Annotated in this window: 58 protein-coding genes and 1 pseudogene (2 of these 59 cut by a window edge); 24 read left to right on the forward strand and 35 right to left on the reverse strand. The window is 63.1% G+C overall.

Translation table 11 applies throughout. The features are described from left to right. From QUE68_RS19785 to QUE68_RS19845, 13 genes are all read right to left on the reverse strand, one after another. Window positions 1-218 carry the 5' portion of a hypothetical protein gene (locus QUE68_RS19785; RefSeq protein ID WP_284235532.1) on the reverse strand. 193 nt of this gene lie to the left of the window's left edge, so the window shows 218 of its 411 coding nt (coding positions 1-218); the start codon lies at window positions 216-218; its stop codon lies off the left edge, out of view. Window positions 219-310: 92 nt separating this feature from the next. Beyond that, a complete protein-coding gene (locus QUE68_RS19790) occupies window positions 311-958 on the reverse strand; it encodes a hypothetical protein (protein WP_454786524.1) in 648 nt (215 codons plus the stop codon). Window positions 959-996: 38 nt separating this feature from the next. Further along, window positions 997-1,662: a hypothetical protein gene (locus QUE68_RS19795; protein WP_284235530.1), complete on the reverse strand. Its 666-nt coding sequence runs from the start codon at window positions 1,660-1,662 to the stop codon at window positions 997-999. A 54-nt stretch (window positions 1,663-1,716) separates the two neighbouring features. Continuing rightward, window positions 1,717-2,670 (reverse strand): MlaD family protein, encoded by a 954-nt coding sequence (locus tag QUE68_RS19800; RefSeq protein WP_284235529.1) that lies wholly within the window; start codon window positions 2,668-2,670, stop codon window positions 1,717-1,719. After that, window positions 2,667-3,674 carry an MlaD family protein gene (locus QUE68_RS19805; protein ID WP_284235528.1) on the reverse strand — a complete coding sequence of 336 codons (1,008 nt, stop codon included), beginning with the start codon at window positions 3,672-3,674 and terminating at the stop codon, window positions 2,667-2,669. Before QUE68_RS19805 ends, QUE68_RS19800 begins: the two co-directional genes overlap by 4 nt. Then, on the reverse strand, window positions 3,671-4,765 hold the full coding sequence (locus tag QUE68_RS19810; RefSeq protein WP_284236182.1) for an MlaD family protein: 1,095 nt from the start codon (window positions 4,763-4,765) through the stop codon (window positions 3,671-3,673). The genes QUE68_RS19805 and QUE68_RS19810 overlap by 4 nt, the downstream gene beginning before the upstream one ends. Continuing rightward, the gene (locus tag QUE68_RS19815; protein WP_284235527.1) at window positions 4,765-5,745 is read right to left on the reverse strand and encodes an MlaD family protein; all 981 of its coding nucleotides are present in this window, start codon (window positions 5,743-5,745) and stop codon (window positions 4,765-4,767) included. Before QUE68_RS19815 ends, QUE68_RS19810 begins: the two co-directional genes overlap by 1 nt. Continuing rightward, window positions 5,733-6,737, reverse strand: a complete 1,005-nt coding sequence (locus QUE68_RS19820; RefSeq protein ID WP_284235526.1) for an MlaD family protein — start codon at window positions 6,735-6,737, stop codon at window positions 5,733-5,735. The genes QUE68_RS19815 and QUE68_RS19820 overlap by 13 nt, the downstream gene beginning before the upstream one ends. After that, window positions 6,734-7,807, reverse strand: coding sequence for an MlaD family protein (locus QUE68_RS19825; RefSeq protein WP_284236181.1), 1,074 nt, complete (start codon window positions 7,805-7,807; stop codon window positions 6,734-6,736). Before QUE68_RS19825 ends, QUE68_RS19820 begins: the two co-directional genes overlap by 4 nt. 49 nt (window positions 7,808-7,856) lie before the next feature. Then, window positions 7,857-8,705 carry an MlaE family ABC transporter permease gene (locus QUE68_RS19830; protein ID WP_454786491.1) on the reverse strand — a complete coding sequence of 283 codons (849 nt, stop codon included), beginning with the start codon at window positions 8,703-8,705 and terminating at the stop codon, window positions 7,857-7,859. Then, window positions 8,705-9,523, reverse strand: coding sequence for an ABC transporter permease (locus QUE68_RS19835; RefSeq protein ID WP_284235525.1), 819 nt, complete (start codon window positions 9,521-9,523; stop codon window positions 8,705-8,707). Before QUE68_RS19835 ends, QUE68_RS19830 begins: the two co-directional genes overlap by 1 nt. A gap of 65 nt (window positions 9,524-9,588) precedes the next feature. Beyond that, window positions 9,589-10,026 (reverse strand): hypothetical protein, encoded by a 438-nt coding sequence (locus QUE68_RS19840; protein WP_286274289.1) that lies wholly within the window; start codon window positions 10,024-10,026, stop codon window positions 9,589-9,591. 787 nt (window positions 10,027-10,813) lie between these two features. Next, a complete protein-coding gene (locus tag QUE68_RS19845) occupies window positions 10,814-11,368 on the reverse strand; it encodes a TetR family transcriptional regulator (RefSeq protein ID WP_284235523.1) in 555 nt (184 codons plus the stop codon). 97 nt (window positions 11,369-11,465) lie between these two features. On the opposite strand from QUE68_RS19845, the gene QUE68_RS19850 reads away from it, so the two are divergent. Then, the gene (locus QUE68_RS19850) at window positions 11,466-12,134 is read left to right on the forward strand and encodes a TetR/AcrR family transcriptional regulator (RefSeq protein ID WP_284235522.1); all 669 of its coding nucleotides are present in this window, start codon (window positions 11,466-11,468) and stop codon (window positions 12,132-12,134) included. Between the two features lie 245 nt (window positions 12,135-12,379). Next, a protein-coding gene (locus QUE68_RS19855; RefSeq protein ID WP_286274290.1) for an IS3 family transposase occupies window positions 12,380-13,518 on the forward strand; the annotation gives its coding sequence in 2 pieces (ribosomal slippage) (window positions 12,380-12,650 and window positions 12,650-13,518; 1,140 coding nt in all). A 26-nt stretch (window positions 13,519-13,544) separates the two neighbouring features. Here QUE68_RS19855 and QUE68_RS19860 read toward each other — a convergent pair. Beyond that, the gene (locus tag QUE68_RS19860; protein ID WP_284235521.1) at window positions 13,545-14,444 is read right to left on the reverse strand and encodes a tetratricopeptide repeat protein; all 900 of its coding nucleotides are present in this window, start codon (window positions 14,442-14,444) and stop codon (window positions 13,545-13,547) included. 287 nt (window positions 14,445-14,731) lie between these two features. Beyond that, entirely contained in the window at window positions 14,732-15,562 is an 831-nt protein-coding gene (locus QUE68_RS19865; protein WP_284235520.1) for a mycofactocin-coupled SDR family oxidoreductase, read from the reverse strand. A gap of 231 nt (window positions 15,563-15,793) precedes the next feature. On the opposite strand from QUE68_RS19865, the gene QUE68_RS19870 reads away from it, so the two are divergent. From QUE68_RS19870 to QUE68_RS19885, 4 genes are all read left to right on the forward strand, one after another. Then, entirely contained in the window at window positions 15,794-16,258 is a 465-nt protein-coding gene (locus QUE68_RS19870) for a PaaI family thioesterase (RefSeq protein WP_284235519.1), read from the forward strand. Between the two features lie 204 nt (window positions 16,259-16,462). Then, a complete protein-coding gene (locus QUE68_RS19875) occupies window positions 16,463-17,653 on the forward strand; it encodes a thiolase family protein (protein ID WP_284235518.1) in 1,191 nt (396 codons plus the stop codon). A gap of 30 nt (window positions 17,654-17,683) precedes the next feature. Then, the gene (locus QUE68_RS19880; protein ID WP_284235517.1) at window positions 17,684-18,451 is read left to right on the forward strand and encodes an SDR family NAD(P)-dependent oxidoreductase; all 768 of its coding nucleotides are present in this window, start codon (window positions 17,684-17,686) and stop codon (window positions 18,449-18,451) included. Window positions 18,452-18,466: 15 nt separating this feature from the next. Continuing rightward, the gene (locus QUE68_RS19885) at window positions 18,467-19,570 is read left to right on the forward strand and encodes an acyl-CoA dehydrogenase family protein (RefSeq protein ID WP_284235516.1); all 1,104 of its coding nucleotides are present in this window, start codon (window positions 18,467-18,469) and stop codon (window positions 19,568-19,570) included. 37 nt (window positions 19,571-19,607) lie between these two features. Here the strand turns inward: QUE68_RS19885 and QUE68_RS19890 are convergent, their stop codons facing one another. From QUE68_RS19890 to QUE68_RS19900, 3 genes are all read right to left on the reverse strand, one after another. After that, complete coding sequence (locus tag QUE68_RS19890; RefSeq protein ID WP_284235515.1) at window positions 19,608-20,168, reverse strand: TetR/AcrR family transcriptional regulator; 561 nt, start codon at window positions 20,166-20,168, stop codon at window positions 19,608-19,610. A 62-nt stretch (window positions 20,169-20,230) separates the two neighbouring features. After that, window positions 20,231-21,367, reverse strand: coding sequence for an acyl-CoA dehydrogenase family protein (locus QUE68_RS19895; RefSeq protein ID WP_284235514.1), 1,137 nt, complete (start codon window positions 21,365-21,367; stop codon window positions 20,231-20,233). Beyond that, window positions 21,367-22,860 (reverse strand): carotenoid oxygenase family protein, encoded by a 1,494-nt coding sequence (locus QUE68_RS19900; RefSeq protein ID WP_286274291.1) that lies wholly within the window; start codon window positions 22,858-22,860, stop codon window positions 21,367-21,369. Before QUE68_RS19900 ends, QUE68_RS19895 begins: the two co-directional genes overlap by 1 nt. A gap of 351 nt (window positions 22,861-23,211) precedes the next feature. Here QUE68_RS19900 and QUE68_RS19905 point away from each other — a divergent pair, with 351 nt between their 5' ends. The 7 genes from QUE68_RS19905 (at window position 23,212) to QUE68_RS19935 (ending at window position 30,211) form a co-directional block, all read left to right on the forward strand. After that, window positions 23,212-23,913: an acyl-CoA dehydrogenase family protein gene (locus tag QUE68_RS19905; RefSeq protein ID WP_284235512.1), complete on the forward strand. Its 702-nt coding sequence runs from the start codon at window positions 23,212-23,214 to the stop codon at window positions 23,911-23,913. After that, window positions 23,913-24,326 (forward strand): acyl-CoA dehydrogenase family protein, encoded by a 414-nt coding sequence (locus tag QUE68_RS19910; RefSeq protein WP_284235511.1) that lies wholly within the window; start codon window positions 23,913-23,915, stop codon window positions 24,324-24,326. The genes QUE68_RS19905 and QUE68_RS19910 overlap by 1 nt, the downstream gene beginning before the upstream one ends. A gap of 40 nt (window positions 24,327-24,366) precedes the next feature. Continuing rightward, a protein-coding gene (locus QUE68_RS19915) for an IS3 family transposase (RefSeq protein ID WP_284235510.1) occupies window positions 24,367-25,589 on the forward strand; the annotation gives its coding sequence in 2 pieces (ribosomal slippage) (window positions 24,367-24,673 and window positions 24,673-25,589; 1,224 coding nt in all). 335 nt (window positions 25,590-25,924) lie between these two features. Next, on the forward strand, window positions 25,925-27,169 hold the full coding sequence (locus QUE68_RS19920; protein WP_284235509.1) for a cytochrome P450: 1,245 nt from the start codon (window positions 25,925-25,927) through the stop codon (window positions 27,167-27,169). A 26-nt stretch (window positions 27,170-27,195) separates the two neighbouring features. Then, the gene (locus tag QUE68_RS19925; RefSeq protein WP_284235508.1) at window positions 27,196-27,390 is read left to right on the forward strand and encodes a ferredoxin; all 195 of its coding nucleotides are present in this window, start codon (window positions 27,196-27,198) and stop codon (window positions 27,388-27,390) included. A gap of 5 nt (window positions 27,391-27,395) precedes the next feature. Then, on the forward strand, window positions 27,396-28,583 hold the full coding sequence (locus QUE68_RS19930) for an NAD(P)/FAD-dependent oxidoreductase (RefSeq protein WP_284235507.1): 1,188 nt from the start codon (window positions 27,396-27,398) through the stop codon (window positions 28,581-28,583). Between the two features lie 65 nt (window positions 28,584-28,648). Then, complete coding sequence (locus tag QUE68_RS19935; RefSeq protein WP_284235506.1) at window positions 28,649-30,211, forward strand: aldehyde dehydrogenase family protein; 1,563 nt, start codon at window positions 28,649-28,651, stop codon at window positions 30,209-30,211. A 65-nt stretch (window positions 30,212-30,276) separates the two neighbouring features. On the opposite strand, the gene QUE68_RS19940 is transcribed toward QUE68_RS19935, so the two are convergent. After that, the gene (locus QUE68_RS19940; protein ID WP_284235505.1) at window positions 30,277-31,302 is read right to left on the reverse strand and encodes an LLM class flavin-dependent oxidoreductase; all 1,026 of its coding nucleotides are present in this window, start codon (window positions 31,300-31,302) and stop codon (window positions 30,277-30,279) included. Beyond that, window positions 31,299-32,348: an LLM class flavin-dependent oxidoreductase gene (locus tag QUE68_RS19945; protein WP_284236179.1), complete on the reverse strand. Its 1,050-nt coding sequence runs from the start codon at window positions 32,346-32,348 to the stop codon at window positions 31,299-31,301. Before QUE68_RS19945 ends, QUE68_RS19940 begins: the two co-directional genes overlap by 4 nt. Window positions 32,349-32,620: 272 nt before the next feature. On the opposite strand from QUE68_RS19945, the pseudogene QUE68_RS19950 reads away from it, so the two are divergent. The 4 genes and pseudogenes from QUE68_RS19950 to QUE68_RS19965 all read left to right on the forward strand — a co-directional run. Next, window positions 32,621-32,857, forward strand: a pseudogene (locus QUE68_RS19950) (DUF1295 domain-containing protein); the annotation flags it as partial. Between the two features lie 97 nt (window positions 32,858-32,954). Continuing rightward, window positions 32,955-33,386 carry a DUF1295 domain-containing protein gene (locus tag QUE68_RS19955; RefSeq protein WP_286274292.1) on the forward strand — a complete coding sequence of 144 codons (432 nt, stop codon included), beginning with the start codon at window positions 32,955-32,957 and terminating at the stop codon, window positions 33,384-33,386. After that, a complete protein-coding gene (locus tag QUE68_RS19960) occupies window positions 33,379-33,969 on the forward strand; it encodes a phytoene desaturase family protein (protein WP_284235504.1) in 591 nt (196 codons plus the stop codon). The genes QUE68_RS19955 and QUE68_RS19960 overlap by 8 nt, the downstream gene beginning before the upstream one ends. Before the next feature lie 75 nt (window positions 33,970-34,044). After that, a complete protein-coding gene (locus QUE68_RS19965) occupies window positions 34,045-34,944 on the forward strand; it encodes a phytoene desaturase family protein (RefSeq protein WP_284235503.1) in 900 nt (299 codons plus the stop codon). Window positions 34,945-34,974: 30 nt separating this feature from the next. Here QUE68_RS19965 and QUE68_RS19970 read toward each other — a convergent pair whose 3' ends face one another. The 8 genes from QUE68_RS19970 to QUE68_RS20005 form a co-directional block, all read right to left on the reverse strand. Then, window positions 34,975-35,481, reverse strand: a complete 507-nt coding sequence (locus QUE68_RS19970) for a TetR/AcrR family transcriptional regulator (RefSeq protein WP_286274293.1) — start codon at window positions 35,479-35,481, stop codon at window positions 34,975-34,977. A 63-nt stretch (window positions 35,482-35,544) separates the two neighbouring features. Beyond that, window positions 35,545-36,683 (reverse strand): IS3 family transposase gene (locus tag QUE68_RS19975; RefSeq protein WP_286274290.1). Its coding sequence is split into 2 segments (ribosomal slippage): window positions 35,545-36,413 and window positions 36,413-36,683, totalling 1,140 coding nucleotides; the frame shifts between segments, so codons are not numbered across the junction. A gap of 665 nt (window positions 36,684-37,348) precedes the next feature. Continuing rightward, a protein-coding gene (locus QUE68_RS19980; RefSeq protein WP_286274290.1) for an IS3 family transposase occupies window positions 37,349-38,487 on the reverse strand; the annotation gives its coding sequence in 2 pieces (ribosomal slippage) (window positions 37,349-38,217 and window positions 38,217-38,487; 1,140 coding nt in all). A 220-nt stretch (window positions 38,488-38,707) separates the two neighbouring features. Further along, window positions 38,708-39,343: a hypothetical protein gene (locus tag QUE68_RS19985; protein WP_284235500.1), complete on the reverse strand. Its 636-nt coding sequence runs from the start codon at window positions 39,341-39,343 to the stop codon at window positions 38,708-38,710. A gap of 121 nt (window positions 39,344-39,464) precedes the next feature. Beyond that, window positions 39,465-39,587: a hypothetical protein gene (locus tag QUE68_RS19990; protein ID WP_284235499.1), complete on the reverse strand. Its 123-nt coding sequence runs from the start codon at window positions 39,585-39,587 to the stop codon at window positions 39,465-39,467. 4 nt (window positions 39,588-39,591) lie between these two features. Continuing rightward, entirely contained in the window at window positions 39,592-40,407 is an 816-nt protein-coding gene (locus QUE68_RS19995; protein WP_454786490.1) for a CbbQ/NirQ/NorQ/GpvN family protein, read from the reverse strand. A 17-nt stretch (window positions 40,408-40,424) separates the two neighbouring features. Next, window positions 40,425-42,284: a nitric oxide reductase activation protein NorD gene (locus QUE68_RS20000; protein WP_286274294.1), complete on the reverse strand. Its 1,860-nt coding sequence runs from the start codon at window positions 42,282-42,284 to the stop codon at window positions 40,425-40,427. Window positions 42,285-42,342: 58 nt separating this feature from the next. Then, window positions 42,343-43,344 carry an alpha/beta fold hydrolase gene (locus QUE68_RS20005; protein WP_284235497.1) on the reverse strand — a complete coding sequence of 334 codons (1,002 nt, stop codon included), beginning with the start codon at window positions 43,342-43,344 and terminating at the stop codon, window positions 42,343-42,345. A gap of 536 nt (window positions 43,345-43,880) precedes the next feature. Here QUE68_RS20005 and QUE68_RS20010 point away from each other — a divergent pair. The 3 genes from QUE68_RS20010 (at window position 43,881) to QUE68_RS20020 (ending at window position 47,296) form a co-directional block, all read left to right on the forward strand. Further along, window positions 43,881-45,197 carry a wax ester/triacylglycerol synthase domain-containing protein gene (locus QUE68_RS20010; protein ID WP_286275879.1) on the forward strand — a complete coding sequence of 439 codons (1,317 nt, stop codon included), beginning with the start codon at window positions 43,881-43,883 and terminating at the stop codon, window positions 45,195-45,197. Between the two features lie 67 nt (window positions 45,198-45,264). Next, window positions 45,265-46,605: a protoporphyrinogen/coproporphyrinogen oxidase gene (locus QUE68_RS20015; RefSeq protein ID WP_284235496.1), complete on the forward strand. Its 1,341-nt coding sequence runs from the start codon at window positions 45,265-45,267 to the stop codon at window positions 46,603-46,605. Between the two features lie 403 nt (window positions 46,606-47,008). Further along, on the forward strand, window positions 47,009-47,296 hold the full coding sequence (locus tag QUE68_RS20020; RefSeq protein ID WP_284235495.1) for a hypothetical protein: 288 nt from the start codon (window positions 47,009-47,011) through the stop codon (window positions 47,294-47,296). Here QUE68_RS20020 and QUE68_RS20025 read toward each other — a convergent pair. Genes QUE68_RS20025 through QUE68_RS20035 form a run of 3 tightly spaced genes read right to left on the reverse strand, consistent with a single transcriptional unit; the run spans window position 47,293 to window position 48,754 of the window. Beyond that, window positions 47,293-47,598, reverse strand: a complete 306-nt coding sequence (locus tag QUE68_RS20025; RefSeq protein WP_284235494.1) for a hypothetical protein — start codon at window positions 47,596-47,598, stop codon at window positions 47,293-47,295. The two genes, QUE68_RS20020 and QUE68_RS20025, sit on opposite strands and share 4 nt — an antisense overlap. Before the next feature lie 11 nt (window positions 47,599-47,609). Continuing rightward, window positions 47,610-47,924: a TetR/AcrR family transcriptional regulator gene (locus QUE68_RS20030; protein WP_284235493.1), complete on the reverse strand. Its 315-nt coding sequence runs from the start codon at window positions 47,922-47,924 to the stop codon at window positions 47,610-47,612. A gap of 32 nt (window positions 47,925-47,956) precedes the next feature. Beyond that, window positions 47,957-48,754 (reverse strand): TetR/AcrR family transcriptional regulator, encoded by a 798-nt coding sequence (locus QUE68_RS20035; RefSeq protein WP_284235492.1) that lies wholly within the window; start codon window positions 48,752-48,754, stop codon window positions 47,957-47,959. Between the two features lie 136 nt (window positions 48,755-48,890). On the opposite strand from QUE68_RS20035, the gene QUE68_RS20040 reads away from it, so the two are divergent. From QUE68_RS20040 to QUE68_RS20050, 3 genes are all read left to right on the forward strand, one after another. Continuing rightward, the gene (locus QUE68_RS20040) at window positions 48,891-50,006 is read left to right on the forward strand and encodes a spirocyclase AveC family protein (RefSeq protein ID WP_284235491.1); all 1,116 of its coding nucleotides are present in this window, start codon (window positions 48,891-48,893) and stop codon (window positions 50,004-50,006) included. Between the two features lie 69 nt (window positions 50,007-50,075). Next, window positions 50,076-51,098 carry a spirocyclase AveC family protein gene (locus QUE68_RS20045; RefSeq protein ID WP_284235490.1) on the forward strand — a complete coding sequence of 341 codons (1,023 nt, stop codon included), beginning with the start codon at window positions 50,076-50,078 and terminating at the stop codon, window positions 51,096-51,098. A 118-nt stretch (window positions 51,099-51,216) separates the two neighbouring features. Continuing rightward, a complete protein-coding gene (locus QUE68_RS20050) occupies window positions 51,217-51,879 on the forward strand; it encodes a hypothetical protein (protein ID WP_286274295.1) in 663 nt (220 codons plus the stop codon). A gap of 28 nt (window positions 51,880-51,907) precedes the next feature. On the opposite strand, the gene QUE68_RS20055 is transcribed toward QUE68_RS20050, so the two are convergent. The 4 genes from QUE68_RS20055 to QUE68_RS20070 form a co-directional block, all read right to left on the reverse strand. Further along, window positions 51,908-53,863: a flavin-containing monooxygenase gene (locus QUE68_RS20055; RefSeq protein WP_284235488.1), complete on the reverse strand. Its 1,956-nt coding sequence runs from the start codon at window positions 53,861-53,863 to the stop codon at window positions 51,908-51,910. Window positions 53,864-54,103: 240 nt separating this feature from the next. Further along, the gene (locus QUE68_RS20060; protein ID WP_284235487.1) at window positions 54,104-54,778 is read right to left on the reverse strand and encodes a TetR/AcrR family transcriptional regulator; all 675 of its coding nucleotides are present in this window, start codon (window positions 54,776-54,778) and stop codon (window positions 54,104-54,106) included. 159 nt (window positions 54,779-54,937) lie between these two features. Continuing rightward, complete coding sequence (locus QUE68_RS20065; RefSeq protein WP_284235486.1) at window positions 54,938-55,213, reverse strand: cytochrome C oxidase subunit IV family protein; 276 nt, start codon at window positions 55,211-55,213, stop codon at window positions 54,938-54,940. Window positions 55,214-55,216: 3 nt separating this feature from the next. Continuing rightward, on the reverse strand, window positions 55,217-55,834 hold the full coding sequence (locus tag QUE68_RS20070; RefSeq protein WP_284235485.1) for a cytochrome c oxidase subunit 3: 618 nt from the start codon (window positions 55,832-55,834) through the stop codon (window positions 55,217-55,219). 651 nt (window positions 55,835-56,485) lie between these two features. On the opposite strand from QUE68_RS20070, the gene QUE68_RS20075 reads away from it, so the two are divergent. Continuing rightward, window positions 56,486-56,587 carry the beginning of an AMP-binding protein gene (locus QUE68_RS20075; protein ID WP_284235484.1) on the forward strand. The gene runs 1,527 nt beyond the window's last position, so only the first 102 of its 1,629 coding nucleotides appear in the window; it begins with the start codon at window positions 56,486-56,488; its stop codon lies off the right edge, out of view.

Consider the following 56,587-nt stretch of genomic DNA (forward strand, 5'->3'; position numbering starts at 1 on the left):
TTCAGTAGCGGTAACGCATCAGTCTCCGGAACGGCCCGTGACGCGTTATTGAGCCAGCTGTCGGTAGTCTCGTTGATTTCTGTAGCCGCCTGGTCGATGACCGGGTCGGACCGCAGCGGCGCGCATGCCGATCCCCGCGCCGCCGCGACCACTTCCCTCAGGCTGTCGGTGGAATCTGCCACCGCCGATGGCGCCACGGCGACGCTGACGATCGTCAATGAAGCGAGGGCGAAGCACATTTCGAGACGGGTGCGCCTGCTAGGCGGGGTGGGGTCCCGAGTCGTCATCTTTCCTTCCCTTCGCATACGTCTCACTGTTCGCACACATGCGAACGGTGGATGTCACTACCCCAGCGCTTCGCCTTCTGCACCGACGGCCCGGTGAACCAATCCGGTTGATGCGCCAGTATCCCGTTACTGACGTTGGACAACTGCTCCCACAGCTTGAAGAAGGCCTCGCCCTCGTAAATGGGAAAATAGTTGTCGCCGTACGGGTTCTGCGCCTGCGTCAGCGACTGGGCACGAGGGGCCAGAAAGTCGACGGCCTGGGTGATGTTTCCGGAAACGATGTCGACCTGCTGCTGAATATCGTCGCGGCTGTAGTCATAATCTTGCCCGTCGGGACCGATCCGGTTGGTCTGCAGTCTGTCGATCTGGAAACGAAGCGTGGCGTACTGAGCGTTGTACCACTGACACATTTCACGCATCGCCGTGATGTCGGCGTCGGTGACGCTGTTCCTTGTCTGGTCATAGGGAAAGGGGAATTTCGGGGCCCACGCCGACGCGGTGGGCGTGATGACGGGCAAGGGCCTGATCAGCGAACTGTCCGACGGCGGGTCGGGAAGCGGAACCGTACCGTCGGGATCCGCATCAGCCGGTGGTCCCGTCCAGACACCCATCGCAAACAAGATCACCGCACAACCCACGGCGCCCGCGCCACGTCGAATTCTGTCTCTCATCATCACCATTGCCCCGATTCTCCCGAAGCCCGCGGGTGCTATTTCGGTCCCATCGCTGAACCGATTCCGCCGACGTCGGTGATCAGCCAGTTGTTGTTGCTGTCGATCGTCGTGCTGTACGTTGCCGTCGATTGCAGCGCCTCTGGCGCCTGTACCGTCTTGGTTTGAACGCTGACGAAACTGTCCACGACGTAGACCCCGCCGGTGGTCGATCTGACCTTGGCCACCAAGGGTTGCGCGGCCGAACTCCATTCCAGCGGCACCAAGACCTGTTCCATGGAGGTGCCCGCGTCGGAGAGCTTCTTGGTGAGCTCAGGGGTCGTGCCCGCTACGAGTTTGACGTGCCAAGCCTGAAGATCCTTGTAATCCATCGTCGCGGCATTGACCGCATAGTCAAGCGCAATCTTCTCCGCGTGCGCATCGTTGGCCGACTGAGTGGCTTGAGCGTCAAGCTGGTGCCGCGCGTCCACGTACAGCCAACCCAACGCGGCGACCGCCGCGATCAGTGCCACGATCACGGCACCAAGGATCAGATCTCGCAGACTGATGGACATCGACCTTTGTCGGCGGGTCGACTTCACGCCCTCGGGAGAGTCCACGCCATGGGACGAATTCGCCGATGGCTTTATCGGATCCGGCTCGGCGGCAGCGGTGGCGCCGTCGGGCTCGCGTAGCTCCTGCGCTTCGGTCTTGTCGATGGTCATTGTCTAGCCTCTCTTGAAATTCATCTCTGACGGGCGAGCGATCGCCCGTTCGGGTCATGGCGTGACGCGAAGGGTGATCATCCCGTCAGCTGGCGCCTGCTGAAGAAAGTGGTCGAGTATCTGCCCGCTGTCGAAGTTCATCAAAGTTCCGGCGATGGTGTTGAGCTTCGGTTGGAACGCCTCACCCAAAACTTTCAGATCGCCGCCACGTTCGTCCAGGAGGGTCTGAATTCGCGCGACCAAATTGTTGAGATTTATAATTTCCTCCGGATTATCGCTATCGAAGAGAATCGGCAAATGTTTGAAGTAGTCCTGTAGGTTTACACCTATTGCCGTGACACCGGGGGTGAGGCTGGTCAAATTCGGGTTGACCCATTCGGAGTTGCGGATCAGCGTCTGAAAATTGCTCAGGAGTTCGCGGCCCTGGCCGTCCAATCCATTGAGCATGTTGTTCAGCACCGTGCTGGCGCGCGACAAGTTGGGAAGCACGGCGACGGGATCTGGCAATGCGGCGTCGGACTCGCTGATGATGCGTGCGAGGGCGTCGGGGTCCATCTGGTGGAGTACTCGCACGACGCTCGTCGCCAACTCGGAGATCGACGGCGGCTGGACCACCGACTCTGTCGAGATGCGTTGATTGTCCTTGAGCATCGGTCCACCGTCGCTGCGCGGCAGTAACTGGATGTAGGACTCGCCCAGCGCAGACAAATTCTGGAGCTGCACCTCGGTGTCGACGGGAATCTGATAATTCCCCTCGACGTAGAAGTCGATGGATGCCGCCTGGGTGGACGTCGTGGTGTTGATCACCTTGCCGACGGGCGCACCACGCAACAGCACGTTCGAGCCGGCGACGAGGCCGTTCACGTCGGGGACGTCCATGGACAGATTGGTGCGGTCAGAAGGCAGATTGACGCGAAGTCCAAGCGTCCCGAAATAGAACAGGACGACGGCGATGATGGCTGCAAAGGTCAAATACGATATGACGTCGCGCCTTCTTATGGCGTTCATAGCGTAGCACCCAGAATCCGCAGTACTTCTTGGACATTGCCCGATAGCTCCCGACCGTCAGGCCCAATGATCGAGGTGATGTTGATGGCCGGGTACTTGTCGACCGGCAGGATGAAATCGGTGAACAAGTGCCGATACTTCGGTATTGCGGCTTCGCCGGCGACCTTCGACTGTTGCAGCGCACCGACGGAGTCGGCCAGCGAATTCAGGAAGGGAACCAGCCAATATCCGCCAAGCGTGATACTTCCGACGCCGGGGAGGATGGTGGCGACGTAATTCGCGACGGCGACGAAGTGCTCGAAGCCGCGTTGCCCCGTCGGCGAGAAATAGAATTGCAGCTCTGGAATGTGACTGTTCACGACCGCCGCGCTCTTGGAGACGCCGTCGAGCAGTTGGTCAACCGTATCGATGTTCGCCGATAGGGCAGAGAGATCGGTTTCGAGCCGGCCCGTAAGCGTTCGCACCTCGTCACTGGACGGCACTACGCGATTGAGGCGAATGATGGTGTTCTGTGCCCGTTGAATGGATCCGCTGGAGACGAAGTTCGCGAGACTCGCGATGGTGTCTTCCAGCTGTGGCGGGGACGTCGTGTGGGCGACCGGGATGGCCGCCCCCGGTGCCAGTGCGGGAGCGGGCCCCGGCGTAGCGCCTGCCGGCGGCCGCTCGAGCGCGACGTAGATGTCGCCGAGCACCGTCGCCTGCTGCAGCACCGCGTGGATATCGGACGGGACGACGACGCCCCGACGCATGCGCGCAGTGACGTCAACGTCTCGGTCGGTGAGCGCCACCTTCGACACCACTCCGACGGTCACGCCGTCCAGCACCACTTTTGCGCGATTGGGCAAGTTCAGCACGCTGTCGAATTGCATCAGGAGGTCGTATCCGTCGTCATACGACGGGCCCGGCTGCGGTAACGCGTCCACGCTGATCGATGCGCAGGATGAGACCGCGAGGAGTGTGGCCGTAGCGACCGCGCCGGCGACCAGCCGGGATCGGAGTGTCATTTATTGGCCGCCTGAGTCAGAACGTATTGGAGTAATGCCACGTCTATCGCGTATGGCGTTCCCTTGACGTTCGCGCAACTCCCCGGCATTGACGCGTTCATGACGTTGCATTGAAGGACGCCGTCGGGTGTGCGGAGACGGTACAGCGGCGGCCGGTAGTGAAGCGTGAAGTCGTGGTTGTTGGCAAGATTCGCCAGCCCGTTGATCACGCGAGGCGTGACGTTCAATAGGCTCGCGTAAAAGGGAGCGCGTGGGGTCGCCTTCCTAATGACCACTGATAGCGCATCAAGCAACTGCTGAATTTGGGGACCGAGTTCCTGTTCAATTCCCGAGGCAGCCGCGATGACGGGGATGAGCCCTTCGAAAGCGTCCGACGACCCCTTCAACGTTGCGGCTACCTCCTGCGCAACGGAATTCGCGCCATCGTCGAACACACCCTTCAGCGTCGGCTGGACGTCGACCAGCGTGGTCGTCAACTGATTGAGGTTGCGGGTGATGGAGCCCAGGTCACCGATGGCCCGATCGGGAGAGTCCAGCACTGACGACGTGGTGGTTAGCAGCTTGTTGGCGTTTGACCCCTGATTGCGCAGCGCCTCGTCGAAACCACGGACGAGGTCACCGATGTTTTGCGATCCCGCCGGGTTGATCGAGTTGATGAAGTTGGTCGATGATCCGATCACTTCGGACAAGCTCTTCGGGGTCAGTGACCGGCCGAGCGGTATGCAGCCTCCCGGCGGCAGGTGTTGGTCTGCGTCGTAATTGCCCACAAGTTCCAATGCTCGGTCGGCGAGGATCGAGGTCGACCGCGTGACCGCTTTCGCGTCCGCTGGGATCGGTCGCCCGCCGTCGATGCTGAAGTCCACGCGGACGGACTGCGCCGACGGCGTGATGGCCGTGACCTTGCCGATGGGGTAGCCCAAGTGGGTTATTGGGTTGTCCACGTACAGTCCGACACTGTCGGGCATCATCGCGCAATAGTCGACGGCCTGCGCTTTGGTGGACGCCGTGCAGGAGGAGCAGCTGGCTATGACCACCATGGCCACGAACGCCGGCAACGCTCGCCGGAACCAGTATGAACGCGGCGCTGTCATCAGCACGCGCTCCCTGGAATTGGCACGCACAGGTCGGTCGCGAGCAGGCCCGGTTCCGCGTTCTGTGCATTGAGGACTCGGTCGAACAAATTCTGCGTCCGTTTGAGGGCACGTATGGTCAACCCGTTGCGCTCCACGAACAACCGACCCCTATACAGGAAGTCGCGCACCCGTTCGATGAATTCGAGCCTGTGACCCACGTAGAAATCGCCAAGGGGTTTGAGAGCGAGGGCGACATCGCCAAGACCCTGGATCGTTTGGGACAAGCCCTTGTCATAGATCACCAATGTCTGGGTCAGGATCGAAATTTTCCTCACCAGTTGCTCGAATTTATCGCGATAGTTCGCCAGCGATCTAATGTACTCGTCCGACAAGTTGAGGATCTTCGTCACTTGGCCCCGCTGCCTTTCGACCGTCGACATCAGAGCGTTGCCGGCGTTGATGGTGGTCGCCACGACTTGAACATTCGTACCCGTCAAGCCCTGCGAAATTTGGTTCAGCGATTCGTTGACCGGCGTCGTATTCACATTCTGCGTGATCTTCGTGGTGTCGGTCAGGGTGCGGATGAGGCTGTACGGCATCGTCACGCGTGAAAGCGGAATGGTCTCCCCGCCCAGTGGGGCGTTGCCTATCGAAGCAAGATTGACGTAGTACCCGCCGACGACGGTGAGCATTCGAACGTCTACCTGCGACTGATCGCCAACGAATGCAGTGTCGTCAATACGCGCCTTGACCAGTACCTGATTCGACTCCAGTGACAGATCCGTCACCGTCCCCACCTTGAAGCCAGCCATCCGCACCTCGTCTCCGGCACGGAGCGAAGCCGCGTCGTCGGTGTAGAAGGACACGAACTGGCCTTTACCCGGGGGGTTGTAGAAGATATAGGTCAATACCAGCGCGACGACAGTCGCCAACACCGTCGCCGCGACACCCCAGGCGAGCGGGCTGCGCAGCACCGCCTTCGACTTCAGCGATTGCACAGCACCACCCGTTGACCGTTCAGCAACACGTCCATTGTCTCCGGCAGTTGAAAGTTGCCGCGCGAACACGGCTCGAGCGCGGTTCCGTCGGCACTCGGTGGTGGGATGTTCTCGTTGATCACGGGCACCAACTTGAATGCGTCGAAGAAATTGTCGAGATTGCTGGATGCTCGGTCCAGAGCCTCGTCGACGTTGATTCCATTCCTGAAGCCGGCGCTGTGCAGCAGGCGTGTGACGGGATCAAAGAAGTCCTTGCTGTAGAGAAGATCTTTGCGAAACTCATCCAAAATACTGTTGGCGGCGTCTATCGGCTGGTTTGCCAGATCGATGATGTGAATGAACTTCTCGGACGTGCCGCCGATGGCGTCGGCGAGCCCCGAGAGGTTGCTGATCAACGTCGCCACCACTTGCTGACGATCCGACACGAACTCGGTGAGCCTGCGAATACTGTCTAGAAGCGGCGCCAATCCGCTTCCGTCACCGGTCAAGAACGATGCCGCATTGGCGGTGAACGTGTTTATCTCGTCTGGGCTCAAGGTGGCGAGCACGGGCTGGAGACCATTGAAGAGTACCGTCACGTCGAAGGAGGGCTGGGTCATCGTCGTGGGTATCTGCGTCACCAGATCATCGGCGCGATATCTCTCGGCGGGGTTCGTGACATCCATGTAGCGGACACCGGTCAGGGCCTGAAACTTGATGGCGAGCCTCGTCACCCCCACGACGCCGTACTGCTTGTCCAGGGTGAACTTGACCTGCGCGACATTCTGTCCATTGACCCTGGCGAGGTCGACGGATTCGATCTTTCCCACCCGAACTCCCCGGACGCGCACATCGCCGTCGGGATGAAGCCCGGACGCGTCCGTGTACTGGGCAGTGTAGGTCCGCGTATCGACCGCCACGGGGTTGATGAGGGTGTTCGACAGCAAGATGAAGAGCACGACCGAGACTGCGAGCGCGATGGCGATCCGCCAGCTGGAGGAGGTGAGCTTCATGGCGTGCCTTCTATTACGATCCCGACCGGCGCCGCCACGCCGGGAAGACCGTCCAATAGGATTCGTACCGAAATTGCATGCTGATCGCCATTGCCGGCATAAAGGTTTTCGAACCGCGAACGCAATTCCGAGAGTTTTTCAGCCACGTCCTGCGGTCGCAGCAATACGGGCCCCGTGTCCGAAATTGCTTTGATACCGGAGATCAAGGGCGTCAGATCATCCACGTGGCTGCTGACGAGTTTACCCACAGATGCAAAGAGACCTGTCTGCACCGCATCCAAGGTGCCCACGTAATGGTCCTTGAAGTAATCCTCGGGTACTTCGCCCAAGCTTGGGGTCTTCACATTTGTCATGTACGGGAATTCCAGCTTCGGGCCACTGGACGCAGCTGGTTCAACGGCTTGTCCGGGGTAATAGCTGTAATCCTGGATTCGCCTGCCGGCGACGATCGCCGCGTCGGCGAATGGCGGTACTGCTGCGACCGCTGACGACAGCTTGGTCACCAGTTCTTCCGTGGGGTCCGTTTGCACGGCTTCGACCGCTCTCGATATCGTCACCGCAGTTTCGAACAGCGGGTTGAGTCCGTCGGTGTAGCGGGTCACGCGATCGATGACTTGGATGAGCTGTGGCGTCAGGGAGGCCTGGGAGACATTTCCCAATTGGGTTAGCAGTTCCGAGAGGGTGAAGTTTCCCGTCGGGACCAGCGTGATGTCGCTCCCGTCCCGAAGTGGTTGGCCGCCCGAATTCGGGATCACGTTGATGCCGGGGACGCCAAAGTAGTTGATTGGCCGGAAATCAATGTTCATGGTGTTGGTGAGACCCTGGGTGGGCTGAGTCTGCAGCTCGGTGTCGAGCTGCACGCCACCGCCAGCGGTATTGGTGACGTGGGTGACCTGACCGACCTTGACGCCATGCAGTACGACCACTGTCCCCGCTTCCACGCCTTGTCCGACGTATGGGGTCGTGATCGCGATGGAGAACAGTCCTTCGGGTCGCCCACCGAATGGGTTCCAGACGATGAGTGAAACGACCAGGGCGCCGCACAGCAGCACGGCAGCGCCGATGGCCATCAACACCCGCTGCTGATGTTGCGCCGATCCTCTTAGCATGAAATGCCCACTATCCCTTGAATATGAATTCGGGCCGGAGGCCCCATAGCAACACAGTCGTCGTGAAATCCAAGACGACGATCGTCACCAGGCTCGCGCGCACGGCGCGACCAGAAGCCATGCCGACACCGACTGGGCCACCCGAGGCGAAGTATCCGTAGTAGCAATGGATCAGCGTTACTGCGATGCAGTAGATGCTCAACTTGATCGTTGAGTAGAGGAGGTCGATCGGGTTCATGAATTGGACGAAGTAGTGGGTGTAGGTGCCGCCGTGTTCGCCGCTGAAGAGGACGACCACCGTTTCGATCGTGTAGAAGACCCCCATGATGGTCAGCAGGTAGCCGGGGATGACACACGTGAGCGCGCCGATCAACCGAGTGCCCACGACGAAGGGTATAGGCCGCAACCCAATTGCCTCGACCGCGTCGATCTCCTCCGATATGCGCATCGCCCCGATCTCGGCGGTCATCCGCGTGCCCGCCTGCGACATGAACGCGATCCCGGCGACGATGGGTCCAAGGATGCGAACGGCACCGATTCCGCCGATGATGCCGGCCAGTGACCCAAAACCCAGGATGTTCAGTGTCGCGAGCGCCTCGATGCCCAACGAGGCGCCGGTTGCGATTCCGAGGAGCAGCAGGACACTGATCGTGCCGCCGTCGACGATGAGCGAGCCTCTGCCCCAAGCCATGTTGATCGTGGCCGCCAAGGTCTGTCGGCTGTACTTGCGGATCGTCAGTGGCAAGTAGAAGAACACCTGCCCAATGAACAAGGTCCACTGCCCGAACCCGGTGAGCATCCCTTGAACCGATCCCACGACAGTCGAACCTGCGCGTCCAAGAACCGAGGGTGCCGACATCACGCGACCGCCGTCGGGAAGAACATCGTCGATATCTGAGTGATGACCAGGTTCGCGAAGAGGATGAGCACGACGTTGATGACGACGGCCGCATTCACGGCATCGGCAACACCTCGCGGACCGCCCTTCGCTTCCATGCCTCGCATCGACGAGATGACCGCAACGATTGCGGCGAAGACGAGGCCCTTCGCGAACGCGAAGTACACGTCGGTCATCTTCGCGAACGTCCCGAAGGAACCCCAGAAGCTCCCCGGCGCCACACCACTGACCGTGACCGACAGCAGGAACGCCGACGCCGTGCCGGACACGATGATGACTAAGGTGAGGATCGGGGCGATCAGTAGCAGCGCCAAGAACCGAGGCACCACCAGACGCCGTACCGGATCTACGCCGAGCACCCGCATGGCGTCGAGTTCCTCGCGGATGGCACGTGCCCCGAAGTCCGACGCGATGGCTGAGGCCGCGGCGCCACCCATCAGCAACCCTGCGGTGACGGGCGCGCCCTGCCGTAGGACGCCCACTCCACTCGCTGCGCCGAGTAGCGCCGTCGCACCCACTTGAGCCACCAATCCCGAAACCACGACCGTGACGATCCCGCCGATCGGTATTGCCATCAGAACTGCCGGCGTCGCGGTCACCTTCAGCAGTGCCCAAGCCTGCCAAAGGAATTCGCTGACCGGCAGCCGCAAGGTAAAGGTGTCGATGACGGCATAGCGAAACACGGAGACGGCAAGATGTATCGCGCGGCCCGTGGTACTCGCCGCCCGGACCGGAACGGCACCGAACAGGGATACCCTCCGGCCAAATGTCTTTCGCATCGTAGACGTCCGCGGTTGCTTGTGGCCGCCGGGCCGACTGGACACCGTAGGGAGGCTTGCGGTTCCTACCATCGGGCGACCATAGATGCGACTGGAAGTGACGGCGTGCGTGATGGCGACAGATGGGACGCTGCCATTCCGAACGAAGCCCCCTCGACCATCCCCGGGATCACCTCGGCCGAGCCGGACAGCAACGTCATACTTATCGCGCTGGCGACGACGAGCACCGTTACCACGAGACCGATCTGGGTGACCGACGTCGTCGCTGCACCGGTGTCGGAGACGCTGGCGGCACCTGAGTCGAACAGCGGGCCCATGAGGGTGGACACCGTCAGCATGGTTGCCAGGAGGATCGTCGCCCACCCGGCGAACCACATCTGGAGTAGACGATCCCGCCGCGTGAACGACGGTTTGAACGTCACCACGAGGTCATGCGCCGATATGGCGAAGAAATCGCCGACCCCGCGAAGAGGTCTCGCACTAGAGCTGAACGACGGCATCACGCGTCGCGCTCCTGTCCGTGTTCGATTCGCATGGAATAGCCAACTCCTTAGTGGCTTGTGACAGCTCGCGCTGACCCACCTCGTTTGTGATTCAAGACACAGCCGTCTGCGACACGACGGTACACCATTTTTTGAGGACAGCACAAGCCGTTTCTGGACGTCCTGGATACTTAGTTATCCCTCTTGACATGCACTGTTGATAAAGAGATCGGGAATCTTAGAAATACCAGGTCAGGAGTCCACATCGCAGACCGTGTCGGCGAATCTGTCCAATCGATGCTCGATCAACCGTCGCGGTCGGGCGCTGAGTTTGTGAGCTGGATCATGCCCCGCGACCCGTTGGGGTGACCTCACCCCATTTGCGCCCGCTCCGCCACCGACGGCGCCGCGCCGGGGTTAGGCAAAGCTAGCGAACATCCGCGCCACACCGCGGTAGGAGCGTCGCTGGCAGTCGACCATGAGGAGGGAAGTAGTGAGAGACCGTTCACGCCACTGGCACCGGAAGGTTCTGACGACAGTCTGCGAGGTACCTGGCTGCGCCACTGACGCGGCCCCACGACGGTCATGGCCCTGGAAAGGGTGCCCGCCGACCCGCTGACCAATCTCGTCGACGCGCGCGCATGTCGGAGATCGAGGCAATCCCGGGCCGATTGGACTTCGGCCACCCGGCGCCACCGTCGGGAACCCGATTCACGCCACGGTCGCTCCGATGGTCCGTCGAGTCATACGAGGGCAACCTTCTCTTAATGCCAGTGAACAAACCGTCTCACTGCCGTTGCCCGCGGATCTAGTGGACCGGCGCAGGCGCCGATAGAACCTTGGCCCCCAGAGCTGCTACCTCGCGTCGAAAATCGTCCTCGCGACCGGACACGAGGACGTCGTCCGGCACCAACCAGGCGCTGGCACTGATTTCAACTGCCGAGTGCAGACCGACCGCCACGACGGAGGCGTGCGGTAGGGAGTAGTCGGGCCGGTGGGTCCTCACGCTCCTGAGAATCTCGGCGACCAGAAACTCGTTGGTGATGCGCCGACGTGCCTCGACAGCCATTCCGAGGTTTCCGTTGTAGGTAAACCAGACCGTAGCGGCATGCCGACGCTGACCCAACCAGTCAAGCAGGCGCACGGGTAGGTCGGCAGGAGATGCAGCTTCATCGGCCAGTAGGGAAGTCACGTACCCGGAAAGGGCGTCGGCGAACGCGGACAGCCCATCGAGGAGGATGTCCTCCTTGGTCGCGTAGTGGTAGTACACGGCCGCGGCCGTCATTTGGGCTTCAGCCGCGATGTCGGCCACGGTGATCGAAGCAGGCTCACAATCTGTATACAGACGCAATGCCGCCTCCACGACTGACTGCTTGCGTGACGGTCGGTGTGCGCTGCGCTTTACTGGCACCAATCTATAGTAACTACAGACGAACAGACGATGGGTGAGGTGCGAAACGTTGATCGCGATCGCCGAATCCGAAGATGGTTTCCACAGGGCTGCGCATCGTCCGTCGCGACGGGATGACATCATCGCCGCTGCGGTGTCCGTCTTCGCCGAACGTGGGTTCGTCGAGACCAGCGTCAATGACATCGCCGATGCGGCAAAGGTTTCGGCCTCGAGCGTCTACTACCACTTCCCCACCAAGGCCCACGTCTTCGACGCGGCCACTGCCGTGGTGTACGAGAGCTTGGACGCGGCAGTCGCAGCCGCGTCGGCCGTCAGCGGCGTTGATCGGGGATCCGCAGAAGGACTGTTCGTCATCATTCACGGCGCCTATCAGTGGGTGACCGACCATCCGGACGCGTCCAAGATCCTCTACAGCCACCTACCTGGTGCAACCCCAGAAAGCGCCCGCCTGCGTGACCAGCACGAAGCCCGACACGTCGCAGGAGCAAGTCGCTTTCTCGAGCATGCCGCTGCCTCGAGTCCCGTCGCAGCCGTGGGTAGTCCCGCCGCTCAGTTGGCCGCCCGGACCCTCGTCCGCGCGATGTTGACGATGATGCCCCTTCGTCTGGAAGGCGGCATGTTCGCCAAACGCTCATCCAAGGCGATCGAGGCGTCGCTCGAAGCCTTGGGCATTCACATCATCTTCTCAAGCGGCGAAGTCGCTGCGGGCGAGACATAGCCGACGAGTTGCCGCAGGGCCCGGGTATCCGTTATTGGAGGACTTCCCCAGCTCGTGTATCCAACTCGACCTGTTTATAGCTGCTGATCGGTTGATAGAGCATCTGCCCTCCACGGCCGGTCTGGGAAGCAAGCACCGTGGCGGCTTCGTCATCAGCCGTTCCTTTGAGGTGAGCCCGTCGTAGTGGTCCAGTTGTTGTGCGACTCTGTTGCCCGAGTGTTCGGGCAGGAAGAATCGACGACGACATGGCATCGAACAAGCGCCGGCGGCATACGCCGGATCAGATCATTCGCAAGCTCGCCGAGGGCCACAAGCTCCTCGCCGGCGGTCAGGCACTCGACGAGGTGTGCCGGCATCTGGAGATCGCTGAGTCGACGTGGCATCGCTGGCTTGCCCAGTACGGCGGCATGAAGGCGAACGAGGCCAAACGGCTCAAAGAACTCGAGTCGGAGAACTCCCGGTTGAAGAAGCTGGTCGCCAACCAGGCCCTCGACATTGACATGCTCAAGGACCTTTCGGCGGGAAACTTCTAACCCCGAACCGCAAGCGCCGCGCCGTCCAGGTGCTGCGCGACCGGTTCGGGGTATCCGAACGCCGAGCGTGCACGGTGGTGGGCATCCACCGCTCCACGATGCGCCTGACGCCACCGCCGATCACCGAGGAGGAGGCCGAGTTACGTGCCTGGCTGCGCCGGTTTTCCACCGACCGGCCTCGCTGGGGGTGGCGGCGCGCAGCCAAGATGGCCCGCCGAGCTGGCTGGCAGGTCAACAACAAGAGAATCCGTCGTCTGTGGCGTGAGGAGGGTCTGCGGGTCCCGCAACGCCGCAAGAAGAAGCGTCTGACCGGTATCGGTGTCGCCGTGGGCGCGATGTCACCGATCCGTCCGAATGTGATCTGGGCGATGGACTTTCAGTTCGATACCACCGCCGATGGCCGCACCATGAAGATGTTGAACGTGATCGACGAGTTCACCCGCGAAGCGCTCGCGATCGAAGTCGACCGCTCCATCGACGCCGACGGTGTCGTCGAGGTCTTGGATCGCCTGGTCCTCGCCCACGGGGCGCCCTACTACGTGCGCTTCGACAACGGTCCCGAGTTCGTGGCGCACGCGGTCAGTGATTGGTGCCGATTCAACGGTGCCGGTTCGCTTTTCATCGATCCCGGTTCGCCGTGGCAGAACGCCTGGATCGAATCGTTCAACGGTCGGCTACGTGATGAACTGCTCAACTCGTGGCGCTTCTACTCGCTGCTGGAGGCTCGCGTGATCATCGAAGATTGGCGCTGCGACTACAACGCCAACAGGCCGCACTCCGCCCACGGCGAACGCACTCCAGCCGAGTTCGCTCTACAGTGGACCACGACCCACCAACCCCAAGTCGCATAGCGACTGGACCACCAAACGGGTCCCCCTCACCTTTCGTCGCCATTTGCGCTCAGTTCTCGAAGTGCTCGAAGGTTGTTACGCGCCTTGATATGTCCGGCGCTTGCTGCGGCGTGCCACCATCGCCCCGCTTCGGCTAGCGAATCGCCATCGCCGTGCTGGAATAGCAGGACAGCAAGGCCGTGTTGGGCGCTGACGTGGTCCACCTCGGCCGCACTTCGCCACCACCGCTCGGCGCCTGGCATGTCGCCACGCGCGTAAAGCAATGCGCCAAGGTTGTACTGCGCTTCGCAGTGCCCCGCTCCTGCCGCCCTCTGCCACCAGCACTCGACCTCCGATATCGACGACGAATCGGATTGAAGTTGAAGGACGTGTCCGAGGTCGTGCTGCGCGTCGGGGTGACCGCTTTCGGCTGCCCGACGCAACCACATCTCGGATTCAACATCACCGCGTCGAGCCAAGAGTGCGCAAAGGTCGTACTGAGCGGCTGCATTTCCGGCGAATGCCGCCTGACGCCAACAGTCTTCGGCTTCATCGGGTGCACGATCGAGGAGAAGCACCCCCAGGTTGTGTAGAGCCGTCGAATTTCCCGCTCCTCCCGAACGGCGCCACCATTGCTCGGCCCCAGAAATGTCGCCCCGCAGATCGAGTAGCACTCCGAGGTTGTATTGCGCGCCCGCGTGTCCGTTCTCGGCCGCTTGGCACCACCGCCACTCCGCCTCGGCCACCGACCGCGCATCAGCACGCTCGTACAACACGATACCGAGGTTGTACTGCGCGCCCGCATGTCCGAAATTGGCGGCTTCGCGCCAGCAGACCTCGGCTTGGAGCACCGAATCCTCGCCACCAAGTGCGTAATGCGCGACGCCCACTTCGTATTGAGCGTCGGCTTGGTCGGTCGTGGCCGCGCCGCGGGCCTGCGGCTTCATGGCACCAGCCCACAGAGGCGACGCCCTGGCAGTTCTTCGGTCAGGTTGCGTCGAACGTGACCGAACGCCGCTTCGCGGAGAGCTTTACAACCCCGCTCAGGGCAACCGTGGGCTGCGTGGCGCGCATCCGACGATGCCATTCCGCCTACTGTGGGCACTTCGACGTTCCTGTCCTGTTGGCGACAGGCGACTGGGAGGCACCCGGTCGACAGCCAACCGCGGACGGCCAAGTCCTTGCCGTGGCGACCACGCCGGCCCAGGCAGTCCACCGGGCCGGCGCGTCGAGCTCAGGCCCGGTTGCTGAAACCGGCGTCCACCGTGAAGGTGCTGCCCGTGATGAACTTCCCGGCATCAGAGATCAGATGCATGATCGAGTTCGTGACGTCCTCCGGCTCGAGCAGCCCGTTGGGGACCGGCAGCGGGTTCTGCAGGATCCCGGCCACCTCGGGATACTCCTGGACGAACCGTGCAAACGCTTCATTGGCAACCATCGGCGAGTTCACCCCGGTGGGGTGCACTGTGTTCACCCGGATGTTTTCCGGCGCAAGGCAATTAGCCCATCCCCGCATTAGGCCCACCACGCCGTGCTTGGCTGCGATGTATCCCTGGATCCCCGGCGATCCGTCCGAAAGACCACCCGTCAGGCCGGCGGTCGAACTGGTGATCACGATGGAGCCGCCGCGACCGCCAGCCTTCACGTGCGGAAGCGCCGCCTCCACGGTGTTGAACACGCCGTTGAGCATGATGTCGATGCCGGCGAACCAGGCCTCACGCCGCAGCCGGTGTTTACCGGTGATGGCCATGACCCCGGCGTTCGCCAGCACGATGTCGAGGCGGCCCAACTCGGCGACGCCGTTGTCGACGACCCGCCTGACCGCGTCGTAATCGCGCACGTCGGCGACCTCGAGAATTGCCTTGCGGCCGAACTTCTCGATCAGCGATGCCGTTTCCTCAAGATCGTCCGGCGTGGCCAGCGGATACTCCACCGCGTTATCGTTGGCGCAGATGTCGAAACCGATGATGTCGGCGCCCTCTTCGGCCAGCCGAACCGCGTGTGAGCGTCCCTGCCCGCGAGCAACCCCCGAGATGAAGGCGACCTTGTTATCGGCGAGTCCCATGACTATGTCCTAACTCCGCTCGTGTGCTGACGGTCCGCCTACGGTGCGATTCAGATTCGGCATGACCGAGGGCAATCTTTTTTAAGTTTATCCATCTCATAATTACCCGAGTCACTAGCCCGTGTCAACGTGCACATTGTTCACGGCTAGGCTCAGCCGGCACCCGCCGGAACGATCGTTCACATCGCAGTCGTATGCTTGCATTCAGCTTGACATCAAGATCGGAGGACCATGGCGCTCTACGGCGAAGCCGTCCCAACCCGCTGGTGGGATCCGGAGGTCGGAGACGACATCGACTGGGTTGGCTGGGCGAACGCGCTTCCGTACTGTCGTGAGCTCGGCCTGGTGTGCTTAGCGCTCGAGGCCCATTCGGCGGTGTCCATCATGGACTGCTCGACCCTAACGCCCAATCCCAACGGCGCCGTCAACGGCGGCACCGTTGCCGCCGCGGCCGATCAGGTCATGGGGGCGATCACGCGTCGCCAGAACGTCGACGGACTGCCCGCGACGGGGTCGCTGCAGTTCCAGTTCCATCTACCGGCCATGGCCCCCATCACCTTCCGGGCCACGACGCTCGGCGGCCGCCGGACCAAGTTCATCGAGGTGGTGGTCGAGGACCACAACCGAGACCGCTGCGCCACCAGCCAGGGCACCATGATCGTCGGGGGCTCGTCGCGCGGCCCCAAGACCGAATGACCGAGCACCACGGCTGGCGGCTTCTTGCCGCGAGCTTAGTGAGACGCTATGGTTCTAAAATCAGCGGTCCTCCCGCAGACCTCAAACACGTTAGGTTCGACATGCAGCGATCGACGTCCGGCCTCATCGCCGACTTCGTGCTGGGACACCGTAGCCATCGCCTCGGCAGCTCCCACGAAGTAGACAGTCAGAGGGTCACAGGAAATGACTCGTAGCGCAGTTATCGTCGACGCCATCCGTTCGCCGATGGCAAAGGGCAAGGCGTCCAAGGACGGCCGGCCAGGAGGCGCCCTGAGCGGTGTGCACCCGGTCGACTTGCTCGGCCAGGTTCTCCGCCACCTGTTCGAGCGCAACGACATCGACCCGGCATTGGTCGACGACGTCATCACCGGTTGCGTCAGCCAGGTCGGTGAACAGGCCGGACCCATCGGTAGGTGGGCGTGGCTCGCCGCGGGTTTGCCGGAGACGGTGCCATCGGTGGCCATCAACCGTGCGTGCGGATCCAGCCAGCAGGCCGCCGACTTCGCGGCACAGGCGGTCATCTCGGGGGCATGCGACATCGTGGTGGCCTCCGGCGTCGAGTCGATGAGCCGCATTCCGATGCTCACCTCCCGGATCAACATGGACCCCTATGGACCGTCGGTGCTCGAGCGCTACGCGCCCGGACTGGTATCACAAGGAGTCTCTGCCGAGTTGGTGGCGTCCCGCTGGAAGCTCGACCGGGAAGCGATCGACGAGTTCTCCGCCCAGTCGCACACCAATGCCGCGGCCGCCGACTTCAGTGGCGAGATCGTGCCCATCAGCACGCCGGATGGCACGCTGTCCACCGACGAGACCATCCGACCGTCGACCACCGCCGAGGGCCTGGCGGCCCTAAAGCCGTCCTTCTACTCACCCGAGATGGACGAGCGCTTCCCCGAGATCGGCGATTGGCACATCACGCCGGGAAACTCGTCACAGCTGGCAGACGGCGCGACGGCGGTGCTGATCATGGGCGATGACACCGCACATGCACTCGGCCTGACCCCTCGGGCCCGCTTTCACGCCTTCGGCCTCGCCGGTGACGACCCAATCGCGATGCTCACCGGTCCACTGCCCGCCACCGAGAAGCTGCTGACGCGGTCCGGCCTGTCGATCGACGACATCGACCACTACGAGATCAACGAGGCGTTCGCTCCGGTGCCCATGGCGTGGGCGCAACACTTCGGCGCCGACCCAGCCCGGCTCAACCCCCGCGGCGGCGCGATCGCGCTCGGCCACCCGCTCGGCGCATCCGGGGCACGGCTGCTCACCACCATGCTCAACTCGCTGGAGGCCACCGGTGGCCGGTACGGCCTGCAGTCCATGTGCGAAGCGGGCGGAATGGCCAACGCCACCGTCATCGAACGCCTCTAACGACTGCGACGACGAAAGGATCTGAAGCACATGCAGATTGATGGAATCAGTGCGGTCGTCACTGGTGGCGCATCCGGCCTGGGCCGGGCGACCGTCGAACGCCTGGTATCCAAAGGCGCCGCCCATGTGGTGATCGCCGACCTGCTGACCTCGGATGGCGAGACCATCGCCAAGGAACTCGGAGACGCGGTGCAGTTCGTGGCCGCGGACGTCCGCAGCGGTGACGACATGACAGCGGTGATGAATGCCGCCGCGGACCGCGGGCCGCTTCGTGCAGTGGTGCACTGCGCAGGCCGTGGCGGTCCAGTCAGGCTGGTCAACCGGGACGGCACCCCCGGCTCACTAGAGACCTACAGCGAGATAGTCCAACTCAACCTCGTTGGTTCGTTCAACGTACTCCGGCTGGCCGCCGCCCAGATGGCGAAGAACGAGCCGCTCGACGGCGACCGCGGCGTAGCGATCCTGACCGCGTCCGTCGCCGCCTTCGAAGGTCAGATTGGCCAGATTCCCTACGCCTCGTCCAAGGCCGGCATCGTCGGGATGACCATCGTGGCGGCCAGGGACTTGGCTTCAAAGGCAATCCGCGTGTGCACGATTGCTCCCGGAACGTTCGAAACACCACTGCTGGCAAGGCTTTCTGATGAGGTGCGGCAGTCGCTGGCCGCATCGGTGCCTCATCCCAGTCGCCTGGGCCAGCCCGACGAATACGCCCGACTCGCGTTAAGCATCATCGACAACCCGATGCTCAACGGTGAGACGATCCGCCTCGACGGCGCGATTCGAATGGCTCCGCGATGAACGGGGTGGGGTGACTTGCTGACCGCGCCGAAGGCACTGGCTTCAGTGGGCACGTCGTTGTTCGACGAAGACCACGAAGCGTTCCGCAAAAGCGTCCGAGCCTTCGTCACCGCCGAAGTTTCATCGCACCTTGATGATTGGCGACGTGATGGCACCATCCCGCGCGCCGTGATCACCGCCGCCGGCGAGGCGGGTTTCCTGGGCATCACGGTGCCCGAAGAGTTTGGCGGCGGTGGGACCGCAGACGTGGGATTCCTGGCGGTGCTCGTCGAAGAGACAATTGCGGCCGGTGCCACCGGCCTCGCGCTGATATTCGCACTTCACGCAGGTGTGGTCATCCCGTTCCTGATCAATCACGGCACCGACGCCGACCGAGCCCGCTGGGCGCCGGGTCTCGCCAGTGGCGAGCTAGTCGGCCTGCCCGCGGGGCGGGGGTCCATCGCGGCCGATCCCGCCGTTTTGACAGGTGTCGTACCAGGCGTTCCCGGCGGTCGATTGGCGGATCTGCTCCTCCTCCCCCACGGCGACCCGGAGCCCAAGGCGGTACTCCTGGCCGTCGACTCTTACGGCGTCACAGTTGAACCCGTGCTGGGGAGCCTGGCGGCATCCGACGCGGCGATAGCAGATGTGGTGTGCACCGGTGCGCGACTCAGCGATGGCGCGGTGGTGGGGCCGGAAGGTGCCGCCACGGCGCAGCGTGATCTCGACCTCTGGTTCGGTGTCCTGGCGCTGGCCGCGGCCCGTGCCGCGATGGCACTGACCATCGACTACGTTTCGACCCGAAAGGTGTTCGGACGCAGTCTCGCTGAGTTCCAGAACACCCGCTTTCGGCTGGCCGAATTGTCGGCTGATCTGAAATCGATCACCGCCCTCGCCGACGCCTGCCTGCGCTCGCGCAGTCTTGGAACGCTGGACGCTGACGACGCGGCGGCATTACGTCTGCGCGGCGAAGCATTGAACCATCAGGCCGCGGACCAGGGCCTGCAATTGCACGGCGGTTACGGTTACATGCGTGAGTATCCCATCTCGTTGGCGTTCGCCGACGCGCGTTTCCTCGGGCTGGCCGCACAGGCCCATTCCGACCCGCGCCGTACGATCGCCGCGGGAATTGGCCTGTAGCCCTGGCCCGTTGAGGCTGACGTCCGCTCGGTGACGTCTAGATCGGGGGCGTCTGCAAGGCCAGGAGACTTGCCAGGCCCATCTGCACGAGTAGCTCCTCGGCCTGTTTGGCGCGCCTGCCGGTCGGTGGCCGCAACGCCTCGGACATCAGCAGCAGTTGCACGCCACGAGTGGCGGTCACGATCTCGTCCGTCGATCGCTCCGGATAGCAACGTTGCAGGCAGCTGACCCAGCGTTCGGTGATGCGGCGGAGACGACGATCGTGTTCGCGGCGGTACCGCTGAGCGAGAGATCGCTGCTCGCGCAACCAGATCGCGACCAGCCGCTCATGGCTCTTCGCCAGGCTCGCAAACGATCTCATGAGCTTCTCGAGTTCGACCTCGGGGTCGTCGTCGGGTTCGCCGATGCGGACCAGCAGCGTATCGAGCACCTTGTCGAAGAGCGCGGCGAGAATCGCGTCCTTGCTGTTGAAGTGCCGGTAGAGTGCCGAGCCGCTCGACCCGGCAACCTTCCCGATCTCGTCGACGCCGACGCCGTCGAAACTGCGCTCGAAGAACAGCTTCTCTGCCGAGGCCAGTATCTCTTCGTCGCGTGTCACGGCAGCAGTTTACGCAGAGCGCTCACCAGCCGTTGGCGCTCCCCGAACTTCTCACGCGGTGCTCACAAGCCCATGTCCTGGCCGATGATCACCTTCATGATCTCGCTCGACCCCCCGTAAATGCGACTCACCCGCCCATCGAGATAGGCATTCCCTATCCGCGAGTCACTGCGCAACGCGGTGCCGGGATCCCACAACGTGAGGCAGCGGTCTACCACCCGGCCCTGCAACTCGGTGCAGTACAGCTTGGCGACGGCGGCATCGCTACCGCTGAGACGGTCAGAAACATGGCGGTGCAGTGCGCCGTCGATCAGCGCTTGGCCCGCGGCCACCTCGGCGGCGCACTGCGCCAGCGTGAACTTGGCGTCCTGCCCGAGTTCGGTGCCCCGCAACTCCTCCACGGTCCACGCCAGCGTCGCGGCGGCCGCGGCCTGGGAGTTGAGCGCGATCGACAACCGCTCCTGCGCCAGATTCGAGGTCAGGTACGCAAAACCCTGGTTCTCCTCGCCAAGCAGGTTCTCGGCCGGGACCACCATGTCGGTGAAGGACATCTCAGCTAAGTCCTGCGCCCGCAGACCGAGCTTGTCGAGTTTGCGACCACGGTCGAACCCAGGTGTTGACGTGTCGACCAGCAACAGGCTGATCCCCCGCCGACCGGCCTCGGGGTCGGTCTTCACCGCCAGGATGACGAGATCGGCCGTAGCCCCGTTGGAGATGAACGTCTTGGCACCGTTGACCACGTAGTGGTCGCCAGACCTGTAGGCACGCGTCGACATCGCCTTCAGGTCGGAGCCGGCACCCGGCTCCGAGAGCGCCAGCGCCACCACCACCTCACCCGCCGTCATCCGCGGCAGCCACTCCGCGCATTGTTCCGTCGAGCCGTAGTGCAGTAGATACGGCAGGCAGATGTCCGTCTGTACCCGCAACCCGCCGACGGCTAGGCCGAGTGCCTGGATCTCCTCGGTGACCACCGCGCTATGTCGATAGTCAGAATCGACGAAGCCGCCATACTGTTCGGGCACACCGATGCCGAGGATGCCGAGCCCGGCCGCCCCCTTCCAGAACCGCCGCGCGGGTTTACCGTCGCGCACCCACCCCGGATAGTCTCCGACGACCCCGTCGGTCAAGAACTGTCGGACGACAGCCCGGAATTCGTCCTGCTGCTCGGTGAAGACGGTCCTCGTCCTCTTGGTCGCCACTACCGGAAGTCCATCCAGTGCCCGTGCGGTGTCCAGCCGAACGCGAACGGCAGCTCGATCCGGCAGATGGGCCCGGTGGTGATGTCGTAGGTGTCGAAGATCAGGTACTCGCTTCGCTTCTCGGCGTACCAGGACACCGGGACGATGACGTAGCCGTCGCCTTCCGGAGAGTCCTTGTGCCGCGGCGCGAAGCTGCACTCGAGAACCGCGGCGGGTTCTCCTGCGCGGATCTGATACACCTGTTCGGAAAGCGTGTCCATGTTGGTGGTCACCAGGCTGTTCATCGACATACCGTTGCGCTTGACGACACCGCCGACCTGGCAACCCCACGAATAGCCTTTACCGTAGAACCTTTCGTCGACCTTCGGCAGCTCACTCGGCCGGTCCGAGAGCTGTTCGGTCTTGGTCGCTCCGGTGGCCAGGTCCACAGTCCAGCGGCCGAGGGTGCTCGAGGCGATCGAGAAGAACAGCGCGACGTCGTCGCCCTCTTTGAAGTCCTGCTCGAACGGGAACGGCGGCCGATCGAAGATCGGTGCGTCAAGGATCAGCTTGCCGTCTTTCACATTTGCCGACATCGTGTGCATCACGTACTGCGCAGGCAGGTCGGTTTTGATCCAGCGAATCTCACCCTCCATGTCATCGCGCGGAATCAGCGCGATGATGATCGGCAGCTCGGGGTCCCAGGCCCAGACGTTCTTCCCCTTCGAGATCGCTGCCTTGTCGATGAGGAACGGCTGAAATGGCATGACCATCCACTCGGGAGTCAGCCAGATGTCATGGGCCACAGTGTTGTATGGCGCGTCCCAGAGGTCGCGGCTGTCGACGCGGCCATCAGGGTGCACGGTGTGCAGGGTGACGTACGGCGCCACGTCCCGGTAGGTCCAGCCGTAGAGCGTGCCGGTGTCGTGATCCCATTTGGGGTGAGCCGAGAACGCGCAATCGCCGAATGCCACCTGCTCGTGGATGCCCGCTGAGAGCGACGGCGACCAGTCCACGATGCCCGTGGTCTCCAGGGTGATCGGATCCAAGGCTATTGGTGCTCCGCCTTGTTCGCCAGACACCACCATCTGGCCATTGAACGGAAACACGTTGATGTTGTTGACGCCCTGCGGCGTATGCCGGTTGTACGCATCTCGCTCGACGTCGCCATAGGCGAAGTCGCGCCAGTCGTGGAACGCGCCATCACTCCATGAGAACATGCCGCGCTGGTGCTTCTCCTCGAGCTTGTACTTCGGAGTGCGGACCCAGCGGTTGCGGAAATCGGCCCGGCCGTTGTCGAACGTGATGCCCTGCACCATGCCGTCCATGCTCAGCAGTGGGTTCGTGCCCTGCCTCGTTGGTCGCTTCCACGTCGGCCCGACCCGGTAGTAGCCGCCGGCAAGGTCTTTGGGGATTTCACCCTCGCTAACGATGCATTCTTCGACGGTGGCCTCAAATCGCATCGGCGCGAACGGGCCGCGAAGAGCTGTCTCCTGCGGCAGCGGGTATCCCATGTTCCCTCCTCGGGGTTCGAGCGGCAGCGGTGACAGTCGCTGTGGACGCCAAGATAGCAGTTGACGCACACATTTGTAAACGATCGTTATCGCCATCGTCGCGGCCAGCTTGCGTTCCTCGAGCGGCCGGTTCATCGGCGCTTGGGAAGCGTCGGGCGTCGTGACCTGCAGCTTCACACGCCATTAAGCGCAGTGACCAATTGACCTCCGCTGACCACGAGCCAATATTCGAAACGAATCTGCTCTTACATGAACGGGTCGCATTCTGTGCGAATGATCGTTCTCTCGAGCGTAGGCGACCTAGCAGACCGCACCGTGCCGCCAGACTGCGACCAGACAAGGAACCCCACCATGCAGCCCCCACTCAACGAGGACCAGCGTGACTTTGGTGTCGCCGTGCGCGAATTCTGTGTTCGGGAATGCGGCACCCGGGAACGGCGGCGCGCGCTGACAAATCACGACGCCGAGCAACATCACCGAGGCACGTACGAGAAACATGCAGCTCTGGGCTATCTCGGCGTTGCGATACCAGAGGAGTACGGCGGCATTGGCGGTGGGCTGACCGAGCAGGTCGTGCTGTTCGAAGAACTCTGGTACGGGCTGGCTCCGGTACACGGGGCGGGCCCATCACATACTGCGGCGGGAATCTACAAGCGATTCGCCTCGGAGGAGCAGAAGCAGCGGTCCCTCGCCGCCATCTGCGCGGGCCACGTGATGTCGATCAGCATCTCCGAACCCGGTGCGGGCTCAGACGCGGCAGCCATTGGTTGCAAGGCCGAGAAGGTCGAGGGCGGGTGGCGCATCTGCGGACAGAAGACCTGGTGCTCGGACGCCCAGTTCGCCAGCGCCATCCTGGTGGTGGTCCGGACATCGCGAGGTGTCAAGCCGCACGACGGCCTCACCATGCTGGAAGTGCCCGCCGATGCCGATGGCCTGCAGATCCGTCCGATCTCGACGATGGGCGGATCCGAGGTCAACGATCTGTTCCTCACCGACGTCTTCGTACCGGAATCGTCGCTAGTGGGGTCCGAAGCGGCGCGTGGAAACAGCTGATGGCCGGCCTCAACGGCGAGCGATTGGTGTGCGCCGCCCAGGGCCTCGGGATGGCGCAGCGCGCATTCGACGACCTGCTGGCCTACGTTCGCGAGCGCGAGCAGTTCGGCACACCGATCGGTTCGTTCCAGGCTCTGCGGCACCGTATCGCCGACTTGGCGATCGAGATCGAATCGGCACGGACGCTGACCTACGCGACGGTCCACACCATCGAAAACCAGATCGGGACGCCCGACGAGTGGGTGCGAGCCACGTCGATGTCGAAGGTCAAGGTCACTGAAACAGCGAAAAGAGTTGCGCTGGAGGGTGTGCAGATGATGGGCGGTTACGGGTACAGCACCGAGTTCGACATGGAGCGGCACCTTAGGCTGAGCATCGCAGGGGCCTTCGCCCCGCGTGTTGGACACGCTTGATCCCGGATTTCAGCCGGGGGAAGCGAGATGATCCACCGCGATGGCAAGGAAAAATTACTCCGAAGAGTTTCGTAGCGATGCAGTCGAGCTGTATCGCGTGACCGAGGGCGCCACGGTCGCCCAGATCGCCAGCGATCTCGGTATCGCGCACGGCTCCCTGTCGGCCTGGCTCAGAACCGCGGGTGTCGCGATCCGCAGGCGGGGCCACACCGAGGCGCCGCCCGGCCCGGCCGAAACTCCCGAGCAGGAGGCCATCCGGCTGCGAGCGCGGGTCCGCGAACTGGAAGTCGAATCGGTGAAGCTGAACACCGAACGCGACATCCTGAGGGCGGCGGCGAAATATTTCGCCGGGGAGACGAACTGGTGAGCCGCTTCCAGTTCGTTGCCGACCACTCCGACACCTTTGAGGTGAAGTGGCTATGTCAGATCGTCGACGTCGCTCGGTCGTCGTTCTACGCCTGGGTCAACGCCGCCGTGACCCGCACGGCACGAATAGTGGCCGATGACAAACTTGCGCAGCGCATTCGAGCGGTGCACACCACCGACACCACCTACGGTGCGCCGCGGATCACCGCCGAGCTCAACGACGGTGCCCCCGAGGCGGAGCGGGTCAACCACAAGCGGGTGGCCCGGGTGATGCGCACCGCGGGGATCACCGGCTACCGCCGTCGGCGACGGGTGAGGACCACCGTGGCCGACCCGGCGAACCAGAAGGTGCCCGATCTGCTGAGCCGCGACTTCACCTCCGCGGCGGTGAACACGAAGTATGTCGGGGACATCACATACTTGCCGCTGGCCGCCGGCGGCAACTTGTATCTGGCGACGGTGATCGACTGCTGTTCGCGTCGGGTCGCGGGGTGGGCGATCGCCGATCACATGCGCACCGAGCTGGTTGAGGACGCGTTGAAGGCCGCCGATAGTCTACGGAGTGGTGTGATCGGGTCCATCTTTCACTCGGATCACGGAAGTCAGTACACGTCAACGGATTTCGCCAAGCTCTGCCGCGATCTGGGTGTCGTCCAGTCGATGGGGTCGGTGGGAACGAGCGCGGACAATGCGCTTGCCGAATCGTTCAACGCCGCCCTCAAACGCGAAATCCTCCAAGACGACAGCTGCTGGGATGACGCCGCCACGTGCCGCCGCGAAGTCTTCCGATGGCTGGTCCGCTACAACACGAAACGACGGCACTCCTACTGCCGCTACGTCAGCCCCGCCGCCTACGAAAGGACCCGCACACCCGCTACGCTGCCCGAAGCCGCATAACCACAAATCCCGTGTCCACCATCCGGGGTCAAGGCCCCACCAACCATCTACGCCGGCACCAACGAGATACAGCGCGACATCATCTCCGCCACGTTCGGTCTTCGGTCAGAACAGCGCTGACGCAACGCGCACTCGCGGACCTTGACAGGCGGCGCACGAGCAATTCTAATTGAGACAGCTAGACTCATAATCAATCGGGAGAAAACGGACGGGGTCTCTCCAAAACCCGAGGACCGTCCAGCCAAGGGCATACATTGAAATTCGGGACCGGATCCCGGTGCCCATCAGCCCCGCCGTTCGCCTGCTCAAGCAATCGCATACCGATAGGACTCGACATGACCACCACCAAACCCGTCATCAGCGTGTTCGACTCAGAGACATATGCCAATGGCGATCCGACCACTTTCGGCCTCCCGCTTGATCAGTACTCCTACCTTCGCGACGAAGAGCCCTGCTATGAGCACGAATTCAACGACCCGATGCTCATCGACCGGGCGTGGGTGGTCAGCCGCAACGAGGACATCTGGACCGTCGACAAGGATCAGGAGTTGTATTCGGCGGCGGGTGGCCCCGTCAACATGTGGCGGGTGGCGCCGATCTCGGGGAAGCCGGAATTGGGCGGCAAGCCCGCCATGCTGGTGATGGACGGCGAGAAGCACCGCGGCCAGCGGGCCGTGATGGTGAAGGGCCTCGGCCCGACGATGGTCAAGAAGCTCGAGGAGAAGTTCCGCGAGTATGCGGTCAACATCGTCGACGCGGCACTGGAGAAGGGCACCTTCAACTTCGTCGAGGACATCGGCCACGCCATGCCGATGGAGGCGCTCGGTGACGTTCTCGGCGTGCCCAAGGGTGACCGCGCTCAGTTCTTCAAGTGGGTCGACACCTTCGCCGCGCCGTTCGACACCCGCATCACGCCGTCATTCGAGTACGTCTTCACCGCCATCATGAGCCTGCTGAACTACGCGACCGAACTGGGCGAACAGAAGCGGCTGGAACCGGGCGACGACGTCATCACCAAGCTGGTACAGGCCGGCGTCGACGTCATCTCGGCCGACGAACTTCAGGGCAATGTGGCACTGCTGGCCAGTGGTGCCGCCGAAAGCACGAGGACCGCACTGTCACATGGCATCTGGGAGCTGATGCGCCGCCCGGACCAGATGGCCTGGATGCGCGAACGTGCCGATGACATTCCGGCCACCGCCATTGCGGAGATCGTCCGGATCGCCTCGCCGTTCACGCATCTGGTGCGCACGGCGACGGCAGACCACGAGCTGCATGGCAAGGAGATCAAGAAGGGCGACACAGTCCTCATGCTCTTCGCTGCCGGAAACTTCGACGAGCGAGTGTTCGACGACCCGAACGACTTCGATCTGTCCCGCGAGAAGAACCCGCACGTCAGTTTTGGTCGCGGACCGCACCAGTGCCTTGGCAAGCACGTAGCCTCACTGGAGATGAAGATCCTCTTCGAGGAGCTTCTTCAGCGCACCAAGGACATCAAACCGGCGGGGGACATCAGCTACCTGCGCGATGCGTATTCGCGTGGGGTGTACAAGCTGCCGGTCACCATCACACCGGCCTGACCGCCGGACGAGAGAGGCGGTAAGTCATGAAGGTCGTCGTTGCACTCGATCAGTGTGAGCTGCACGGGGATTGCGTGCTGGCAGCCCCAGATGTCTTCGACATCGGTGACGATGACGACGTGGTGTCGGTAATCAATGAGCATCCGGGCGAGGAACTGCGCGCCAAGGTCGAAGAGGCAGCTCGCAACTGTCCAGTCGCGGCCATCCGGCTGGAGGGCTGACGCACGTGGAGTCGATCGTGGTGGTGGGTGCCGGTCTCGCTGGCTTCCGTGCCGCGCAGTCGCTCCGCAAGAATGGATACTCGGGTGCGCTGACGATCATCGGGGATGAAGTGCACCGGCCATATGATCGGCCGCCACTGTCCAAACAGCTTCTATCCGGGGTCTATTCGCGGGAGCAGTGCATGTTGCCCGGCGAGGTCAGCGATGTGACCTGGCGGCTCGGCCAACCGGCAGCAGCTCTCGACCGCGACCGGCAAGTGGTCACCCTGGCCGACGGTACCGATGTCGCGTACGACGGTCTGGTCATCGCCACCGGGCGTCGGGCCCGGCCGTGGCCGGGCGCTAGGCCAGCGGCCGGAGTCATGGTGCTGCGCAGCTTCGACGATGTCGAGCGTTTTCAGGGGGCGGTCGCCGACCACTCCAAGGTGGTCATCATCGGTGCGGGGTTCATCGGTTGTGAGGTGGCCGCCACGCTGCGCCAGCGCCAGGTGGACGTCACGATCGTCGACGTCTGCGACTACCCGATGCCAGCGGTCGGTCCCGAGGTCGGACAACGTGCCATCGAGTTGCATGTCTCTCACGGCGTCAAGTTTCGGCTCGGTCAGGGGGTCGCGTCGATCGACGGCGGCGACCGGGTCGAGGGTGTGACGCTGGCCGATGGTGAACGTCTTGGCGCCGATGTGGTGCTCGTGGCCATCGGGACGGTGGCGAACTCGGAGTGGCTGGCCGGAAGCGGTATGGCCCTCGACGGGGGTGCAGTCGTGTGCGACGCCTACTGCAACGTGCTGGATATGACGGGTCACCCCATCGCCGGCATCGCGGCCGCGGGCGATGGCGCGGCGTGGCCGCACAGGCATGGCGCCTCGCCGGTCTGCATTGAACACTGGTCCAACGCCAGGGACACGGCCGACTGCGCGGCAGCCAATCTCATTGCCCCGGAAGGCGAACGCAAGCCCCTGGTTTCGGTGCCGGCGTTCTGGTCCGACCAGTACGACGTCAAGATCAAATCAGCCGGGTATCTCAGGGCGGCCGATCGGTTCGCCGTGGTATCCGAAGATTGGGACGACACCAAGAAGCCCAAGCTGTTGGTCGAAGCATTGCGCGGCGACGAGGTCGTCGGTGCAATTGCCGTGAACATGAACAAGGCGATCCTCGGATACCAGCGCTCACTGGCCGTAGTGCCCGCGGTGTGACCTTGTATTGAGACAAGTATTCTCATATCCTCTGGGAACCGACATTCGAGGCGAGGACACGCACTGTGACCACCACCGAGGGCCAGACGACCGACACCGCCGCCAAAGCTGAAAAGGCGCTGGTGGAGGTCCGCAACCCGGCCGACGGCTCCGTCGTCGGAACCGTGCCCGACCAGTCCGCGGACGAGGTGCGCCTGCTTGCTGACGAGCTGCGTGCAGCCCAGCCTGCTTGGGAGGCGCTGGGACCCAAGGCCAGGGCACGCCATCTGCGCCAGTGGCTCGACTGGATCGTCGACAATCAGCATCACATCTTCGGGCTGGTTCACCGCGAGGCCGGAAAGTCCTGGGGCGATGCGCAGATCGAGTTGTTGGTCTGCATGGAGGTTATCAACTACTACACCAAGCACGGTGCAGACTTCCTGGCCGACGAAACCCGCACACCGCATGGCCCGGCCTCGCTGACCAAGGCGATGCGGATCAAGTACCGGCCATATCAGCTCGTCGGCGTCATCACGCCCTGGAATTACCCGTTGGGAATGCCCTTCATGGACGTTCCCGGTGCGCTGATGGCCGGGGCAGCCGTGTTGAGCAAGCCGTCGGAGGAGACTCCGCTCGCGTGGGCGGAATGCGTCCGGGGCTGGAACGAGGAGATCGGTGCGCCAAAGGTTCTCGGCTGCGCTACCGGACGCGGCGGCACCGGCAGCGCCGTCGTCGACGCGGTGGACATGGTCCAGTTCACCGGGTCAACCGCCACCGGCCGGCGCATCGGTGTCCGCTGCGCGGAGCGACTCATCCCGGCCAGCCTCGAACTCGGCGGCAAGGACGCCATGATCGTGCTGTCCGACGCGCCGTTGGAGCGGACGATCCGTGGCGCGATCTGGGGCGGACTGTTCAACTCGGGCCAGTCATGCATCGCCGTGGAGCGGGTGTACGTCGAAGAGCCGGTCTACGACGAGTTCGTGTCCGGTCTCGTCGAGGCAGTCAACAAGGTGCGTCAAGGCCATGACCCGCAGGGCAGCTTCTCGACCGAGGTCGGTGCCATGGCAACCCAGAGCCAGCTGGAATTGGTCGAGCGGCAGGTGGCCGATGCGGTCGCCAAGGGTGCCAGGGTGTTGACGGGCGGCAAGCGTGCGGACAAGGGTCTCTTCTACCCTCCGACGATTCTGGTTGAGGTCGACCACACGATGAGCTGCATGCGGGACGAGACGTTCGGCCCCCTGCTGCCGATCATGAAGGTCGGCGACGAGAACGAGGCCGTAACTCTGGCCAACGACAGCCATTACGGACTTGGCGCCAGTGTGTGGACGTTGTCGAAGGAGCGCGCCGAGCGCGTCGGCGCCCGCCTGGAAACCGGCGCAGTCAACGTCAACAACGCGATGACCAACGTCTTCCAATTCCCGTTGCCGATGGGCGGCTGGAAGGAGTCCGGTCTCGGGCACCGGTTCGGGGGCCCGAACGGCATCCGAAAGTACTGTCGCCAGCAGGCATTCGTCAACGAGCGGGTAAACCTCAGCAACGAGACGCACTGGTATCCGTACTCGCCGATGAAGAGCAGGTTCACCGCGACGGTGCTTCGCCTAATCGAACTGCACGACTGGCGCCGCCGCCTCGGGCTCAAGCCTCGATAGCCCCCCAACCCCAGCAGCCGAGCCGAGGGAATCCGCGAGGGCGGTCCCCTGGGCTCGGCTTGGTTTCAGCGGGTTATTCCGGTGAAGGCGTTGATGATCTGGGTGTAGCAGTCCTCGGATTCTTCGGCGGTGAAGGGCGGCACGTAGGAGGTGTGCAGTGCCAGGTGTGGCAGCTCCTGGTAAATGTCGAGCTTTTGCCGGCATTCCTCGGGTGTCCCGGTGATCGAGAACAGTTCGACGAGTTCTTCGGGGGTGTCCTCGAAGGCCGCCAGCCCCTTGGTCATCATCGCTGCCCGAAGGTCATTGACCAGGTCCTGAACGCCTTCGAGTTCGGCGACCACATCCGAGACCGGGTGAGCGATGTAGAAGCCGACGTGCTTCTTGGCCCGGGCCATGGCGACGTCGCGGTCGGGGTGCACGCAGCAGATGACTTCACATGCGATGTCCAGGGAGCCTACGTCGCGACCGGTCGAGGTGGCACCGGCAGTGATGTTCGGCATCACGATCTGCTCGAAGTACTTGGGCGTGTAGAGGTACCCGATCCAGCCGTCGGCCTTGGCGCCGACGGTGGTGAGCAGTTTGGGTCGCATTCCGGCGAGCAGGATCGGGATCCGTGCGCGCACCATGTCGCGCAGGCCCCATGGATTGATCGGTGGGGCGCTGAAGGTGTAGTGCTCGCCGTGGTAGGGCTTGACGTCCTCGCCGGCGAGGTATTCCCACGACAACCGCAGCACGTCGATGTATTCGCTGATCCGGCCGATCGGCTTGACGAAGTCCGAGGAGTGGAACGCCTCGAGAAACTCTGGAACGCCGGTGCCCAGGCCCAGTGTCATTCGGCCGCTGCACAACTCGTCGACGTCGGCGGCGGCGTTGGCCGCCTCGAACGGTGAGCGGGTGAACCCGGCTGCCAAGCCGGTGCACAACTGGGTCCGGGTGGTGCTCAGCGCCGAGGTGGCCAACATCGCGAACGGGTTTCGGTACAACTCACAGGTCCACACCGAGTCGAAACCCGCGTCATCGGCCCATTGGGCGTACTGCGGGATGCGGGCCAACGGCGCCGTCCTGCTGGGCATCGTGATACCGAGTTTCATACCGTCAACCCCTCCATCGTCTGAGCCCGCAACGCAGGCATCACCATGCACGCGAACCGCTGATGATTCTCCATGACCACGTCATCAGTCAGATTCCCGAAGGCGGAGACGATGATCAGCCCGCCAGCGTCGGTGCGACGGAGGATCTCGAGGGTCTGCTCGGCCACCTCGTCGGGCGTTCCCCGGGGTTGCAGCTCGGCCATGAACTGCGCGAACCGGTCAAGCCCGTGCTTGGCGATGGTCCGTTCGATGTTGGCGTAGTACTCATAGCCGTGCACCAATGCCATTGCGGGATCGGCGAATCCGTAGTGTCCGATGGTCGATCGGTAGTAGTTGACCACCTGCTCGAACATCGCCGCGGCCTCACCAGGATCCTCGTGGCACGAGTTGAACAACACGACCATCGGCTTCGGCGGATCTTCGCCCTGATAGCGGCGGTAGTGCTCGGCGTAGCGCTCGAGGTCGCCAAGGGTCTGATCCCATGGCTTCTGCAGGAACAGCAAGATTCCGGCCCCGAGACGTGCCATGACTTCGGCGGACTCAGGCGAGATCGAGGACGCGAAGGTCCGACCGCGCGGCGGGGCCAGCGGCGCCGGACGCAATTGCACACCTCGAATCCGTCCGGTCTCGAACGCGTCGAGCAGTTCAGCAGCATGCGTATCGAACAGCCGCCGCGACTGCCCCATCTCCACGCCGAAACCGTCGAATTCCAGGTTGGCCAACCCCCTTCCCATGCCTAGGATCAACCGCCCACCGGAGAGGTGATCGAGCACGCAGGCATGCTCGGCGAGCCGGACCGGGTCGTGCCAGGGCAGCACCGACACCATGGTGCCGAGCCGTACTCGCTCGGTGCGGGCCGCCACCCAGGTGAGGAACTGCAGCGGGTCGGTGGACATGGAGTAGCCCGTGAAGTGGTGTTCGACGGCCCAGATCGAGTCGAAGCCCAGGCCCTCTGCGCGGTCGGCGAGCGCCATCTCGGTGCGCCACACGTCGTGATCGGGGCGGCCGTCGAGATTCTGGAAGAAGTGCCCCTGACCGATGTGCATCACCAGCTGCCGCCTGAACGTTCGTGCACGACGATGTTCAAAGACCAGCGTGGGCAACAACTCTGTCGCTTCCCCAGCTTGTGACCGATCGTTTCCATATTTTCTATACTACGGGGCTCAATATTTGTACAGTCAGGAAATGGCCGATTTCGGGAGCACTCTGGGTTCGATCCCGCAAGCAACTGGAGCGTGTTCCTGCTCTGCGCGATCTTCACGTTCGCCGTGGTCTCGGCCCTCTGGGCCACGGCCTGGCCCAAGGCAACCACTCGATGATGGACGGCTGGTACGGGTTCGCGTTCGTGGCCCCCTCGCTGATCGCCTACCTAATCGTGGGCGCCCAGTCGGTGACGGCAGCGCTGCTGCTGTTCATGGTGATGCTGCATGGCGGTCGACTGGGTTTCTACCTAGCGGCCCGCTGGCGCCGCTACGTACCGACCTACGGCGGCGACCCGCGCTATCTCGGCTTCGTGAAAGAACTGTCCCCCGGTTACTGGTGGAAGAGCTTCTTCAAGGTGATGGAACCGCAGGCCGTCGTCATCGTGCTGATCGGCTGCCCTGCGGTGTTCGGCATCCTGACCAGCCGCGGGGGCCGGCGGCGCCATCGGCGTGCTGACCTTCATCGGGCTGGTGGTGTTCGCCATCGGCTTCTACTTCGAGACGGCCGCGGACGCGCAAGTGCAGTCGTTCCTGGCACTGGACCAACGTCCGCGCTATCTCAACACCGGCGTTTGGAAATTCACCCGCCATCCCAACTACTTCGGCAACGCGCTGGTCTGGTGGGCGATCTGGCTCGTCGCGGTGGCCGGTAACCCCGACTGCTGGTGGACGGTGGCGGGGCCGGTGGTCAATACGATCATGTTGACCTCGGTCCTCGGCTCGGCGTTCCAGGACAACTACATGGGCTCGCGCCTCGAGTACCAGGAACTGATGGTCTGCACCCGACGCTTCCTGCCGATTCCCCTCTCGAACGAGGCGATCGTCCGAAACCAGACTCGGCTCGCCGAGCAGCGAGCACGGGAGACGAAAGAGAATGTCTGACACCTTTGACGCCATCATCGTCGGTGCCGGGCACCACGGCCTGACCTGTGCCGCCTACCTAGCCCGCGCCGGAAAGCGCGTCGTCGTGCTCGACCGCGAACCATGGTTCGGCGGTATGACCTACTCTCGCGAAACCGTCACCGAAGCGCCGGGGTTCCTGATGAACCCCTGCGCGGTGGATTTGTTGTTCACCAACCTCAAACCCTCCACCATTTCCGAGCTGCAGCTGGAATCCTTTGGTCTGCAACAGATCAGCCCCTACCCCTGGGGTGCCTACCTCGGCGCCGAGGGTCAATCCATCGGACTGTGGCGCTCCCTGGGCCGAACCGTCGAAGAGATCTCCCGCTACTCCAAGAAGGACGCCGCGAAGTTCGCCCAGCTATGCCAGATGTGGTGCGACTTCTGGTTCGTCGCCGCCCCTTATCTGATGGACCATCCCACCCGGCCACGCGCCAAGACCGTCGCCGAGCTCGGCTGGCGGGTGCTGCGCAAGCGCAAGAACATGGCACCGGTGGTACGCATGTTGATGGCCTCACCACACGAAGTCATCGAGAGCATGTTCGAGTCCGAGGAAGTCAAGTGACTGCTCGCGGTCTACGCCTCCGGATCCGAAGCCCCGCTTCGCGAACCCGGCTCCGGCGCAGTCCTGGGAGTGATCATGCTGCACATCGGCTGGGGCATCAAACGCCCCATCGGCGGCATGAGGGAGTTCACCAACGCATTGGTAAAGTGCCTACGGTTCCACGGGGGCGAGGCCCGCACCGACGCCACGGTCGAGGAGATCCTCATCCGCGACGGCAGCGCCACCGGAGTTCGGCTCACCACTGGCGAAATCCTGCACGCATCCCAGGTAATCGGTGCGGTCGACCCCGTCTCCCTGATGACCACACTCGTCGACTCCGCTCACGTCACCGACGAGGTCGCCGCCGAAGTCCGCAACATCCGGGTCAACGGCTGGGGCATCAACAACACCAAGATCGACGTCGCGCTATCCGAACGTCCAAAACTGTTGTGCGACCGACCCGAACTGTGGGGCAGCTACATGCTGGTGGCCGACGACAAATCGTATGTCGACCGCGCACTCGACGGCGCGATGCGCGGAGTCATCCCCCCGGAAACACCGATGTGGGCCATGATGCCCTCGGCCAGCGACCGCTCACAGGTCCCACCCGGCAGCCCAGGCGACACCATGTACCTGTTCTGCTCAGCAGTCCCCCAGACCTTCGCCGACGGCAGCGACTGGGAAGACCATCGCGCAGAATTCGGGAACCGGGCGGTACAGAAGTTCGACCAACTCGCACCCGGATTCGCCGACAACGTCATCGGCACATGGGTCAAGAGTCCGAACGAACTACGCCACCTGACCCACAAGGGCAGCTATGTCGTCGTCGACATGTCCCTCAACCAGATGGGCCCCAACCGGCCGTCGCCATCGCTGGCCGGCTACAAGACGCCCATCAACGGGCTCTGGCACACCGGCGCCGGCGCCCACCCCATGGGTGGCGTCCACGGCTGGGCCGGCCGAACCACCGCACGTACCGTACTCAAGAAACTCTGAGCCTTAACGACGTCGCATCGGGAAGTGGGATCAGGCGGAGTCGGCAAAGTCGTTCCCGATGGATGTCACGCTGCCGATGACCATGTCTGCCAACAAGTTCGCCAAGTCGGAAAGCTTGTGAGCAGAAGCGGGCCAATTGCCGACCGAATTGAGCATGTGCATGCTGGCGAAGGTCGCCGTCGTAGACTCCTGGATCGTCAAACCGGGAAACGCCGTCAGAATGCAGCGGGTCCACCGTTCGAAGTACGGACGTTCACGACGCTCGTGCCGCCGCCGAAATGTTGGAGGTAGGGAACGGTTGTCACGGATCAGGATGCTGGCCAGCTCGCGGTGCTCGATCGCAAACCGGGCGTGTTCGACTGCGAGGAAGCGCAGTTCGTCGATAGGTTCGTCGAACGTCGCCGAGCCCACACGTGTGATCAGAGCGTCCGAGGCCTCGTCGAACAACGTCGCGAGAATCTCGTCCTTACTGCTGAAGTGGCGATAGATCGCCGGTCCCGTGACTCCCGCCCGCTGGCCGATCTGGTCTACGCTCACCGAGCCAAACCCGAACTCGTGAAAGAGTTCCTGGTGAGGGGGACCCGTTTGGTGGTCCAGTCGCTATGCGACTTGGGGTTGGTGGGTCGTGGTCCACTGTAGAGCGAACTCGGCTGGAGTGCGTTCGCCGTGGGCGGAGTGCGGCCTGTTGGCGTTGTAGTCGCAGCGCCAATCTTCGATGATCACGCGAGCCTCCAGCAGCGAGTAGAAGCGCCACGAGTTGAGCAGTTCATCACGTAGCCGACCGTTGAACGATTCGATCCAGGCGTTCTGCCACGGCGAACCGGGATCGATGAAAAGCGAACCGGCACCGTTGAATCGGCACCAATCACTGACCGCGTGCGCCACGAACTCGGGACCGTTGTCGAAGCGCACGTAGTAGGGCGCCCCGTGGGCGAGGACCAGGCGATCCAAGACCTCGACGACACCGTCGGCGTCGATGGAGCGGTCGACTTCGATCGCGAGCGCTTCGCGGGTGAACTCGTCGATCACGTTCAACATCTTCATGGTGCGGCCATCGGCGGTGGTATCGAACTGAAAGTCCATCGCCCAGATCACATTCGGACGGATCGGTGACATCGCGCCCACGGCGACACCGATACCGGTCAGACGCTTCTTCTTGCGGCGTTGCGGGACCCGCAGACCCTCCTCACGCCACAGACGACGGATTCTCTTGTTGTTGACCTGCCAGCCAGCTCGGCGGGCCATCTTGGCTGCGCGCCGCCACCCCCAGCGAGGCCGGTCGGTGGAAAACCGGCGCAGCCAGGCACGTAACTCGGCCTCCTCCTCGGTGATCGGCGGTGGCGTCAGGCGCATCGTGGAGCGGTGGATGCCCACCACCGTGCACGCTCGGCGTTCGGATACCCCGAACCGGTCGCGCAGCACCTGGACGGCGCGGCGCTTGCGGTTCGGGGTTAGAAGTTTCCCGCCGAAAGGTCCTTGAGCATGTCAATGTCGAGGGCCTGGTTGGCGACCAGCTTCTTCAACCGGGAGTTCTCCGACTCGAGTTCTTTGAGCCGTTTGGCCTCGTTCGCCTTCATGCCGCCGTACTGGGCAAGCCAGCGATGCCACGTCGACTCAGCGATCTCCAGATGCCGGCACACCTCGTCGAGTGCCTGACCGCCGGCGAGGAGCTTGTGGCCCTCGGCGAGCTTGCGAATGATCTGATCCGGCGTATGCCGCCGGCGCTTGTTCGATGCCATGTCGTCGTCGATTCTTCCTGCCCGAACACTCGGGCAACAGAGTCGCACAACAACTGGACCACTACGACGGGCTCACCTCACTGGGCTGAATCCAAGATGAGACGCTCCCGATCCATCACGTGAGGATACCCGCCTACATGTCGTCCATCGCGCGTTGGCGGCCCCGCGACGAGATGGGAATCAGTCCGAGCGAGAGCTCAGCAGTGGATCATTCCTAACGGAGCAGCATGTTGCGGCACTGGGCGGAGACGCTAGAAACTGTCCAGCGAGTTCACGTCGTCCATTGTGGTCGCGATGCGGCGCACGAACTCCTCCGTAATGTCTCGGGGCTGCATCTCCGGCATGTCGGGTGCAGGGCTCAAGGTCACCGTCCACCAAGTCAGCGCGGTCAATAGTTGTTGACGGTAGTGCGTCCAGGCCTAGTCGAAACCAACTTTCGTCCGCCCGCCGCGTGCAGGTGGTCCAGGTAGTAGCGGACCAGATCCTGCTCCCAAGCCCTTCGGTCCTCCACCGTCAGCGGTCGCGATGGTGTAGGCCACGTCGCGTCCCCAATGACCACGCGATGCACATTGCCAGTCACTCAGTCCCATGTCGCCGGTCTCGACGATGTACCAGTTCTTCAGGTGGACATCGCCGTGAGGGGGACCCGTTTGGTGGTCCAGTCGCTATGCGACTTGGGGTTGGTGGGTCGTGGTCCACTGTAGAGCGAACTCGGCTGGAGTGCGTTCGCCGTGGGCGGAGTGCGGCCTGTTGGCGTTGTAGTCGCAGCGCCAATCTTCGATGATCACGCGAGCCTCCAGCAGCGAGTAGAAGCGCCACGAGTTGAGCAGTTCATCACGTAGCCGACCGTTGAACGATTCGATCCAGGCGTTCTGCCACGGCGAACCGGGATCGATGAAAAGCGAACCGGCACCGTTGAATCGGCACCAATCACTGACCGCGTGCGCCACGAACTCGGGACCGTTGTCGAAGCGCACGTAGTAGGGCGCCCCGTGGGCGAGGACCAGGCGATCCAAGACCTCGACGACACCGTCGGCGTCGATGGAGCGGTCGACTTCGATCGCGAGCGCTTCGCGGGTGAACTCGTCGATCACGTTCAACATCTTCATGGTGCGGCCATCGGCGGTGGTATCGAACTGAAAGTCCATCGCCCAGATCACATTCGGACGGATCGGTGACATCGCGCCCACGGCGACACCGATACCGGTCAGACGCTTCTTCTTGCGGCGTTGCGGGACCCGCAGACCCTCCTCACGCCACAGACGACGGATTCTCTTGTTGTTGACCTGCCAGCCAGCTCGGCGGGCCATCTTGGCTGCGCGCCGCCACCCCCAGCGAGGCCGGTCGGTGGAAAACCGGCGCAGCCAGGCACGTAACTCGGCCTCCTCCTCGGTGATCGGCGGTGGCGTCAGGCGCATCGTGGAGCGGTGGATGCCCACCACCGTGCACGCTCGGCGTTCGGATACCCCGAACCGGTCGCGCAGCACCTGGACGGCGCGGCGCTTGCGGTTCGGGGTTAGAAGTTTCCCGCCGAAAGGTCCTTGAGCATGTCAATGTCGAGGGCCTGGTTGGCGACCAGCTTCTTCAACCGGGAGTTCTCCGACTCGAGTTCTTTGAGCCGTTTGGCCTCGTTCGCCTTCATGCCGCCGTACTGGGCAAGCCAGCGATGCCACGTCGACTCAGCGATCTCCAGATGCCGGCACACCTCGTCGAGTGCCTGACCGCCGGCGAGGAGCTTGTGGCCCTCGGCGAGCTTGCGAATGATCTGATCCGGCGTATGCCGCCGGCGCTTGTTCGATGCCATGTCGTCGTCGATTCTTCCTGCCCGAACACTCGGGCAACAGAGTCGCACAACAACTGGACCACTACGACGGGCTCACCTCAGCCGTGCGCCAGCGTCGGGGGCAGGGTCTGGTGGCGCTCGACAGAAGCCAGTGTCGCGGGCCAAATGTCTGCCTTGCGCCGATAGAGGGCCGGTGGCACTAGGTGCTCTGCGTCCAGAAAGCTTTGCTCGGAACCTTCCTTCACTCGAATGCCATCGTGTTGGCGAAATACTCAGGCCAGGTGGTGAACTGAGCGAGGTGTTCCCTGATCGCCGGGCTTGCATAGCACTTGCCATGCACTTCGGCAAGCACCGCCATCTGGCTCTCGGCGAGCTGCCGAGTCATCTGCGTCTCGTGCGAGCAGAACTCGATTTCGCCTGCAGACAGATCGCCAAGAACGATCATCGAGTTGAAGGTTTGTGGATCGAGGCGGGCAAAGTAGTTCTGCGGTGCCTCGAGGTTCAGCAGCGGTCGGACGCTGTTGTAAAAGGCGGCCTCGGTGTGCGCAGCACCCGACAGGCCGAGCATGATGCGGTTGGACAGACCGTGGCTGGCTTTACAGAAGAGCGCGGTCGGCAAGCCGGCGACCTGCCCAGCGGTGTTGTATTCGACACTGATCTTGCGGCGGTTCGAAGACCCATCATCCGGCGCATCCAGCCGATGCCCGACGACTTCGGCACCTGGAATCGAGTCGCACAGTACGTCGGTCAACCAGTCATCTGTGATGGCGTCATAGGACACCGGTAGTTCCGAGCGCCGAGAGACCTTTGCCGGCCCGTTCAGCTGATCCGATTCATAGGCCGCCGCGATGCGCTCCAATGTGTTTAGTTCAGTCATGCCACCTTCTCCTTGCCATGAATCGCATCACCTGTCCACGGGAGGGCCGACAGTTCGAGTCAACGCGCGACAGTTTCCCTGAATAAAGAGACTACTGCACCAAAAATTCGGAGGCTAGAGGCTACCGGTGTCGCAACGTGCCCGACAACAGTACGTGGGGCTTGTGCAAGAGGATGTTTGGCAGCATTCCGTCGAATGTGGCGAACTGCTCGACCACCCCAGCCACCGCGCCGCTGAGATCCATGACATCAGGAGATGTACGACTCGATCAGCACGGTGAGCGACGCCCTCGACTCGGCGTCGTCAGTCAACGGGCTCGCGATGGCGGCGACGGCCGCGGTGCGAAGCGGCAGACCGTCGCGTACCAGTCTGGCGGTGGCGATCAGCGCGCGCGTCGACGCGACCTCCCGCAGGCCGGCGTCATCTAGGCGTCGGATGGCCTGACCCAGCCGGACGATGTCGTCGACGACTTCGCCGTCGAGCCCTGACTCCTGAACCAGGATCGTTCGTTCCAGGGCGGCGGGCGGGAAGTCCAGATCGATTCCGATCAAACGTTGCCGGGTAGACATCTTGAGGTCCTTGAGAACGCTCTGATACCCAGGGTTGTAGGACACGACTAGCTGAAACCCCGGTGCAGCGTGAAGTCGCAGGCCGCCAAGACGTTCGATGTTCAGCTCACGGCGATGGTCCGCTAGCGAGTGGACCGCGACGATCGCATCCTGTCGTGCTTCGACGATCTCGTCGAGATAACAGATCCCGCCCTCGCGAACCGCGCGGGTGAGTGGACCGTCCACCCACTCGGTGTTCGCGTCCTGCAACACGAAACGACCGAGCAGATCCGATGCGGTCATGTCCTCGTGACAGCACACGGTGAACAGCGGCACCCCGAGTGTCTTCGCCATGTGCTCGACCAGACGGGTCTTACCGCACCCCGTCGGTCCCTTCAGCATCACCGGAAGGCCGGACCGCCATGCGGCCGTGAAGATGCCGATCTCATCACCCACTGGCAGGTACTCGCCGGATTCCATTGCCGTTGCCTTCATCTCTTCGGTCACCGTTTCCATTCCGCTCTCACCGCTTGTCACACATAGGAATTGGACTTCCGACCCTTGGCCATCCAGTTCTGAATCTCGGCGCGGTTCCCCGCTGTGGCCAGGTCCCGTCTGCGCCCGTTGCTTCGAGTCATCTTCAGTGCGTCGAGCAGGAGAGGGCGCAGATGTCTGCGCGCGTCGTCGCTGTCGGCGATCACCCGGAACGGTACGTCCGACCAGATTTCCTCGTGGACCTCCGGTTCCGTCGACGACCTGATCGCCAGGCCGACGACGCCGATGCCCGCCAGCACCGCCTCCTGGATGGCCTGCCGGGTGTCAGCGCGCGCGTAGGTGTTCTCGTACCCGTCGTCGTAAGGCAGCCCGTCCCCGATGAGGACCAGAACCATGTTCTTGGCGAGCGCCTGTGATTGAAGGAGGTGGGTGCCGTGACGGAGCGCAGCGCCCAAACGAGTGAAGCCGGTCGGCGTGACCGCACGCAGGCGCCGTTTGGCCGCGTTGTCGAAGGCGTCGCCGAAACCCTTGATCCGCAAGAAGCGCACGAAATCCTTTCCGCGCGAATAGAATCCGTAGGCGGCCACGCGATCGCCCAGGTCATTCAAGCTCGCAGTGAGTTCGCCGGCGAGCTGCCTTTCCCGCTCGAAAATGGGTTGCCCGTCTGATTCCTCGTTCGTCGAACCGGTCGAGTCGAGTAGAACGAGTACGGACAGATCCCGCTTGGTCGACAGTGTCTGTTCATAGACCCGCGGCTCGGGGTTGTCCCCGAACCGGCGGCTTGTCACGTAGTCGACCAGTGCGGAGACGTCCAAGGAATCGCCGTCGGGCTGTCGGCGATGACGTTCGTGCTCGACCCCGACACGCGCCAGTGGCCCGCGCAGCCGCCCGGCACCGATGGCGACCTCCGGGGCGGCCGGCGAGTCAGGTTGCGGTGGGTCATATTCTGTTACGGCGCACCAATCCTGGCGGTAGGCGTTCTTGCCGCAGTCCCACTCCGGATACTTGACTCCGACGACCGGTGCGCCCTCGAACAACGCCCGTATCGCCTGCCGCACCTTGGTGCGTTTGGCCTTCGATCCGACGGGAGCGACCCGCTGGCCACCGACGGTGAGCTCGATGCCGCCGTCTCCCTCCTTGTCTTCCGAGCGGCCCATCCCGAGGATCTTCTTGATGGCGTCGGACAGCGGACTCGACAACGGGCTCGAGAACATCTCCATGATCTTCGAGCGCTCCGAGTCCGCCTCATCTTCTTCGGACAGTTCATCGTCTTGCTCGTCGGCAAGTACCTCGGAGTCGAGATCGGCGTCGGTGGGTTCCTCGCCTGCGCTGAACCCGCCGGCCCGCAGCAGCCGAATCAGCTTGAGGGTGCCCACCCACGTCGGCAGCGGAGGAACCGTCGCACCGCCAATTGCCCGCTTGAGCGATTCGTCACCGTTGCGCGTAAGCGGCCGATCGGACACGCTGCGGACCCGCCTCACGGTGGCCGGCGGCAGTACGTTGTTGGGGTCCAACGCAATACGGATGACTTCTAGCGACAGGAAGCGTTCAGCCACATTCCGGCGGTACCGGGAGAGCCGCAACAACCGGTCCTTCGACAGTGAGTCGGCAGCCAGCAGCGCCGCGTGCACCGCGACCGCGTCGCGCATGTCGTCGGCGCGCGCGTCCCGGTCGACGTAGATCGCATTACCGTCGGTATAGGCAGGTCCGCCGTCGACCCCCACCACCGGGAGCCGCCGCGACGTGATGGCCGAGGCCAAGATCGTGAACCGACTTGGCGACGCCTGCGGCGGATCAATGTCGCGTTCCATCGTCTCATTAGAACCGGCCGTGCAAACCGCCGAGTGGGCGGCCAGTCCGGACGGCCTCTCGGCCGGTGGCCGATCGATTCGCAACATCAACGAATCCCGCCGATTGACAGTCGATTCGCCGCGCCGACACTGCGGTTCGGCGCGATCATCGGTCGTGTCGTGGCGGCAGGAGATGCCGTGTCGTGGACATCCCGGCCTGCGCCACCCTTCGCGCCGCCCGTTGACGTCGGGTGGATCTTCGTTTGACCGTCACGCCTGCCTCGGCGGATTGGTCCCGGGGGCGACCATTCTCCGGATCCAAGGTGAAGTCAATCAACAGGGCGCCGAGGCGCACCGGCGTCTCGACCATCGGGCAGTGTCCGACCCGAGCCATCGACACCAGCCGTGCGTCCGGAATCCTCGACGTCAGCGACAGGGCCGACGACATCGGCAGAATCCGGTCGCGCGCGCCCCAAACCACCAGCGTCGGGCAGCGCACGTGCTCTGGTGTTGCCCGGTTCACCGCTGCCCCAGCCGATTCCACCGCGGCAATGAACCCGTGGGCCGCCATCCGCGGGATGATCTGCATGGCGAGCGGGCCGCTCAACGTACGCGGATCGTGGACGGCGACCGCGAACATCGCCGCCCGCAAGCCGGAATTTCGGGCGACGGCGACGGGCACCCACGGCTGGGAAAACGTCGTGGCGAAGGCTCGGAAGGCCGCTAGGAGCGCGCGTAGACGGTGTGGCCCGATGGCGGCGCCACCTGCGTCGACGAGAGCTAGCGCCGACACCCGATCGGGTCGGTCACACGCGGCCTGCAGTGCGACCAGCCCGCCCATCGAGTGCCCGACGAGAGTGGCCCGGGCCAGGCCCAGATGATCGAGGAGTTCGATGACGGTCGCGACGTGCTCAGCGAAGACGTCGGGGCCGCCCTGGACAGGCTCGGACTCGCCGAACCCGGGCAGGTCGATCGCGATGACCCGAGCCTGCTCCGCCATCGCCGGCAAGACGCGCAACCACCACTGCCAGCAGCCACCCAAGCCATGGACCAGCACGGTTGCCGGACCACTGCCAATATCGACGAACCGGACGCGTCGCCCGCGCACCATGGCGTCGCGGGTGTACGTCGACCAGTCCAGGGCTCTCCATTCGTGATCGGATGGCACTGGACGGGCTTCCCCATCTGTCTTGCCTGACATGCTTTATGTACCTGCTCCCGGGATCTGGCCAGGGCGGCGTTCGCGAGCATCTCCCAGTCCTTCTGAGATGGCTGCGCAGCTGGTTGACTCTTCGTCCCCAACACGGGACCTTGATTTGTGAGCCTGCGCGTTCCATAATATCAGCGCGGCTGCTCCCGGTCAATCTCCTGCTGACGAAAGCACTTTGCGACCTCGAGTTGCACGGCTTGAGCGTCAGGCCACGCCCGCACAGGGACGGAACATGGAAACTAAACGCAGCGACATTGCAATGACCCATTTGCCCACTCAATCCGAGTCGCAGGTAGCAAAACGCGCGGCGTCGTTTCACGAGCGGGTACTCGACGCGGTGCGGTGTGGCAGGTTGCCACGCACGAAACATGATCGTGAACAAAGATTTTCGGAGCCAGCGCGGCGTGATTCGGCCCGATATGAGCAGTGACGAGTTGCGGGCAGACCTGCAACGCTGGGGACGCGAGCCGGCATTGTCGGAGCTCGACGCCTTGATGTGGCGGACCGACCGACACCCGTCGGGCGCGTGGTCGGGTGTGGTGGTTCAGCTTCTGGACAGGGTGCCGGACTGGGAGCGCCTCCGCGCCGCGCACGAATGGTTCGTCCAAATCGTCCCGCGGTTTGCGCAACGGGTAGTCGACCCCGCCCTACCCGTCGGGCCGCCCATGTGGGAGGACGACCCCTGCTTCGACCTTGACTTTCATCTACGCCGCGTGTCGCTTCCCACCCCGGGCACCCACCGTCAGCTCATGGAGCTGGCGCAGACCATCGCCCTCACCCCACTGGACCGTTCTCGACCGCCATGGGAAGGGCACTTGGTGGAGGGACTTGCCAACGGCGGTGCGGCCTATGTCATGCACGCGCATCACGTCTTCATGGATGGGCTTGCTCTGGCGCAGCTGCATGAACGGGTTCTCAACGTCACTCGCGAGCACCAGCCGAGCAAACTCATCCCTCCGCACACGCCAACGCATCGGGGGCCGATGGGGGTGGCGGCGCTCCAGATATCGAAGCAAATCGCCGGTACCCCAGGGGCATTGCGGGAGGGTGGTCGCATGGTCACCCGGGCCGCGCGCGACCTCCGAGCAACCGGCAGCTATATGGCGTCGTTGGCACGTGTTGCGGCTCCCCCGCCGGCAAATCCGTCGCAAATCCTGCGGGGCGGCTCACAGCGGAAGTGGCGTTTCGAGACGTTGGAATGCGAATTCGGCGATCTGCGCCGTGCATCGAAGTCGGCTGGGGGGTCGCTGAACGATGCCTTCGTGTGCGCATTGCTCGGCGGTCTCCGGCGCTACTGTGCGGCGCAGGGTGAAGAGCTCGAGGACGTTCCCATCTCCATGCCGGTCGCGATGCGAACGGCTGACCAGGCCACGGGCGGCAACCAGTTCGCCGCGGCCTACCTTCTCGTGCCATCCGGAATCGCAGATCCCCGAGAACGCATCCGCGCGATGCACAAGCGGGTGGACCGGATCCGTTCGGAACCCGCCCTCAATTTCCTGGGGGTCATCACCCCGATTCTGAATCGCACACCTTCCCGGCTGGCGGCTGCGATCCTCGGATCGGTTGGTGGCGCGGTGCTGACCACCAGCTCATGGCCGGGGATCAGTGAGGACCGGTACATGGCCGGCGCGAGGTTCGATCGCATGTTCGTGTTCGCGCCGTTGCCGGGCACGGTCCTCACCGCGGCAATGTGCACCCACCGCGGTGTGTGCTGCATCGCGATGAATGCCGACGGCGACGTGTTCGAGGATTTGGATCTGCTCTGGAAATCGATGCAAGAGGGGCTCGACGAAATCCTTGCACTCGGCTGAGTGGTCCGTTTCTGATCTTCCGATCACTTCTGATTTATGAATCGCTACTCTTGTTAGGATCCCTTGAATGACAGAACACGGCAGAACGGCCGTCATCGGAGCCGGCATCGCCGGTCTCAGCGCAGCTCGCAGGATTGCCCAGGCCGGCGGCAGGCCGGTCGTGTTCGAAGCAGCGGACTATGCCGGCGGCCGGATCAAGACGGTGCGCCGGGGAGACTTCACCTTCGACACGGGTGCGTTCATCTACCTGGGCAGCTATGAAGAGTCCACCCAGACGATGCGCGAGGTCGGGCTCGGTCCGCAGATGCACAAGTTCGACGCCTTCGGTGCGATGCCACGCAATGGCACGCTCAACTACTTCGACCTAACCAAGCCGCTCAAGCTGCTGGGCACCCCGTACCTGTCGACCAGGAGCAGGCTCAAGCTGGCGAAGTTGATGCTGTTGTTGCGCAAGCACTGGAAAGACCTGAACTATGTCGACGCCGCCGGGATCGCCGCCGTCGACAACGATACCGTGTCCAGCTACTGCCAGCGCGAGCTCAACCAGGAGATCCTCGATTACGTTGCGGCCGTTGTCATCCGCGGTCCGTGGCTCAGCGACCCGTCGTACGCCTCGGTCGGCCAACTTCTCTGGACGCTGAAGAACTTCTTCAAGCCGTACTTCTACGGCCTGGACGACGGAATGGACGCATTGCCCAGGGCCATCGCCGCCGGCCTCGACGACGTCCGGCTGGCCACCCCGGTCTCGAACGTGACCGACGCCGGTGACCGGGTGGAGGTCACCTTCACCGAGAACGGCACGGAGCGCACCGAGCAGTTCGACAATGCCGTACTCACCACCACCACCGATGTGGCGCTGCGCATCTATCCGCAGCTGGCCGGTTTCGCGCGTGAGTACTACGAGAACACCGAGTACATCTGCAGCGTCAACTGCCATATCGCGCTGTCGCAGCGGCCGTCGAATCCAGCCACCTACATCATGTGCTCCCCCACGGAGCAACCCGATCTGTGTGGCGTGATCGTCGACCATCTCAAGGCCAACAACCGCTGCCCGGACGACAAGGGCATGTTCACCACGTTCTGCCGGCACGAATGGTGCCTGGACAACCTCGACACTCCTGACGAGAAGGTGATCGAGGCCGTGCTCGGCTTCGTCAAGCCCTACTACGGCGACCTCACCTCACAGGTCGAGGACTACGAGATTGGTCGCTGGCGCAACGTCGTGCCGATCATGAAGCAGGGCCGTTTCAAAGCCGTCGACCGCTTCATGCGCAATACCGACCCGTCCGCACGTGTCCAGCTGGCCGGCGACCTCGGCCCGATACCCGGTGTCAACGGAGCACTGGTCTCCGGCGTGGCCGCCGGTGACCGGATCCTCGGCGAACGCGCCATGGTCTCCATGCGATGAGCAGCGTTGCTCCGGTAATCGGGGCGCGGCGCGTATCGGACACTCAGCGCCCAGTACCCCCGGTGAAAAGGTGGGCGGCGCTTCGTGCGGCGATCCTCGCGTTCCAAGCGTTCGTGCTGATCCGCTGATCACCGGCCCCTACTTCACCCGCGTCGACCCAGGGCCCAACCCGCTGCCGGGCTAAATGAAAACCGCCTTGACGTTCTGGCAGGGTCGTCCTCCCAATCGCGCGCCTGGTGCTTGCGTACTGGTTCGTCGTCCGACCAACGCGACGTGAGCGTCGGGTGGGGCTCGATGGTCTAACTGACCACCGCGTTTCTGAATCTGTCGTTCCACGATCCGCTCAGCCAACATATGTCGGCCACTGGTACGGCAATAGCGCCCAGCAGGTCAACATGGGCTCATGGGTGCAGAGCCTGCCGGGCGTTTGGCGCCGGGCACGCCCATCATCAGGTCGCCTACCCCCCTGTTGATCGGTCCGAACGCCTACGTCGTGCTGTTCGTGCTCGCCACGTTCATGGGTGCGGCGATTACGCGCCGCGCGAAAGCGCGGTGGCCCGGCATCAGTCGTATGGATCGCTGCCCGAAGTCGGCTATGCCGCACCTTCGTAACGACAAGCAGAACGGCGGCGCCGGGGTGGGTGACTTGGAGACGAAGTATCCGGCGCAGTTTTCGTCCCGCTGCAGTTAGTCGGCGCTAGGTGCTTCGGCCTTCTCGTCAGCCGCAGCCCGGCGCACCGACTGCGGGGCGTGCTCCGGATGCCACCCCGCCATCCCCAACAGCATCTCCGCGCACGTCAGATCCGCGCCATGAGGCAGCCGACCGTCGACGATGCCGCGGATCACCTCGAACGTGCCTGCGAAACACATCGTCAGCGTGGTCTCGATGTCGTCGATCACAAGCGCGCCTCCGGCCACGCCGCGCTCCAACAACGACGCGGCCTGTGGCCTGATGATGCGCTCGAACCGCGCCTCGGCCTGCTCGACGTTCACCAGCAGCCGGGCTAGGTCGGGTCGTCATAGGCGATGCGCACGATCCCGCTGGCCGAGGCGACCAGCGCCTCACCAGGATCGGCGAAGGCCCCGATTGCGCGATCGCCTCGGCGACCCCAAAGATCGCCTCGGCCACCACCGCCTCCGGCCTCGGTCTTGAACTGGTTGTAGAACGTACCGAACGCGACGTCAGCGCGGTCAGTCACATCGCTGACCCGAAGAGCGTCGAGTCCACGCTCGGCAATGAGCTGCCGTGCCGCGGCGATCACGCTGCGCGGGTGCGCTTGCCTGCACGCACTGCGAGACACCACAGTGGTCGCGTCCATCGCCGTGAACCAAGCGTATAGAGGATCGTCGTTCAGTCCGTGTTCGTCCGCAGCGGGTCTCCAACGCCTCCGACGGACCGGGCCTCTCTGAGACGCTGGAGTTCGATCGCCTGGTCGGCGACGATGCGCCGCAGCGCCTTGTTCTCTGCGTCCAATTCTTTTGGTCGTTCGTCCGCGGCGGCCACGTCGATGATCGGACCGGCCAGGCCATTGGCGACGAACGACCTCACCGCCTCGGCGGTAGCCGCGCTGTCTGCAGGCCCCAGCACGCCGGGACTCTCCCGATAAGTCGCGTCGAGCGTCAGAAGGAAGACGATTCCAATCACCGCCCTGGACAGGAATGCGGCGCTCAACCCGGTACTCGGAAGGCCGTTGAGGGAGGCCGCCAGTTTGGCCTCGTACCGGTCCAACAACGGCATGATCTTGTCGTTGTAGAACCGGCGACCGTCCTCGGAATCGCTGAACAACGCAACCCCCAGAAGTGGCAGCACCTCGGTCATCGTTGCCAGAAACGACTCGTAGAACTTCTGACTTCCCGGTCCGTCGCGATCAAGCAGGCGGTCGGCACCATCGACGATGCCTTCGACGAACGCGGTCACCGGTTCAACCACCGCGACCTCGAATAATTCCTGCTTGGACGCGAAGTGGCGGTAGAGCATGCTCTCGGCGATTCCGGCGGCGTCGGCGATGTTCGACGTCCTCGCGCCCCCCAGCCCATTAGCGGCGAACACCGTCTGTGCTGCGGCGATGATCTCCTCGCGGCGTTGGGCCCCAGTGAGCCGTGCGCGCCTGGCGCGGGGTGGTGCTCCGGCAGCCCGCTCTATCGTCAAGCCATCACCTCTACTGTCCCCTGCACCTTAATCCGTCTCCGCCAGGCGTCGGTAGTGTGAATATCCACTTACCTATTGTCAGCAAACGCTCACTTTGAGTAGGGTTCATCACAACTCGTTCGAGGGAGTTGAGCATATGGCGCAGGCGTTTCGGCAATCGGTGGAGAGTCCACCGCGGGTGGAGATGTCGGGGCGAGCGCTGAGCGCTGATGCGCGTCGACCCTCCCCGGTGCCTGTGGTCATGGTCTGGGCGACGGTGGGCGCGGCGTTGCTGAGCTTCGAGGTGTTCGTGCTGCTGCGCTGGATCCTCGGCGCGAACTTCGCGCCCACGAGTCCGGGAACGGCTCAGATCAGCGGTGGGCAGCAGGCCCTGTTCCTTGTGCTGCAAATCGTGCTGCCGATCGCGGCGGTGGCGGGGATCTGGTTCTGGGTAATCAGGCCCTGGCGGCGGGAGGGCCGGCTCACCACGGACGGAATGCTCGCGTTGTCGGGGGCGATGATCTTCTTCTGGGACATGTGCATGAACTTCACCTCGGTGACGCTGCTATACAACTCCGGAATGGTGAACTTCGGGGCGTGGGCCACCGGGTCGTGGCCGGGGTGGATCAGTCCGCACGCAAACCGCTTGCCCGAGCCGATCTTCGTGACGATGCCCGGGTACACCGCGCTGGTCTTCTCCCAGGTGATGCTGATTCTGTTCGTGATGCGCAAGATCAAGGCGAAGCGACCCATGCTCTCACCGCTGGCGGTATGGCCGATCCTGTTCCTCGGCCTCACCCTGATCGACACGATAATCGAATCTGCCTTGTTGCGGATGGGCATATACGCCTACCCCGGTGGCATCCGCTGGCTCACCCTGTATTCCGGTGAGACCTATCAGCTGCCGATGACCGAGCCGGTTTTTTTCGCTGGGTTCGCCCTCGGGGCTATCGCGGCGTTGAGCTACTTCCGTGATGACCGCGGCCAGACCGTCGTCGAACGCGGCATCGACACCCTGCGGGCCGGGCCGACCAAGCGTCAATGGATCAAGTTCCTGGCTATCTTTGGCGCGGTGCACGCGGCATTCGCCATCTTCTACTTCATCCCAAACCAGTTCGTCGCGTTGCACTCCGGGGAATTCCCCAGCGGCTACCCGTCGAACATGATCAACGGTATGTGCGCCTACCCAGGCCAGTCCCACGCCACCGCCACCGCCACTGGTGAAACACTCAACCCCTGCGCAGGCCCCGGCGTCCCCATCCCGCGGCCGTAGCGGGCTGGCCGGCGAGCGAGTTAAAGCATGTCGATAAGCACACGCAGACCCGTTGACCGCCCCGCGGCCGTGGAGGCGAACTCCGCGAAACTGTGGGTTCTCAACGGGGCGCTGTGGCTCGGACTAATGGTTTATGTGTGGACCGCCTGGGTGGTCAGCGGCGACTTCAAGACCAATACGCGAGGTCGCGGGCAGGAACCGGGCTGGTATATCACCCTGATCCATACCTGGGAAATCTTCGCCGTAGTCGTTTCGTTGTTGATCCTGTGGTGGTTCGTAGTCCGCCAGATCATCAAGACGGGCAGGCTGACGTTCGACGGCCTGTTCTTCCTAGCCTGTGCCACCCTGTGCTTTCAGGAGCCGTGGATCAACTGGAACAGCGTCCAATTCCTCTATAGCACAACGTCAATCAACTTTGGTAGCTGGACCAGTCACATACCCGGCTGGTCAAGTCCCAACAGCGAATTGGTGCCTCTGTCGCTATGGGCACTTTCCGCTTACTTCTGGCTCGTCGGCGTACCGGCTTATGTGGGTTCGCGTTTCATGGGTTGGCTACGTCGTCGCGACTCGTCGATCTCTGCGCTGCGCATCGTGATCTACGCTTATCTTGCATTCTGCGTCTTTGACCTGATCCTGGAGAGCTTCGTCACCAGAACGCAGTTGTTCAACTACGGCAGTGTGGTTCCAGAGCTGAGCCTATGGGCCGGCACCGATCATCAGTTCCCGATCTATGAAACCATCAGTTGGGCCGGCACTTACACCGCCCTGGCCTCCCTACACTTTTTCCGTGACGACCACGGGCGGACGCTGCCCGAACGGGGCTTGGACGCGCTCAACTTGGGTTCCGGACGGCTCAGGACGTTCGCTCGCTTTCTGGCCATCATGGGCGCCTGCCAGATCGCGATGCTCGTCACCTACAACATCCCATACACCTACTGGGGCATGCACGCCGTCATGGCCCCACCGTACCTCGAGCGCGAGTGGCGCACCGCCGGGGTGTGTGGCCCCGAAACCGCGTTCAACTGTCCGGACGGCCACTCACCCGTGGCGACGATCCACAGCCCGACCAATCGGACCGGACCACGTCCATAACCTCAGCCGGCCGCGCGAGGCCGGGGATCGCAAGGGAGAAACAGTGAACGAGTCAGTGATTCGGAAGACCAATCTCTTTGGTGCCTGGTGCGGTATCGCCTACATCGTGATGCTCCTCGTGGGCTGGTGGGTCATCGGGGGGTTCTTCCCGCTGCACAAGCCGTCGGCCAGTGCCGAGGATATCCAAGCGTTCTTCTCCCACGATGTGGTCACTATCCGCCTCGGCATGGTGATCGTGATGTGGAGCGCTGCGGTCTTCATACCGTTCACCTCGACGATCGCCGACTTCGTCGCCCGGTTCGAGGGCCGCAACGGGCCGTTGACCAGGACGATGACGATGGCCGGCTATGCCAACGCAATGTTGACCTTTTATCCGCCGCTATGGTGGATCGTCTCCACCTGGCGAGTCGACGAGCGCTCGGCGGACACCACGCGTTTGCTCAACGACATCGGCTGGCTGCAGTTCATCGGCGGAATTCCGATGATGATGCCAATGTTCGCCGTGCTGGCGGTCGTGGCGTTCAATGACAAGAGCGGAAAACCGAACTTCCCGCGTTGGTTTGGCTACCAGAGCATCATGACGTTCATGCTCTTTCTGCCCGATCAGCTGCTGTTCTTCTTCAAGACCGGACCCTTCGCCTGGAACGGTGTGCTTGGATTCTGGGTGCCGCTGGCGGTCTTCTGCGGCTGGTTCATCAGCATCTTCGTGCTAATGCGCCGCGCATTGGTCGCCGAGGGGCGCATTAGCGGCAGCGAACACGCTGTTCTACCCGTCGGCTGACGACGGCACCCCCGGGGAGACGTGTGCCTCAGGAGCTCAATTCCCCCGCCTTCGACGATATGGTCACGACGTGGTAGTCGCCGGGCGCGAAGCCCCGCAACCGATCCCAGTAGTCGATGTAGGTCCACGGGCTGCTGACCACAACCCGGCCGGCATCATTGCGGTAATAGGTCGTCATGCCTTTGTGTGACCAGATGCTCCGTGACAGAGCATCGTCGAGCTCTTCGTTGTACCGGAGGAATACCTCGCGGTGGACCTCGATGGCGGGGATCTTTCTGACCAGCAGGTGCTGGATCGCCTCCATGATGTAGCGCACCTGGAACTCGATGGCGTGGATCGCACTGCCACCGTGGCCGGCATTGGTGTTGGGGCCGTTGACGATGAAGAAATTGGGAAAGTCCGGCACGGTGATGCCGAGGTAGGCCTTGGCATCGTCGACACCCCACTGCTCCCGCAGCGTCACGCCGGACGACCCGACGATCTCCATCGGCCAGAGGAATTGCAGCACCTTGAACCCAGTCGCGAGCGCGATCACGTCGGCGGGAACCTCGACGCCGGACCCAGTGACGACGGCATTGCCGCTGATGTGGTCCACCGCCTCGGTGGCGAGTGTGACGTCGTCGCGCAACAGTGTTTCGTACCACTTGTTGTCGAGCAGCGGACGCTTGCCGTATGGCGGGTACTCGGGCAAGCATGCCTCTATCAGATCGGTGCGATCACCCAGTTGCGTGTTGATGTACTTGGTGAGGAAGACCCGATGGCGGTCGTTGGTCTCGTTGATCGAGCGCTCGGGATGCGGCCACTCCGGGTCGATCTGCAACGACGAGTGCAGCCGGTCGCTGAAGTTCCAGAACGCTCGCAGCCGGTACCACTCGATGTAGAAGGGCACTTCCCGCATCACCAGGCGAAGGGATTCCGTGACGTCGCGGTGGTAATTCGGGTGCGGTAGGGCCCATTGCTTGGACCGCTGGAAGACCGTCACGTGTTGGGCGGCATCGGCGATGGTCGGCACCAACTGCATTGAACTGGCACCGGTTCCGATCACAGCGACACGCTTGCCCGTGACGTCGACGGAAGTGTCCCACGCCGCGGTGTGCATCACCGGCCCCGGAAACTCATCGAGGCCGGAAATTGGTGGAACCGACGGCCGGTTCACCATGCCAACTGCGCTGACGAGAACGTTGGCGACCAAGGTCTGAGGAATACCGTCGGAATCACGAATCTCGATGTGCCACTTGCCTTCGGCGTTGGCATAGGCAGCGCGCACGACGTCGGTGCCGAACCTTACGTAGCGCCTGATCTGAGAGTCGCTCGCAAGGCGGTTGATGTACTGATGTATTTCGTCGCGCTTGGCGAAGTAGCGGGTGATGTCTGGGTTCGGGGCGAACGAGAACGTATAGAGATGCCCTGGGGTATCAACTCCGCACCCCGGATAGACATTCTCCACCCAGGTGCCACCTAGATCGTGATCCTTCTCCAACACAATGAAGTTGATTCCGGCCGCAGCCAACTTCATCGCCATACACAGACCCGAGAGCCCTCCACCGATCACCACGACACGGAAGTCCTCGGGCACGATCTCAGCCGGAATGTCGACGTCGCGGGAGATGAAACCCATTTCCTCGGAGAGCAACTCACCGTACGCGGGCGGCACCTCTTCGACGAGGGCACAACTGAGCAATTCCGCGACCTGCTCTGGCGACGGCGTCACGGGATCGAGCCTGCCGTCGCGGAAGGCGATCACCGCCTCAAGCGCGGCAGTGCGCACCTCTGCCTGCAGATCCGCAGGCAGACCACCGGAGTCGTTGTCGTCCAGCGGGCGACCCCGACTTGGCCGGAACGGTTCGCTGATCCATTTCACATCCCCCGTGAGATGACGCAATACGAGCAGGAGCGTGGGGATGTTCGCACTCTCGAGAGCGTCGCGTAGGCGTATCGGCCAGCCGGCTGTCGCATCCGGGGCCAGCGATTCAGTGTTCGTCATGTCACCGTTCTCTCGACTGCGGGCCGGGGCCTAGAGCGTGCTGCAGATCCGCGGCGTTCGTTCGTGCCGGGGTGCTCACATTTTGATCTTAGCAGTCTCAATATAGGTTAGACAGCCGAAAGCGCGCAATGTTCCACGGGATTCGGATTGCTTTCGTGGTCGTACTCAGCGCACGGGGTCATTGAGGCATGGCAGCCGTCGCGACGGCTGCCATGCCTGGTTCGGTGTCCCCGATGAGCCCTAGCGCTTCCGTTTTCCAGCCGGCCCCTGGCGGGCTGTCGCGCTCTTCCCCACGGGCCCACTCTCCGGCTGCTGCTCCAGATGCAGCAGGCGGACAACCGAAGCCGCGATCTGCGGGGCAGTTATCGATTCAGCCGGTCGGTACCAGCGTGAGACCCAGAGAATCATGCCGAGGATCAGTCGCGTGGTGACCACTGGATCGTCCTCGTGGAGGTAGCCGTCCTTCATGCAGGCGACGACGACCTTGCGCCACATTTCCTCGAACTCGCGGCTCCAGACGTGCCAACGATTGATGACGTCCCGTGGCAGGTTGCCACCGCCGAAGAACACCGGCATGTACGCCCGCATCTCCACGGCGGCCTCGCATTGCAGCTGAATGATTTCGATCAGCTGTTGTCTGGAGTCATCGATCGCGGCAATGGCCGCCCTCACCTTGTCGGTGATCTCCCTGGTACTGCGCTCGTACAGAATCCCGAGCAGGTCCTCCTTGGTCGGCACGGTGCGATAAAGCGTGGCCCGGGATACCGAAAGCTTTTCTGCCGTATCGACGATCGAGACGGCGTCGGAGCCGCCTTCGGCGAAGAGCTCCGCCACCGCATCGGCGACCGCGTCATGACCAATCGTCAGTCGCGGCCGTCCTCGCGGGCGGGGCGGCGTATTTTCGTCAGTCGCCAACAGGCTCGCCTCTCGAAGAATCGCATGCCCCACGGCTGTCGCTCAGCATGAACGTCTCGGACGGTGACGCTTCATGCGTTCGTATCGCACATCTGAGACGCATCCGATCAGAATACCCGGTCATCAGGCGGCGTCCACGCAAGCTAGGTAAACCTTCTGTCAGCCAAACGAGTACATGACAATCAATAGGGCGAGCAGTACCACGCAGTAGCCCTCGAAGACGCCGCGCAAACCTACCGGTGCATCGCGAAGTTCCATGAAGTACAAACCAACGAGGCGGATCTTGAAGACGGCGACGACCAATATGACGATGCTCGCGGGCAGGTGGTTGCCACCCCCAAAGCCATGCGAGATGCCCATCGACCAGGACACCACCGTCAACACGCTCAGGACCGCCCAAACCAGGGTGGCATTGGTGCGCACCACAGTGTTCATCGTTCACCTCACCAGGAACAGCAATGGAAAGATGACGATCCACAGCAGGTCGACCATGTGCCAGAAGCAGCAGCCACCCTCGAAGAACGCGATGTGCGTGTTGGTCGGCGTGGGCTTGCGGGCGAGGCGCGACAACGCCAACAGGACACCTAGGCCCACCATGACGTGGGCCAGGTGCAGTCCGGTCAGCACGAAGTAGTACATGAAGAATTCGTTTGTGGCCGGCGTGATCCCGGCGGACAACTTCGCGTGGTACTCGATGACCTTGATCACGACGAAGCATGAACCGACGGCCGCGCCGGACAACGTCAGGCGATAGGTCAGGTGACGAGATCTTTCACTGCGCATCGCAATCGTGGCGAATACGATCAGCAGCGAACTGGACAGCAGCACGAGTGTATTGATTGCCCCGAGATTGCGATTGAGCCTGTCCTGCGACTCCGCGAACAGCCCGGGTTGGGCACCACGGGCATGCAGATAGACCGTGAACAGGACCGTGAACACCAGCATGTCCCCGAAGAGCAGCACCCAGACCCCAGGTTCTCCCGGGACATGACGTCGGCGGGGCGCTCGTAGCCCTTCACCGTCGCCCCGACGGTAGACACCAATCACTTCGGTCATCGGTCGCCGGCCCCTGTTGGATTAGGTCGGTAGGTGGGACACCTGCCTCTTTGAGACGCGTCGTCTCACAGTAACCGTTGGCCAACCGACCGGTCAACGGTGACAGCAGAACCAAAGGGCCCAAAACGCTGTTTTGATATAGCACGTCCCGTAATATCGGACCCGCGGCATTCCGCGGTGCATCCTGGTGGCCGTACTGGAGGTTGTGGCATGGCCAAGCGCGTTCAATTGGCTTGCGTGTGGGCGGGTCCGGCGTTCGTCTGCCTGTACGTCATCGCCTTTGTCGGCATCGCCCGGTTCGTACCACGCCCCTCTCCGTCCTGGAGCGCAGAACGCATCGTTCACCCAGGAGTCGGCCGACGTTGGCGTCGCCACCACTCAAGAGTCATCGCACCGGACGATCCATGCGACCTAGTTGGCGCGGACCGGAATGTGATCCTTCGGATGCGAATTGATCTGCGGGATGACCTGATTGGAGGTCTCCATCATCGAAGAGGTAATCAAGCCGGATGCGCGACACGTCCGTCGATCAACCTCTTGATTCGTGGGAAGACGCTGGCTTTGCCAACAGTTCTCCCATCTGCGTTGCTTCCCCGCAGGGCCGGGAGGTAGGTTCCTCGAGGTGGAAACGATCGTTCATGAAGGGGACAGATGGCCGAGCTAACGGACATCAGCACAGTGGAGAATCCGGCATGCGCTCTGGGCGATCTGCTGCGTCGGCGCGCCTTGGAGGCGCCGGACCGGCCTTTCTGC

Origin of the sequence: Mycolicibacterium sp. TUM20985 (genome assembly GCF_030295745.1) — a bacterium.
Classification (GTDB): Bacteria; Actinomycetota; Actinomycetes; order Mycobacteriales; family Mycobacteriaceae; genus Mycobacterium.

Excerpts from the sequence above, each read along its gene's own strand:
- QUE68_RS19995 (WP_454786490.1), bottom strand. The coding sequence starts at position 40,407 with ATGGAAACGGTGACCGAAGAGATGAAGGCAACGGCAATGGAATCCGGC.
- QUE68_RS19945 (WP_284236179.1), bottom strand. The coding sequence starts at position 32,348 with ATGCACATCGGTCAGGGGCACTTCTTCCAGAATCTCGACGGCCGCCCC.
- QUE68_RS19940 (WP_284235505.1), bottom strand. The coding sequence starts at position 31,302 with ATGAAACTCGGTATCACGATGCCCAGCAGGACGGCGCCGTTGGCCCGC.
- QUE68_RS20065 (WP_284235486.1), bottom strand. The coding sequence starts at position 55,213 with ATGAACACTGTGGTGCGCACCAATGCCACCCTGGTTTGGGCGGTCCTG.
- QUE68_RS20040 (WP_284235491.1), top strand. The coding sequence starts at position 48,891 with ATGGCGCAGGCGTTTCGGCAATCGGTGGAGAGTCCACCGCGGGTGGAG.
- QUE68_RS20015 (WP_284235496.1), top strand. The coding sequence starts at position 45,265 with ATGACAGAACACGGCAGAACGGCCGTCATCGGAGCCGGCATCGCCGGT.
- QUE68_RS19865 (WP_284235520.1), bottom strand. The coding sequence starts at position 15,562 with ATGGGACTCGCCGATAACAAGGTCGCCTTCATCTCGGGGGTTGCTCGC.
- QUE68_RS19795 (WP_284235530.1), bottom strand. The coding sequence starts at position 1,662 with ATGACCATCGACAAGACCGAAGCGCAGGAGCTACGCGAGCCCGACGGC.
- QUE68_RS20010 (WP_286275879.1), top strand. The coding sequence starts at position 43,881 with ATGTGGCGGACCGACCGACACCCGTCGGGCGCGTGGTCGGGTGTGGTG.
- QUE68_RS19790 (WP_454786524.1), bottom strand. The coding sequence starts at position 958 with ATGAGAGACAGAATTCGACGTGGCGCGGGCGCCGTGGGTTGTGCGGTG.
- QUE68_RS19880 (WP_284235517.1), top strand. The coding sequence starts at position 17,684 with ATGCAGATTGATGGAATCAGTGCGGTCGTCACTGGTGGCGCATCCGGC.
- QUE68_RS20020 (WP_284235495.1), top strand. The coding sequence starts at position 47,009 with ATGGGTGCAGAGCCTGCCGGGCGTTTGGCGCCGGGCACGCCCATCATC.
- QUE68_RS20055 (WP_284235488.1), bottom strand. The coding sequence starts at position 53,863 with ATGACGAACACTGAATCGCTGGCCCCGGATGCGACAGCCGGCTGGCCG.
- QUE68_RS19900 (WP_286274291.1), bottom strand. The coding sequence starts at position 22,860 with ATGGGATACCCGCTGCCGCAGGAGACAGCTCTTCGCGGCCCGTTCGCG.
- QUE68_RS19910 (WP_284235511.1), top strand. The coding sequence starts at position 23,913 with ATGGCCGGCCTCAACGGCGAGCGATTGGTGTGCGCCGCCCAGGGCCTC.
- QUE68_RS20030 (WP_284235493.1), bottom strand. The coding sequence starts at position 47,924 with ATGGACGCGACCACTGTGGTGTCTCGCAGTGCGTGCAGGCAAGCGCAC.
- QUE68_RS19825 (WP_284236181.1), bottom strand. The coding sequence starts at position 7,807 with ATGGCCATCGGCGCTGCCGTGCTGCTGTGCGGCGCCCTGGTCGTTTCA.
- QUE68_RS19860 (WP_284235521.1), bottom strand. The coding sequence starts at position 14,444 with ATGAAGCCGCAGGCCCGCGGCGCGGCCACGACCGACCAAGCCGACGCT.
- QUE68_RS19905 (WP_284235512.1), top strand. The coding sequence starts at position 23,212 with ATGCAGCCCCCACTCAACGAGGACCAGCGTGACTTTGGTGTCGCCGTG.
- QUE68_RS19830 (WP_454786491.1), bottom strand. The coding sequence starts at position 8,705 with ATGTCGGCACCCTCGGTTCTTGGACGCGCAGGTTCGACTGTCGTGGGA.
- QUE68_RS19985 (WP_284235500.1), bottom strand. The coding sequence starts at position 39,343 with ATGACTGAACTAAACACATTGGAGCGCATCGCGGCGGCCTATGAATCG.
- QUE68_RS19920 (WP_284235509.1), top strand. The coding sequence starts at position 25,925 with ATGACCACCACCAAACCCGTCATCAGCGTGTTCGACTCAGAGACATAT.
- QUE68_RS19800 (WP_284235529.1), bottom strand. The coding sequence starts at position 2,670 with ATGAACGCCATAAGAAGGCGCGACGTCATATCGTATTTGACCTTTGCA.
- QUE68_RS19925 (WP_284235508.1), top strand. The coding sequence starts at position 27,196 with ATGAAGGTCGTCGTTGCACTCGATCAGTGTGAGCTGCACGGGGATTGC.
- QUE68_RS20000 (WP_286274294.1), bottom strand. The coding sequence starts at position 42,284 with ATGTTGCGAATCGATCGGCCACCGGCCGAGAGGCCGTCCGGACTGGCC.
- QUE68_RS19990 (WP_284235499.1), bottom strand. The coding sequence starts at position 39,587 with ATGGATCTCAGCGGCGCGGTGGCTGGGGTGGTCGAGCAGTTCGCCACA.
- QUE68_RS19870 (WP_284235519.1), top strand. The coding sequence starts at position 15,794 with ATGGCGCTCTACGGCGAAGCCGTCCCAACCCGCTGGTGGGATCCGGAG.
- QUE68_RS19805 (WP_284235528.1), bottom strand. The coding sequence starts at position 3,674 with ATGACACTCCGATCCCGGCTGGTCGCCGGCGCGGTCGCTACGGCCACA.
- QUE68_RS19820 (WP_284235526.1), bottom strand. The coding sequence starts at position 6,737 with ATGAAGCTCACCTCCTCCAGCTGGCGGATCGCCATCGCGCTCGCAGTC.
- QUE68_RS20070 (WP_284235485.1), bottom strand. The coding sequence starts at position 55,834 with ATGACCGAAGTGATTGGTGTCTACCGTCGGGGCGACGGTGAAGGGCTA.
- QUE68_RS19810 (WP_284236182.1), bottom strand. The coding sequence starts at position 4,765 with ATGACAGCGCCGCGTTCATACTGGTTCCGGCGAGCGTTGCCGGCGTTC.
- QUE68_RS19965 (WP_284235503.1), top strand. The coding sequence starts at position 34,045 with ATGCTGCACATCGGCTGGGGCATCAAACGCCCCATCGGCGGCATGAGG.
- QUE68_RS19960 (WP_284235504.1), top strand. The coding sequence starts at position 33,379 with ATGTCTGACACCTTTGACGCCATCATCGTCGGTGCCGGGCACCACGGC.
- QUE68_RS19875 (WP_284235518.1), top strand. The coding sequence starts at position 16,463 with ATGACTCGTAGCGCAGTTATCGTCGACGCCATCCGTTCGCCGATGGCA.
- QUE68_RS19835 (WP_284235525.1), bottom strand. The coding sequence starts at position 9,523 with ATGCGAAAGACATTTGGCCGGAGGGTATCCCTGTTCGGTGCCGTTCCG.